Source organism: Actinacidiphila sp. bgisy160 (assembly GCF_057707815.1).
Genome location: NZ_JBYIQW010000001.1, coordinates 447,743 through 503,732, shown reverse-complemented (window position 1 = coordinate 503,732; position 55,990 = coordinate 447,743). Strand labels below are relative to the sequence as shown.

Below are 55,990 nucleotides of genomic sequence, written 5' to 3'. Positions count from 1 at the left end.
AGCGGGAAATCGCCCCGGCCCGGAGATAGTCGCCGTAACTGAATCCACCGGGCAGGACGACGGCGTCCACCTGGTGGAGATCCTTGTCACGGTGCCACAGCGGCACCGGCTCTGCGCCCGCGACGCGGACCGCGCGCTGGGTGTCCCGGTCGTCGAGCGTCCCGGGGAAGGTGACGACACCGATGCGTGCGGTCACGACTCCACCTTCACGGTGAAGTCCTCGATCACGGTGTTGGCGAGGAAGGTCTCGGCCATCTCTCGGATACGGGCGAGGGCGGCGTCGTCGACCGGACCCTCCAGTTCGAGCTCAAAACGCTTGCCCTGGCGGACGTCGGCGATTCCCTCGAACCCGAGGCGCGGCAGCGCGCGCTGCACCGCCTGGCCCTGCGGGTCGAGGATCTCCGGCTTGAGCATGACGTCGACTACGACGCGTGCCACGGTCACTCCCGGTGGTGTGCTGCGGTGAGATGTCCCCACCGTACCCCGCCGAAAAATCTACGCGGGTAGATATTCCAGAATGGTCACGGGATATTCCCCTGCCGGATTGCCGCCGCGACACCCGGAGGAATTCGCCCGGTGGCCGCGGCGAAAAAGAGCGGCCGGGTAAATGGGAAAGCATTGACCCCGGCCCTGGGGCTTCGATACAACAACGGGGCCAACGCAGGCCCCAGGGCCTTCTCCATCGAAAGGACCGGCATCCATGGCGCAGCGCGTAGTGGTCACGCTCTCCGACGACCTCGACGGCGGTGAAGCGGCGGAAACGGTCTCTTTCGGCCTCGACGGGAAGTCGTACGAGATCGACCTGTCCGCCGACAACGCCGAGCAGCTCCGCGAGGCCCTCGCCCCGTACGTCGAGGCAGGGCGCCGCCGCAGCCGGCTCGGCAAGGCCTACAAGCACACCTCGCTCGCCCCGGACCCGGCCGCCGTGCGCGCCTGGGCGCTCTCCCGGGGCTTCGACGTGCCGCCGCGCGGCCGCATCCCCAAGAAGCTCTACGAGGCGTACGCCGAGGCCGGCTGACCGGCGGCCGCGCCCCGGCCGGGCTTCCCGGGCCCCCGCCCGGGAATCACCCGGAAGAAGCGATTGGACAGCCACCCCCGTTGATCCGCTAGAGTCTGGAGCACGCCGAGGGCAGGGCCGAAAGGCCGGGCTCCCGGGCCACGCGGGTGTAGTTCAGTAGCAGAACATCCTCCTTCCAGGGGGAAGGCGCAGTGTGCGATTCCTGTCACCCGCTCTGATTGCTCGACCGGTCCTGAGGATCGGGTAGAGTAGTCGCCGTGCGGACGTGGCTCAGTTGGTAGAGCATCACCTTGCCAAGGTGAGGGTCGCGAGTTCGAATCTCGTCGTCCGCTCTTGAAGGAAGACCCCGGTCGGATCACTGATCGGGGTCTTCTTCGTGTTCCCGGAACCGCCCGGTGTGACGGTGCCCACACGGCGGACGCCCGAACTCCCCTGGCCCCGGGCGGCGGTCGCCACCTCCCGCCGCTGCTCCCGTGCGCCCGGAACCGCCCCGCACCAGGGGTCCGCGACGGCCCGCGGGGCTCTGGTGGGTGCCGTCGAGCCCGAGTTGGCCGACCTCCGGGGAACGCCACAGGGACCGTCCGCAGGCCCTCGACGGGGTGCGCACCGCCGCCGTGCTCCCGTCGCGCGCGCCGTGGGACGCGACGCGGGCGACCCGTCGTGCCGGGGTGTGTGCCCAAGGCCCCAAGGGTTGGCTATAGTGGATGACGCACCGCACGGGAACGCGCGGAGCAGGCGGACGTAGCTCAGTTGGTAGAGCGCAACCTTGCCAAGGTTGAGGTCGCGAGTTCGAGCCTCGTCGTCCGCTCAAAGGGAAGGCCCCGGTCGTGACGACCGGGGCCTTCGGTGTTCCTGGGACGGCTGGGCCGTCCGTCGTCTCCGTCACCGGGCCGCCGCCGCCCCGTGCCCGCCGGACGGGAGATCCGGCGGGCGCGGGCCGTGGCGGCTACCAGCTGAGGCCGGTGAGCCGCTCGTACGCCTCGATGTACTTGGCGCGGGTCTGCTCCACCACGCGCTCCGGCAGAGGCGGCGGGGGCTGCTCGCCGCGGCGGTCCCAGCCGGACTCGGCGGAGGTCAGCCAGTCGCGCACGAACTGCTTGTCATAGGAGGGCTGGGCGTGGCCCGGCTCCCACAGTTCGGCGGGCCAGAAGCGCGACGAGTCCGGGGTCAGCACCTCGTCGGCGATGGTCAGCACGTCACCGTCGAAGCCGAACTCGAACTTGGTGTCGGCCAGGAGGATGCCGCGCTCACGGGCGATGTCCCGGGCCCGGCCGTAGACCGCGAGGGTGCTCTGGCGCAGCTGCGCCGCGGTGTCGGCACCGACCTGGCGGGCGACCTCCTCGTAGCTGACGTTCTCGTCGTGCTCGCCGACCTCGGCCTTGGTCGCCGGGGTGAAGATCGGCGCGGGCAGCTCGGAGCCGTCCACCAGGCCCTCGGGGAGGGTCACCCCGCACACCGTGCGGTCGGTGTTGTACTCGAGCAGGCCGGAGCCGGCCAGGTAGCCGCGCGCGACGCACTCGACGGGGACCATGTCCAGCGGCTTGCAGACCGTCGTCCGGCCCTCCCAGTCGGCGGGGGCACCCTCCGGGAGCTCGGTGGACAGCACGTGGTGCGGGACCAGGTCGGCGATCTGGTCGAACCACCACAGCGACAACCGGGTCAGGACGCGTCCCTTGTCCGGGATCTCGGTGGGCAGCACCCAGTCGTACGCGGACATCCGGTCGCTGGCCACCATCACCAGCTCTCCTGCCTCGTTCTGGTACAGCTCGCGCACCTTGCCGGTGTGCAGGTGCACCAGGCCCGGCACTTGCGCGGGCTCGGGCTTGTGGACGAATCCGGACATGGGTCCTCCCCGATCGGCGGTTCGGTTCCCGATTCTCCCGTACCCGGGCCCGGCGGGCGCGACGCGGGGGTCAGCCGTGCTTGCAGATGTGGTCCAGGAGATTGGCGGTGGCGCGCTGGACACGGGGGTCGACATGGCCCGGGCGGTCCAGCGCCGGGGACCAGGCGAAGGTGCCGGAGGCGAAGACCAGCGCCCCGCCGGGCGCCCGGTACAGCGAGGTCTCCTGGTGCGCGCGGCGGCCCGCCGAGTCCTCGTACGGGGAGTGCGCCAGCAGGATCCGCTCCATGTAGTCCGGCAGCGGTGTGCGCGGGAAGTAACGGTCCGCCTCACCCGCGACCAGGCCGGGGATCTCGTCGCCCTCCTCAGCGCCGGTGGCCTCCCACAGCCAGTGCCCGGCGTTCCGCACCACCAGCGGGGACGGCTCGGGCACCCGGCCCGCGTACTGCACGCCGATCAGAAGTTGTTCGGGCTCGCCCATGTCGCGCCACAGGGCACTGCGGCCCGGCGGGAAGCCGCGGCGCTTGCGGCAGCTGAGCAGCCGGTCGGGGTCGCCGGAGGGCGAGGGGCCCAGCTCGGTCTGCCAGTACATGGTGTTGGCGGACAGGAAGACCAGCGAGGTGCCGCCGTCCCGGGCCGCCTCGACAGCGCGCCGCATGGGGACCGTCCAGTACTCGTCGTGACCGGGGAAGACCATGCCCCGGTAGCGCGAAGGATCGATCCTCCCGGCGTGCAGGTCGCGGGCGTCGGCATAGGCCAGGTCGTAGCCGTAGCGCTCGGCCCAGCGGATGAAGTCGTAGGCGTGGCCGACGTGCAGCGGGAGTCCGGCGCCCGCGTACGGCCGGTCGAAGGAGACGGTGACCGCGGCCTCCTCCTCGCCCAGCAGCCGGCCCTTCTCGTCCCACGCGTGGTAGAGGCTGGCGCCCGTGCGGCCGTCCTCGGGGTAGAGGTTGTACGCCTGCCACGTGACGTCGGGCAGCAGCAGGAGCAGGTCGGCCGGCCGGTCGTCGCGCACGGTGAACGGGATGTGGCTGCGGTAGCCGTCCTGCGTGGTGAGCACGGCCACATAGGCGCCGGGCTTCCAGTACGAGGGCACCTGCAGCCGCCAGGACTGCCACCAGTGGTGGCAGGAGACCGTGCGCCCGGCGGCGAGCGGCGCGGGCTGGACGATCCCCGACAGCCGCGGGCTGGAGGTGAACTGGGCGGCGCCGTCCCCGCCGTAGTGCCCGATCCGGTAGACGTCGATGCCGTAGTTCTGCGGCGGGTCGACGGTGATCCGGAAGTCGATGGCGTCTCCGGGGGCCACGGAGGCGCCCGGCGCGAAGCCCTTGATCTGGCACCGCACGTCGTCAGCCACGCGCGGGCCGGGCACGCGGGGCGTGCGCCCCACGGTGCCCGGGGAACCCCCGGGCTCTCCCCGGCTGGCGGCCAGGTCGACGTACCACGGCACGACCTGGCCGGTGTCGTCCAGATACTGCACCGCACCGCGCAGCCATGGCACCGGGCCCTGCCCGAAGGGGTCGGTGACCCCGTGCGCCAGTGCCCCGGACTGCCAGCGGCGGACCTGTTCCTTCACCACGATGGTCCCCTCCTCGTCGTCCCCCGAGGTGGTGTGTGCGCACGTCCAGCACATCACACAATGCGCTGTCTCGGTTACTGTTCGTGGCGCATTGTCGCCGGGATTTCACACCGGGGCTGACAAAACCCGCCGTTCTTCCGTCAGATGAGCCGTATCGGCTTCTCAGGGCGTACGCCCACGGCACTCAGCCAGGAGCGCAGCGGGGCGGCGTCACCGTTCTCCACCAGCCGGAGCACGGGCCAGGCCAGGTCTCCCCGGCGCACCCCGCCGACCAGCAGGGCGGGCCCGTCCAGCCAGTCCAGGCCGGGGGCGGCACCGGCGGTGTCCACCGCGGCACAGCAGACCATCGCGGTCACGTGGTCGGTGAGCAGTTCACGCCCGGTCCGTGGCGGGAGCAGCTGGTAGACGGGCGTGAAAGCGCCGTCGGACGGGACCTGGCCGGCGGACTCCTCCCGCGAGGCCTCCTCGCGCACGGCCTCCTCGCGGGCGACGTGCCGGGTGATGCGGTCCGCCAGCTCCTCGCCGCCGCCCGTGGAGAGCCGCTCCAGCACCCGGGCCAGGGTCGCGCGCCCCGGCTCGCCGCAGTCGTCCACCGTGCGCCTCGACCCGCCGGAGGCCACGGATATGCGCAGGCTCCCGGCGACCCCCGCGGGCTCGTGCACCTCGTCCAGGACGGTGACCAGGCGAGACGCGTCGCTGCGCCAGATGCGGTCGACGACCTCCTGCGGGTAGGTGTCCCAGCCGACCGGGGCCCACTCGGAGCCGGACCGCCGCGGGCCGCCGTGGAACAGCCGGGCGGCGAGCAGTGAGGCCGCCTCGTCCACCGTGCCGGGCTCCTCCAGCAGGTCGCACGCCGGGCGCTCGCCCAGCCGGGACTCGAAGCCCTCGGCCAGCCGGTCCCGCCGGGACAGCTCGGTCAGGGCCGCCACCACACCCGCGTCGAGGCGGGACGGCCAGCGCCCCATGCGCCAGGCCGGCAGCGCCACCCGGGTCAGCAGGCGGTCCCAGCCCGCGTAGGCCAGGCCCACCTGCTCCTGGGCGACGATGCGCAGCCCGTAGTCGACCGCCTGGGCCCGCTCGGAGGCGGAGGCGGCCACCGCGCGCTCCATCTCCGCCGCGTGCGCCCGGCAGCCGCGCAGCAGCAGCTTGGCGACCCAGCCCAGGAACCCGTATGCGGGACCGCGCACGAACCCGGCGGCCGAGGACTCCCGCGGGGCGGTTGCCACGCCTACGGCGGCGTCCAGGCCGCGCACGAAGCGCCGGGCGGCCGCGATGTCAGGATCGGCGGCCGGGCCCGTGCCCGCCACGACCGGGGCGAGCAGGGCGCGCAGCTCGGCGACCCGCATCCACCACATGAACGGCGAGCCGATCACCAGCGCGGGCGCCTCGCAGGGCGCGCCGCGCCGCCGCCGGCGCCGGTGGGTGCGGTCCTCCAGCCAGCTGTCGCAGTCCGGGGTGAGTTCTATCGCCGAGGGGGCGGGCACCTGCAGCCGGACGGCCAGGTCGCGCACCATGCGGTACAGGTCGGGGGCGGACGCCTCGGAGACCGCCACGGTCGGGCTCACGGCCGGCCTGGCGCGTACGATCACCGCCGCGACACCGGCCGCGAGCAGCAGCACGAGCAGCGCGCCCGCGACCACCGCCCAGCGCAGCACCTCGGACGCGTCACCGACGATGCGGCCCGTCGCGCCGCCGACCAGCAGTACGACCGCGACCGCGGCGGGCAGAAGCGCGACCGCGAGCGCGGCGCTGCGGATGCGCAGGACGGCGAGCGCGCGTGAACGCGCGTGCCCCTCACCTGCTTCCCCGGCCAACGGTGTGCTCACCCCCAAGCTGCTGACGCGACTGCATGCCCCCACTGTCGCACCGCCCACCGACACCGCAATGTCGGTAGGGCCGATAGTGCGGTGCGCGCTGGGGTCCACAGTGCGCTTGCCGGGCACCCTAGTTGGGCTCGGGGCTCACGTCAGCAGGATGGCGAAGGCATCACCCCTTGGAGTGGCCTTGCCCGCCGATTCAGGCCTGGGCGGCCTTTTTCGCGATATCCGAACGGTGGTGCGAGCCCTTCAGCCCGATCCGTCCCACCGCCCGGTAGGCGCGCTCCCTGGCCTCGGCCAGATCTCCCCCGGTGGCCGTGACGGACAGTACGCGGCCGCCGGCGCTCACCACGCGGCCCTCCGCGTCCGCCTTGGTGCCCGCGTGCAGCACATAGGCGTGCTCGTCCTTCTCCGCGACCTCGTCCAGGCCCCTGATCGGGTCGCCGGTGCGGGGGGTGCCGGGGTAGTTCTCTGAGGCGATGACCACGGTCACCGCGGCGCCGTCGCTCCAGCGCAGCGGCGGGAAGGCGGCCAGCCGGCCGGTCGCCGCGGCGCGCAGCAGGCCAGACAGCGGGGTCCTCAGCCGGGCCAGCACGACCTGGGTCTCCGGATCGCCGAAGCGCGCGTTGAACTCGATCACCCGCACACCGCGCGAGGTGATCGCCAGCCCCGCGTACAGCAGCCCGGCGAACGGGGTGCCCCGGCGGCGCAGCTCGTCGACGGTCGGCTGGAGCACCGTGCGCTCCACCTCCTCGACCAGCCGCGGATCGGCCCACGGCAGCGGGCTGTACGCGCCCATGCCCCCGGTGTTGGGGCCCTCGTCGGCGTCGTGGGCGCGCTTGAAGTCCTGCGCGGGCTGCAGCGGGACCACGGTCTCGCCGTCGGTGACGGCGAACAGGGAGACCTCGGGGCCGTCCAGGTACTCCTCGATGACCACGCGCTCGCACGAGTTGGCGTGCGCCCTGGCGGCCTCCAGGTCCTCGGTCACCACGACGCCCTTGCCGGCGGCCAGACCGTCGTCCTTCACGACGTACGGGGCGCCGAAGGCGTCCAGCGCGTCATCCACTTCCGCGGGGGTGGTGCACACGTAGGAGCGGGCGGTGGGCACGCCGGCCGCGGCCATCACGTCCTTGGCGAAGGCCTTCGAGCCCTCCAGGGCCGCGGCCTGCTCCGACGGGCCGAAGCAGTCGATGCCACGGGCGCGCACGGCGTCGGCCACACCCGCCACGAGGGGGGCCTCGGGGCCCACCACGACCAGGTCGGCGCCGAGCCGCTCCGCGAGGCCGGCCACGGCCGCACCGTCGAGGGCGTCGACCGCGTGCAGCTCCGCCACCTCGGCGATGCCGGCGTTCCCGGGCGCGCAGTGCAGTCCCTCCACGTCGGGGTCGAGGGACAGGGCACGGCACAGGGCGTGTTCGCGGGCACCGCCGCCGATGACAAGCACGTTCACGGTGCCCAGGGTATCGGCTGGCGGCACCCACCCCGTCGGCCGGTCACCACGGGCCCCGACTCACTCTTTCGAGTGGCCCGGGACCCGGCCCCATACCTGATCAAGCGACTCGTAAGGGCGGAAACGGCCCGACAACCCTCGCACGGTCAGCCGTTCGGCGGTAAGAAGGTGCCTCGTCATCGGAAGTCGCGAGGGAGCGTGCAGGTGAGCCAGCCGGACATGTATCCCGAGGAGGTCCCCCGGGAGAAGCCGAAGCGGCGCGCGCTGCACAGGCACGAGGACCTGCGGACCCGGCCGTTCCCGCTCGGCGACTGGGGGGAGCCGGCCGAACGGCTGGAGGAGCTCTACCGCTGGGTGGAGGCGGACGCCCTGCGCACCGTCGAGTGGTACCTCGCCGACCGCCTGCGCAAGCGGCGCTGGGCCCGGTCGCTGCGGGTCGGCGGGGCCCTCTTCGCGACGACCGGCGCCGTCCTCGCCGTCACGGGCGCGGGCGGCCGCATCCGCTGGGCGTACGCCGCCCTGGTGCTGGCCGTCGTGTGCGTGGGCCTGGACCGCTACCTCGGGCTGACCGCCGGCTGGATGCGGGACATGGCGACCGCCCAGGCCGTGCAGCGCCGGCTGGAGACGCTGCGCTTCGACTGGGCCTCGGAGTCGGTCCGCGAGGTCCTGGGCCCGACGGAGGGCACCGCGGCCGAGGCCGCCGAGCGGTGCCTGACGGTGCTGCGCCGCTTCAGCGAGGACGTCTCGGAACTGGTGCGCTGCGAGACCGCCGACTGGATGGTGGACTTCCGGGCCGGCGCCGCCCCGCTGCGGACCCAGTCCCTCACCTGGGCGGGGAGCGCCCGGGGCACGGAGGGCGCCGGGCCCGGCAGCGGCGGCCGGTTCCCGCTGCTGCCCGGCGGGCGGCCGAGCATGCCGCGCCAGCGCCCCCCGGAGGGCCCCCGCGCGAGCTGACCGCCGCCCGGCGGCGCCCGCCCCGCGGCTAACTGAAGACGATCATCGAGCCCTGCCCCAGCGAACGCGTCGCCGCCGCGTGCAGCCCCAGCCACACGTGGCGCTCCCGCGCGAAGGGGCTGCCGTCGTGGTGGGCGGGCGGGGCCGCCGGCTCCTCCAGCTCGGTGGGACCGGCCGGCGGCGCCGGGGCCGGCGGCGGGTTGTGCGGGTCGATGCCGATCACCGGGGCGACGAACTCGAGCTCGCGCAGCAGGCCGTGGGCGGAGCCCAGGGGGCCGCCGGCGTCGAGGAGTTCGTCGTCGACCAGCGGATGGGGGAAGTCGAGGGGGACGTAGGCGCCCGCGTGGTCGTAGTGCCAGACCAGGTGCGACCGCTGGGCCGTGGTCTCGAACATCTCCAGCAACTGCTCGTAGTCACCGCCGAGTTCGTCGACCGGGGTGACCGCGAGGCCCTGGATGTGCAGCAGGTACGCGCGGCGCAGGAAGTGCAGCGCGTCGTAGTCGAAGCCCGCGACCGGGGCCACGTCGCCGGACAGGCCCGGCATGTAGCTGTAGACGGGCACCGGTGGGAGGCCGGCGTCGCTCAACGCCTTGTCATAACGGGCGATCTCCTCGGCGAACGGGTTGTCGGGGCTGTGGCAGAGCACGTCCACCAGGGGAACCAGCCACAAGTCGCAGGCCACAGGCGCTCCAAGTCCTTCCGTGCGTGGTCGGACCAGCGTAGTGGGCGGCGGCCGTTCCTACCGGCCCGCGGCCAGTCGCCGCATGAGCGCGAGGGAATGGTCGTCGAACTCCTCCACCACGCGCCGGGCCGTCTGCGTGTCCCGTTTCTCGATCGCGGTGACCAGGGCGACGTGGTCGGACCAGCACAGTCCCTCCAGGTCCGCCCGGCCGCGCAGGAAGGGCACCGCGTACACCCAGGTCTGGGTGCGGATGCGGTCGAGGAACTCGCCGACGTGGGCGTTCCCGGCCAGCGCCGTCAGCTCGCGCCAGAAGCGGATGTCGTAACCGATGAGGACGTCCAGTTCGCCGGACCTGGCGGCGCGCGCCGCCGCCTCGGCCCGGCGCCGTACGGACGCCAGCTCCGTGGGGTCGACCTCGCGCATGCCGCGCGCGGCGATGCGGCGGAAGATCCCCTCGACGACGAGAGTGCGCGCCTCGACCATGGAACGGAACTCCGCGTCCGTGAAGCGCCGCACCTGGAAGCCGCGGTGGTGCTCGACGTCCAGCAGCCCCTGTGCCGCCAGGTCGACCAGGGCCTCGCGGACCGGGGTGGCGGACACGCCGTACAGCTCCGCGATCTCCTTGACGGTGAAGTGCCGCCCGGCCGCCATGCGCCCGGTGAGCACCTCGTCGCGGAGCGCGTCGGCTATCTGCTGCCGCAGACTGCTCCGTCGGACGGGTCCGCCCGCTGGGCCTTCCGGCATGCCCGGTGCCTCCCTGAAGATGTGGCGGTGCGCTTTCGGCTCCGCCACACCTTATGCGAGGCCGGGCCACGGGTGGTCCACACCTGTTGTGCGCCTCACCGGCGGCCCGGGCAGGCGCCGGGCCGCGCTCAGCCGTCGTTGCAGTGGCCGGTCTTCCCCGTGAACGGGAAGAGCGGGAACCCGTCCGTGCACGGCCGGTCCGGTGCATGGGAGGGTCACTCCATCCCGACCCGGTACAGCAGTGTCAGCGCGCCGACCGCCACGAAGAGCGCGAGCCAGGCGGCGGCGGCGGCTTTCCCGACCAGGGGACGCGGCGACCGGCCGCCCGGTTCCCGCGGCGCGCCCTACCCTCGCTGGACGGTGTGCTCGTCGGCGACGGACAGCGCCGCGTCCAGAAGCGCCAGGCCCTCCTTGGCCTCGGCCTCGGTGATGTTGCAGGCGGGCACCACATGGGTGCGGTTCATGTTGACGAACGGCCACAGGCCGCTCTTCTTGCAGGCCGCCGCGAAGGCCGCCATCGGGGCGTTCGCCTCGCCCGCCGCGTTGTAGGGGACCAACGGTTCGCGGGTCTCCCGGTCGCGCACCAGCTCGACCGCCCAGAAGGCGCCGAGGCCCCGCACCTCGCCGACCGAGGGGTGGCGCTCGGCGAGCTCCCGCAGGCCCGGGCCGAGCACGTTCTCGCCGAGCGCCGCCGCGTGCGCGACGACGCCCTCGTCCTCCATCACCTGGATCGTGGCGACGGCGGCGGCACAGGCCAGCGGGTGGCCGGAGTAGGTGAGGCCGCCCGGGTAGGGGCGGGTGGCGAAGGTCGCGGCGATCTCCTCGCTGATCGCGACACCGCCGAGCGGCACGTAGCCGGAGTTGACGCCCTTGGCGAAGGTGAGCAGGTCAGGAGTGGCGTCGAACCGCTCGGCGGCGAACCAGTTGCCGGTGCGGCCGAAGCCGGCCATGACCTCGTCGAGGACGAATACGATCCCGTACCGGTCGCAGATCTCACGGACGCCGGCGAGGTAGCCGGGCGGAGGCACCATGATGCCCGCGGTGCCGGGCACCGTCTCCAGGACGATCGCCGCGACGGTCTGCGGGCCCTCGAAGACGATGGTGTCCTCGAGGTGCTGCAGCGCGCGGTCGCGCTCCTGCTCCTCGGTCTCCGAGTGGAACGGCGAACGGTAGAGGAACGGCGCCCAGAAGTGGACGACGCCGGCCGAGCCGTTGTCGGAGGGCCAGCGGCGCGGGTCGCCGGTCAGGTTGATCGCGGCCGAGGTGGCGCCGTGGTAGGAGCGGTACGCGGAGAGCACCTTGGTACGGCCGGTGTGCAGCCGGGCTAGCCGTACCGCGTTCTCGACGGCCTCGGCGCCGCCGTTGGTGAAGAAGATCTTGTCCAGGTCGCCGGGGGTGCGCTCGGCGATCAGCCGGGCGGCCTCGGAACGCGCCTCCACGGCGAAGGCGGGCGCGAAGGTGACGAGCCTCGCGGCCTGCTCCTGGATGGCGGCGACGACCCTGGGGTGCTGGTAACCGATGTTGGTGAACACCAGGCCGCTGGTGAAGTCCAGGTAGCGGTTGCCGTCGAAGTCCCAGAAGTACGCGCCCTCGGCCCCGGCGACCGCCAGCGGGTCGATCAGGCCTTGCGCGGACCATGAGTGGAAGACATGGGCGCGGTCGGCGGCCTTGACGGCGGCGCCGGTCTCGGGGTCGGCGAAAGGAGGGGTCATACGCCCAGGCTAAGGAACGGCCCGGGCGCACGACATTGGCACCCTGTATGACGGTGGGCGCGCGCGCCGACAGGTTGTAGGGCGGGCGCGCCCACCGTCACTCAGAGGAAGGAGTTGACCTCGATGGTCTCGGTGCGGCCGGGGCCGACGCCGATGGCCGAGATCGGGGCGCCGGACATCTCCTCCAGCGCCTTGACGTACGCCTGGGCGTTCTTCGGCAGGTCGGAGAAGGTCTTCGCCTTGCTGATGTCCTCGCTCCACCCGGGCAGCGTCTCGTAGACCGGCTTGGCGTGGTGGAAGTCCGTCTGGCTGAACGGCAGTTCCTCGACGCGCTTGCCGTCGATCTCGTAGGCGACGCAGACCGGGATCTGCTCCCAGCCGGTGAGCACGTCGAGCTTGGTGAGGAAGAAGTCCGTGAGGCCGTTGACCCGGGTCGCGTAGCGGGCGATCACCGCGTCGAACCAGCCGCAGCGGCGGTCGCGGCCCGTGGTGACGCCCCGCTCGCCGCCGATGCGGCGCAGCGCCTCGCCGTCGGCGTCGAACAGCTCGGTCGGGAACGGGCCGGCGCCGACGCGGGTGGTGTAGGCCTTGAGGATGCCGATCACCCGGTTGATCTTGGTGGGGCCGATGCCCGAGCCGGTGCAGGCGCCGCCGGCCGTCGGGTTGGACGAGGTCACGAAGGGGTACGTGCCGTGGTCGACGTCCAGCAGGGTGCCCTGACCGCCCTCGAGGAGGACGACCTTGCCCTCGTCGAGCGCGGTGTTGAGGACCAGCGTCGTGTCGGCGACGTAGTCCTTGATCTGCTCCGCGTAGCCCAGGTACTCCTCGACCACCTGGTCGGTGCTGATGGCACGACGGTTGAAGATCTTGACCAGGACCTGGTTCTTGTCGTGGAGCGCCGCCTCGACCTTCTGACGGAGGATCGACTCGTCGAAGAGGTCCTGAACCCTGATGCCCACGCGGTTGATCTTGTCGGCGTAGGCGGGGCCGATGCCGCGGCCGGTGGTGCCGATCTTGCGCTTGCCGAGGAAGCGTTCCGTCACCTTGTCGATCGTCTGGTGATACGGCGTGATCAGGTGCGCGTTACCGCTGATGAGGAGCTTGGACGTGTCGACGCCGCGCTCGTTCAGCCCGCTCAGCTCGGAGAGCAGGACCGCCGGGTCGACGACGACTCCGTTGCCGATGACCGGGGTGCATCCCGGCGACAGGATCCCGGAAGGCAGGAGGTGCAGCGCGTACTTCTGGTCGCCGACGACGACCGTGTGGCCGGCGTTGTTGCCGCCCTGGTAGCGCACCACATAGTCCACGGAGCCACCGAGCAGGTCGGTGGCCTTTCCCTTGCCCTCGTCACCCCACTGAGCACCGAGCAGCACAAGTGCGGGCACAGGCGTACACCCCTTCCGGGCGGGGCATGTCCAACGTGGCTCCCCATGGCGGGCAGAGCCGTCGGACCGGTGCCCCGGAAATAGACGAAGCCCCTGGCGCAAGGCAGCGCAAGGGGCTCTTGCACCGAGATGTTACCTGAGGAAGGACCAAGGTGTCGGCTCAGCGACCGTCCGGGCAGCCCCTGCTCGTGGTCATCGACCCCGCCGCCCGCGCCGTGGACGGCGAATCCGTACGCATCGCGAAGGACGTGCTGTGCGGGGGAGCCCCCTCCGTGAAGATCGCTCTTCCGGAGTCCGAGGAGGAGGCCGTGCGGGTGCTGGAGCACCGGGGACGGCGGCGACCGGTGGTCGTGGGCGACGACGCGGCGCTGCTGCGCACGGTACGGGCGCTGCATTCGGCCCGGGGGCTGGGCGAGGCCGTCGTCGGCCTGGTGCCGGTCGGACGGCGGACCGGCCTGGCACGGGCGCTCGGCGTACCGGGCGGGGCGGTGAGCGCGGCGCGCGCGGTGCTGGACGGGGCGGAGCGCGAGCTGGACCTGCTGCTCGACGACAGCGGCGGCATCGTGCTGGGCGCGCTGCGCATCGCCTCCGCGACCCCCGCCTGGTGGACGCCGGTGGAACGCCGGGCCCGCTCGCTGGCGCGCACGCTGAGCCTGAACGGCCACACCCCGCACCTGGGGCTGGGCCTGCGCGGCGGGCAGCGGCTGCGAATCGAGGCGGACGGGGTGGTGCTGGCCGACCTGGACGACTGCGTCGAGGAGGTGTCGGTCTCCACGGCCGTGCCCGGCCTGGCCGAAGTGCTGGTGCGCAGGGAGGGCGCGGCGCCCGCGGGACCGGTGCACGCCCGGAGCGTCACCGTCTCCGGACGGGACTTCCGCTACACGGCCGACACCGCGCCGGCAGGCCCGGTCCGGCGCCGCACGTGGACGGTGATGCCCGCGGCCTGGCGGCTGACCGTCCCGCGCTCGGCCTATTAGGCGGACCGCAAGAGCGTCAGAGCACGCCCTGTTCGCGCAGTTCCGCCTTGCGCTCGCGCCAGCGGTCCATCATGTCCACGAGTTCGTCCTGCAGGAAGTCGAAGAAGGCCGCGGTCTCCGCGAGCCGCCGGCCGGCCGCGGATTCCGGCCCGAGGGTGTCGATGCCGGACCGCAGGGTGTTCTCCCAGCGGGCGAGGACCTGGTCGCGGCGGGTGAAGGTCTCGTACCACTGGTCGCTGTGCACCCGGTAGCGCTCGCGCCGTGAGCCCGGCTCGCGCTCGCGGGTGAGCATGCCGACCTGCGCCAGGTAGCGGACCGCGCCGGAGACGGCGGCCGGGCTGGCCTGGAGCCGTTCGGACAGCTCGGCGGCGCTCAGCACTCCGGTCTCCGAGGCGAGGAGCGCGGCGAACACCCGGGCCGCCATGCGCTGCATGCCCGCTTCGACCAGCTCCGCCGCGAAGCGTTCGACGAACGTCATCGGCTCCAAGGGCTCCTCCGCCACCGTCATCGCCTCCCGTACCGAAGTTTATACAGTTCTTTGACTTCACAAATTTGTGAATCTACTGTATGTTCGAAATCATGACGAAGGCAATCAGTGTGGCCGGACTGCACAAGTCCTTCGGCCACACGCACGCACTGGACGGCCTCGACCTGACCGTCGAAGAGGGCGAGGTGCACGGCTTCCTGGGGCCCAACGGCGCCGGCAAGTCCACCACCATCCGCATCCTGCTCGGGCTGCTGCGCGCGGACCGGGGGGCCGCCCGGTTGCTCGGCGGCGACCCGTGGCGCGACGCCGTCGAGCTGCACCGGCGCCTGGCGTACGTCCCGGGTGACGTCACGCTGTGGCGCAACCTCAGCGGGGGCGAGGTCATCGACCTGCTGGGACGGCTGCGCGGCGGGCTGGACGAGGCACGCAGACGGCAGTTGCTGGAGCGCTTCGAGCTGGACCCGACGAAGAAGGGCCGCGCGTACTCCAAGGGAAACCGCCAGAAGGTCGCACTCGTCGCCGCGTTCGCCTCGGACGTGGACCTGCTGATACTCGACGAGCCCACCTCCGGCCTCGACCCGCTGATGGAGGAGGTCTTCCGCGAGTGCGTCCGCGAGGAACGCGACCGCGGCCGCACGGTGCTGCTGTCCAGTCACATCCTCAGCGAGGTCGAGGCCCTGTGCGACCGGGTCAGCATCATCCGGGGCGGGCGCACGGTGGAGACCGGGAGCCTCGGCGAGCTGCGGCACCTCACGCGCACTTCGGTCACCGCGGAACTGGCGGGCCCGCCGGGCGGCCTCGGCCGGCTGCCGGGTGTGCACGACCTCGACGTGCGCGGCAGCCACGTCCGGCTGCAGGTCGACACCGACAAACTCGACGCCGTGCTGCGGCAGTTGAGCGAGACGGGCGTGCGCAGCCTCACCAGTACGCCACCCACCCTGGAGGAGCTGTTCCTGCGGCACTACGAGGACGCCCCGGCCGGCACGGAAGACACGGAAGACACGGAAGGCGCCGCCGGCGCCCTCGCGGCTGACGCGGAGGCCCGGCGATGAACGCCCTCACCGGGACGGGCACGCTCACCCGGCTCGCGCTGCGCAGGGACCGCGTCATGATCCCGGCGTGGGTCGTGCCGCTCGCGCTTCTGGTCGCGTCCACCGCCTCGGCCTTCGGCGGCCTCTACGACACCCCGGCGGAACGCGCCTCGGTCGCGGCCAGCACGGCGGGCAACGGCTCGCTGCGCGCCCTCTACGGACCGGTGTTCGACACGGGCATCGGCGGACTGACAGCGTGGCGCATGATGGCCTTCGGCGCCGCCCTGGCCGGCCTGATGGCGATACTGCTGGTTGTCCGGCACACCCGGGAGGAAGAGGAGGCCGGCCGGCTGGAGCTGATCGGCGCAGGCGCCGTCGGACGGCGGGCGCCGCTGGCCGCCGCCCTGGTCGTCGGCTTCGGCGCCTCGCTGCTCCTGGGGCTGCTCGTCACCCTGGCCCTGCTCGGGCAGGGCGCGCGGGGCGCGGTCGCCTTCGGGATGGCCTTCGCCGGTGCGGGCTGCGCCTTCACCGCGGTCGCGGCGGTCGCCGCGCAGCTGACGGAGAGCGCCCGTGCCGCGCGGGGGATCGCGGGCGCGGTCCTCGGCCTCGCCTTCCTCATACGCGCCGTCGGCGATGCCGGGAGCGGCACGCTGACCTGGCTCTCGCCGCTGGGATGGGCCGAGAACACGCGCCCTTACGCGGACGAACGCTGGTGGGTGGCCGTGCTGTTCGCGGCCTGGGCCGCCGTGCTCGTCGCCGTCGCGTACGCGCTGGTGGCCCGGCGCGACATCGACGCCTCCCTGCTGCCGCCCCGCCCCGGCCCGGCCACCGCAGGTGCCCGTCTGCGTTCCGCGCAGGCGCTGGCCTGGCGGCTGCAGCGCGGCTCGCTGTGGGGCTGGACGGCGGGCTTCGCCGTGGGCGGCGGCGCGCTCGGCGGCCTCGCCAACGGGGCGGCCGACCTCGTCCGGGACAACGAGCAGCTCGCCGACGTCATGCGCGACATGGGCGGTGCCTCCGGGCTGGTGGACTCCTACCTCGCCTCCATGACCGGGGTGATGGGGATGATCGCCGCCGTCTACGCCGTCCAGGCCGTGCTCCGGCTCCAGGGCGAGGAGAACTCCGGCCGCGCCGAGCCCGTCCTCGCCACCGCCGTGGGCCGGGTGCGCTGGGCAGCGGGCCATGCGCTGCTCGCCTTCGCCGGCTCCGTGCTCCTCATGGCCGTCTCCGGCTTCACCATGGGGCTCGGCTACGGAGCGACGGCCGGAGACATCGGCGGCCAGGTCTGGCGGCTGACGGGCGCGGGCCTGGTGCAGCTGCCCGCGGTCTGGTTCGTGGCCGCGGTGGCACTGCTGCTGTACGGCGCGGCGCCGAAGGCGGCACGGGCGAGCTGGGGGGTGGCCTCGCTGACGCTCGCCATCGGGCTCTACGGGCCCGCACTGGGGCTCCCGCCCTGGCTGATGGACCTGTCCGTCTTCACGCATCTGCCGAAGGTGCCGTCGGCGGACGTCACCGTGGCCCCGCCGGCGGTGCTCACGGCACTGGCCCTCGCGCTCGCCGCCCTCGGGCTCGCGGCGCTGCGCCGCCGCGACATCACGGCGTGAGCCCCCGGACCCGGCCACCGCGCCGGGTCCCGTGGGCCCCGCAGGGCCGGCCCGGCCGCCTCAGCAGGTGACGCGCAGTTCGCGCAGACCGCGGATGACGTAACCCTCGTTCCAGGCGGGCTCCGCCGAGAGCTCCAGCCGCGGGGCGCGGCGGAGCAGCGCCGCGAAGGACGCGGCGAGTTCGATGCGGGCCAGCGGCGCGCCGAGGCAGTAGTGGATGCCCGCGCCAAAGGTGATGTGCGGGTTGTCCGCGCGGGACAGATCCAGCCGGTCGGGGTCGGCGAAGCGCTCCGGGTCGCGGTTGGCGGAGCCGAAGAGCAGCGCCACCTCGCTGCCGCGCGGGATCACCGTGCCGCCCACCTCGATGTCGTCCAGCACCCAGCGCTCGAACATCTGCAGCGGGGTGTCGTAGCGCAGCAGCTCCTCGATCGCCGTCGGCAGCAGCTCCTGCGGGGCCGCGCGCAGCTCCGCCAGCTGCTCGGGGTGCCGGAAGAGCGTCCACCAGCTGTTGCCGGTGGTGTTGACGGTCGCCTCGTGGCCCGCGTTGAGCAGCAGCACGCAGGTGGAGACCATCTCCTGCTCGCTCAGCCGGTCGCCCTCGTCGTGCGCGGCGATCAGCGCGCTGATCAGGTCCTCGCCGGGGGCCTTGCGGCGCTCGGCGATCAGCTCGCGCAGGTAGGCGGAGAACTCCTCGCTCGCGCGGACCGCCTTGCGCGCGGCGTCCTCGGAGGGCTTGAGCTCGAACATCCCGACGATGTCGGCCGACCAGGGCCGCAGCAGATGCCGGTCCGCGGCCGGTATCCCCAGCATCTCGGCGATGACGGCCACCGGCAGCGGCTCCGCGACGGTGGCGATGAGGTCGCCGCCGCCCTCCGCCACCAGCCGCTCCACCAGCTCGCCGGCGAGCCGCTGCACGGTCGGCGTGAGCCGCTCGACCGTGCGCGGGGTGAACGCCTTGGAGACCAGCCGCCGGATGCGGGTGTGGTCCGGGGCCTCGAGGTCGAGCAGGCCGTTGCCGTTGAGCGTGGTGAACGGCTCGTGCTCCGGCGGCGGCGCGGTACGGCCGAACTCCTCGTGGGTGAAGCGGTGCAGATAGGTCCGCCCGAGCCGCCGGTCCCGCAGCAGCGAGCTGACGTCCTCGAAGTGCGGGACGAGCCACTGCCCGCTCGGCTCGAACCAGTGGGCGCGCCCCTGCGCGCGCAGCCGGGCGTAGGCCGGGTAGGGGTCGGCGACGAACTGCGGCGACCAGGGGTCGAAGGCGGTGGCGGTGCTGCTCATGTGCGGAGACTACCCTCCGCCCGTTCAGCCGCCCGGGGTGACCAGCCGCGCCTCGTACGCGAAGACCGCCGCCTGGGTCCGGTCGCGCAGCCCCAGCTTCACCAGGACCCGGCTCACGTGGGTCTTGACCGTCGACTCGGCGACCACCAGATGGTCGGCGATCTCCGCGTTGGACAGTCCCTGGGCGACCAGCACGAGCACCTCCGTCTCCCGCTCGGTGAGCTCCCCGACCCGGTCCTGGGCGGGCGGCCGGGGCGTGCCCAGGCGGTTGAACTCGGTGATCAGGCGCTTGGTGATCGCCGGGGCGAGCAGCGCCTCGCCGGCCGCCACGATCCGCACGCCGTCCGCGAGCTGGCGGGCCGAGGCGTCCTTGAGCAGGAAGCCGGACGCGCCCGCGCGCAGCGCCTGGTAGACGTACTCGTCCAGGTCGAAGGTGGTCAGCACGAGCACCTTGGCGTCCGCGTCCGCGGCGACGATCTCCCGGGTGGCCTCCAGCCCGTTGAGCTCGGGCATGCGGATGTCCATCAGCACGACGTCCGGCCGCAGCGCCGCCACCTGCTCGATCGCCTGCCGTCCGTCGACGGCCTCGCCGACGACCTCGATGTCCGGCTGGGCGCCCAGCAGCACCGAGAAGCCCTCGCGGACCATCATCTGGTCGTCCGCGATCAGCACCCGGATGGTGTTCCCCGTCATGCCCGCTCCCCGGGGACCGGGATGAACACGGTGACCTCGTAGCCGCCGTCCTCGGTGGGCCCGTCGGTCATCTCCCCGCTCAGCATCGTCACCCGCTCCCTCATGCCGGCTATCCCGTGCCCCGCTCCCGGCGAGGGCTTGACCAGGCCGCGCGCCGGGCCGTTGACGACGCGCAGTCCAAGCCCGCCGAGCACATAGCTGACCTCGACCCGGGCTGCGGCGCCCGGCGCGTGCCGCAGGGTGTTGCTCAGCGCCTCCTGGATGATCCGGTACGCCGACAGCTCGACGCCTTGCGGGAGTTCGCGCACCGCGCCGGTCACCGCCTTCTCCACCTCCAGGCCCGCCTCGCGCACATTGGCGACCAGCCGGTCGAGGTCGGCGAGGGTCGGCTGCGGGGCGTCGGGAGCCTGGTAGTCCTCGGCGCGCACCACCCCGAGGACGCGGCGCAGCTCGGTCAGGGCTATGACGGCGTTCTCTCGGATGATCGAGAAGCTCTTGGTCAGCTCCTCGGGCGGGTTCTCCACGCGGTACGGCGCGGCCTCCGCCTGGATCGCGATCACGGACATGTGGTGGGCGACGACGTCGTGCAGCTCGCGGGCGATGGTCGTGCGCTCCTCCAGCAGCGTGCGCCGGGTCCGCTCGACCTCGGTCACGGCGACCTGGGCGGCGACCTCCTGCCGGGACTGGCGCAGCCCGCGCACCGCCGACACGACGGACAGCACGACGGCGGAGAGGAAGATCATGATGAAGGGATCGGAGCCGTACTCGCCGGACAGCGGCTGGAAGGTCAGCGCCAGCGCGGCGGTCAGCAGCCACATCTCGGCGGCCACCCGCGCCCGGGTGCGCGCCGCGACCACGGCCAGCACCGTCAGGTGCGAGACGAAGCCGGTGTCCGTCCACGGGTAGGTGGACGACCAGGAGTAGCCGGTGAACACCCCCGTGAGCACCGTCGCCCCGACGGACAGCCACCACGCGCCGACCGGGCGGAACATCGTGGTGAGCGGGGGCACGGCGGCCAGCAGGGCCAGCACCAGGCCGCCCGGCCCGCCCAGGCTCTCCAGCGAGACGAACATCAGGAAGACCGTGAAGAAGGTCAGCGCCACGTGCGGCAGCCAGCGCCCGTACCCCCGGAGCCTGCGCGGCACCAGGGCGAGCAGCGGGTGCCCCTCCCGCAGCGGTGCCATCGGCCGGAAGGCGAAGGCATCGGTGATCAGGTCGTGCCGCAGCCCGCTGAGGGCGCCGCGGGCCATGCGGAGCTCGGTCCGCAGCGAGGTCTGGCTTGTCTCGGTCACGCTCTCACGGTAGGGACTCCGCACGTCGCCGTCGTCACCTGCGAAGACGATGTACCGGTGTCCTCCTCAAGTAGGACCCCGGACACCAGCGGCCCTCACCAGGCGAGTTGGGCGATCTCCTCGGCGACCACGGCCGCCGCGTCCGCCGCCGGGTCGATCAGCGGGAAGTGGCCCACGCCCTCGAGCAGGGTCAGCTGGACCTCCTCCCCCGCCTTCGCCGAGGCCGCCGCGAAGGCCTCCGCGACCTGCGGCGGGACGACCTCGTCGCAGTCACCGTGCACGACGGTCACGGGGATGCCGGTGGGCAGCAGCACGGCCGGGTCGGTCTCCGCCCGGCGCTCGGCGAGCAGTTCCGCCCCGCCGAGCAGCTGGGCGACCGCTCCGGAGCACACGTCGCGCTCGACGGCCGCCTCGAAGTCGGCGATGGGCGCGAGCGCCACCACGCCGCGCAGCGCGGGCGCCCCGGGGCGGTGCCAGCGCGACCCGGCGGGCAGCACGTGCCGGGCGGCCGCCCACAGCGCGAGATGGCCGCCGGCCGAGTGACCGGTGAGCACGATCCGCCGGACGTCCACCGTGTCCTCGCCGAGTGCCTCCACGGCCAGCGCCGCGACGGCGTCGGTGGCCGCCGCGACGTCGTCGAAGGTGTCCGGCCAGCGGCCGGCGACCGTACCGCCGTTGCCCCGGCGGTACTCCACCGAGGCCACCGCGAAGCCGTGCCGGGCCAGCAGGTCCGCGAGCGGCGAGACGTGCGTCCTGTCGTACGGCGCCCGCCAGGCACCGCCGTGCAGCAGCACGACCAGCGGTCCCGGCCGGGTGCCGTCCGCCCCGGGCCGGGGAAGGTAGAAGTCCACGACCTGGTCGGAGTGCCCGCCGTAGGCGGCGGTGGCGTCCGGCGGGACAGGGGCGTGCGAGAACGCGGACGCCTCCTCGGCCGCGGCCCGCTCCGCGGGGTCCCGCGGAGCCGGCCGCGGCCCCACCGCGTCGGCATGGCCGTCGGCGCCTGCCGGAATGGTGTCGCTCGACGAGGTGGGGTCGGACATGCGTTACCGCGTTCCTTCCAGGACCTGGGCCAGCACCCGCGCCGCCCGCTCCGCGTCCGCGAAGCGCGTGTACAGCGGGGTGAATCCGAAGCGGAGGATATCCGGCTCGCGGAAGTCGCCGACGACGCCCCTGGCGATCAACTCCCCCATCACCGCGCCCGCGTCGGAACAGCGCAGCGCGACCTGGCTGCCCCGTTCGGCGTGCGCGGCCGGGGTGACCGACCGTACGGCGCCGGCCGGCACGTACGCCGCGACGCACTCCAGGAAGAAGTCGGTGAGGGCGAGGCTCTTGGCCCGGACGGCGTCCAGGGACACGCCGTCCCAGACGTCGAGGGCCGTGTCCAGTGCCAGCAGCGACAGGATCTCCGGGGTGCCGACCCGGCCGCGGACGCTGCCGTCCGCGGGCCGGTAGGCGGCCTCCATCGCGAACGGGTCGCGGTGGGAGTTCCAGCCGGGCAGCGGGGAGTCGAAGCGCGGCTGCAGGTCACGGCGGACGTACAGGTACGCGGGCGCGCCCGGGCCGCCGTTGAGGTACTTGTACGTGCAGCCGACGGCCAGGTCCACGCCGTGCTCGTCCAGCCCGACCGGCAGGGCCCCGGCGGTGTGGCAGAGGTCCCAGACGACCAGGGCCCCGGCCGCGTGCACGGCCGCGGTGGTGCCCGGCAGGTCGTGCAGCCGGCCGGTGCGGTAGTCCACGTGGTTGACCAGCGCGACGGCGGTGCGCGGGCCCGCCGCGGCGGCGATGTCCGCCGCCTCGACCGCGCGGATCGCGCACCCGGTCATCCGGGCGGCGGACTCCGCGATGTACCCGTCGGTGGGGAAGGTGGCGGCGTCGACCAGCACCTCGTCGCGGGCGGGGTCGGTCTGCTGGGCCATCCGGACGGCGCCGACGACGGCCTTGAAGACGTTGACGCTGGTGGAGTCGCCGGCCACGACCTGGCCGGGGGCGGCGCCGATCAGCGCGCCGATGCGGTCGCCGATCCGCTCCGGCGCCGTCCACCAGCCGCTCTCGGTCCAGGACCGGATGCGCAGCCGCCCCCATTCGCGGGTGATGACGTCGGCCATGCGGTCCGGCACGCCCGCGGGCAGCGCGCCCAGCGAGTTGCCGTCCAGGTAGACGGTGTGCTCGGCGTCGTCCAGGACGAAGCGGTCCCTGACCTTGGCCAGCTCGTCGGTGGTGTCGAGACGTGCGGCCTTCGCCGCGGGCGACTCGGTGAGCTTCATCGCGTCAGACATGGCTGCGGGCCGTCCAGAGCTCGGGGAACACGTTCTTGCTCGCGCGCTTCTCCAGCCAGGAGACCCCCGCGGAGCCTCCGGTGCCGGTCTTGGCGCCCATCGCGCGGCGGGTCGCCACCAGGTGGTCGTTGCGCCAGCGCCACACCAGCTCGGCCACCTCGGTCAGCGCCTCGCCCAGCCGGACGAGTTCGCTCTCCTGGTCACCGGAGTAGACGGCCTGCCAGGCCCGCTCGACCGCCGGGTCGGCCTCGTAGCGCCGCGACAGGTCGTCGCGCTGCGGGATGTCGTGGCCTCGGCGGGCCAGCAGCCGCAGCACCTCGTCGTAGAGGCTGGGCTCGTGCAGCGCCTTCTGCAGTTCGTCGTGCACGCGCGGCGCGCCGCGGTGCGGGACCAGCATCGACGCGGACTTCTCGCCGAGCAGGAACTCCATGCGCCGGTACATCGCCGACTGGAAGCCCGAGCCCTCGCCGAGGGCGGCGCGGTACGCGTTGAACTGCGCCGGGGTGAGGTGGGCGATCGGCTCCCAGGAGGAGTTGAGCGACTGCAGTTCGTAGGTGCTGCGCTTGAGCGCGGCCAGCGCCGTGGGCAGGTCGTCGGCCGCGAGCGCACGGGAGGCGGTCTCCCATTCGTGCACGATGACGGTGAACCACAGCTCCATGACCTGGGTGGTCACCAGGAAGACCATCTCGCCGGGATCGTCGGAGCGGGGGTGCTGCAGATGGGTGAGGACGTCGGCCTGGACGTAGTCCTCGTACGGGGTGGTCCCTTCGAAGTCCAGGTTGGGAGCCTCGGGGGCGTCCTGGGAAACGTCGGGGCGGTGGGACATCGGTGTCTCCGTGGATACGAGCTACCGGGTAGCGGTCTGCCCCGCGCGATGTCGCGCCGGGGCCCCGGTCCCCTCGGGCCCGCGCTCTACCGGCGCCGGGCCCAACGGGCATCATGCGTGGTCAGGGCACCGTACGGCAAGACCTGCCCGGTGCGCGCGCCGGGCAGGTCGGGGGTGGATGCCGTGGCCGGCTGCGGGACGGCGGCTCAGCCGAGGGTCTCGGCGGCGGTCTGGGAGGAGTCCCGCAGGAAGGTGCTGCAGCGCTCGTACTCCTCCTGCTCGCCGATCGCCTGGGCGGCCCGCGCCAGGGCGTGCAGCGCCCGCAGGAAGCCGCGATTGGGTTCGTGTTCCCAGGGCACCGGGCCGTGGCCCTTCCAGCCGCCCCGGCGCAGCGCGTCCAGGCCGCGGTGGTAGCCGGTGCGGGCGTAGGCGTACGACTCGACGACCCGGCCGGCCTCGAAGGCGTCGTCCGCGAGCTGCGCCCAGGCCAGGGAGGACGCCGGGTACTTGGCGGCGACCTCGGAGGGGGCCGCTCCCGAGGCGAGCAGCTCGCGCGGCTCGGGGTCGTCGGGCAGGTTCGTCGGGGGCGGTCCCCCGAGCAGGTTCTCGTGAATGGCCATGGGTTCCAGTATGGCCGGGGCCCGGCCCCTCCACGTGGAAGGGCCGGGCCCGGTGCGTTACCGCCGCGCGGGGCGGTTACTTGAGCTTGGTGCCGGCGGAGCGCAGGTCCTGGCAGGCCTCGAGGACGCGGGCGGCCATGCCGGCCTCGGCCAGCTTGCCCCAGCTGCGCGGGTCGTAGGTCTTCTTGTCGCCGACCTCGCCGTCGACCTTCAGCACTCCGTCGTAGTTGCGGAACACGTGGTCCACGACCGGGCGGGTGAAGGCGTACTGCGTGTCGGTGTCGATGTTCATCTTGACCACGCCGTTCTGCAGCGCGGTGGCGATCTCCTCCTTGGTGGAGCCGGAGCCGCCGTGGAAGACGAAGTTGAACGGGTCCTGCTTGCCGAACTTGGCGGCGACGCCCTCCGCGAGCTCCTTCAGCAGCTCGGGACGGAGCACCACGTTGCCCGGCTTGTAGACGCCGTGGACGTTGCCGAAGGAGGCGGCGAGCAGGTAGCGGCCCTTCTCGCCCAGACCGAGCGCCTCGGCGGTGCGGATGGCGTCCTCGACCGTGGTGTACAGCTTGTCGTTGATCTCGTGGGTGACGCCGTCCTCCTCGCCGCCGGTGGGGGTGATCTCGACCTCGAGGATGATCTTCGCCTTGGCGGCCTCGGCCAGCAGCTCCTGGGCGATGGCCAGGTTGTGGTCGAGGGTCTCGGCGGAGCCGTCCCACATGTGCGACTGGAAGAGCGGGTTGCGGCCGGCCGCAACGCGCTCCTGGGAGATCGCCAGCAGCGGGCGCACGTAGCCGTCCAGCTTGTCCTTCGGGCAGTGGTCGGTGTGCAGCGCGATGTTGACGGGGTACTTCTCGGCGACGACGTGCGCGAACTCGGCCAGCGCCACCGAACCGGTGACCATGTCCTTCTTGTACTGGCCACCGAGGAACTCGGCGCCGCCCGTCGAGATCTGGACGATGCCGTCGCTCTCCGCCTCCGCGAAGCCGCGCAGCGCGGCGTGCAGGGTCTGGGTCGAGGTCACGTTGATGGCCGGGTAGGCGAACTTGCCGGCCTTCGCCCGGTCGAGCATCTCGTTGTAGATCTCGGGGGTTGCGATGGGCATCTGTCCGCTCCTTGTGATGTGCGGGTTGTTCGGTGAGTGACCCTGACCTGGGATCGACGTCATCGTCGCCCCCATCTTGGCAGACTCGCGCGCAAGCTCCACACACTGCGCACCACGGACATACCCCAGGGGTGAAGGGTTTCACGTGAAACCCTTCACCCCTGGGGGAAAGCGCAGGTCAGAGGAACAATCAGCCCAGCCCGAGATCGTCCAGACCGAACGCGCGGACGTATGGAAGCCCCGCCTCCGCGATGGCCGGAGCGGCGCCCCGCTCGACGATCACGGCGACGGCCACGACCTCGGCGCCGGCCTCGCGCGCGGCCTCCACCGCGGTCAGCGGCGAGCCGCCCGTGGTCGAGGTGTCCTCGACGACCAGCACCCGCCGGCCCTTGATGTCCGGCCCCTCGATGCGGCGCTGCATACCGTGCGCCTTCTGCGCCTTGCGCACCACGAAGGCGTCCAGCCTGCGGCCGCGGGCCGCGGCGGCGTGCAGCATCGAGGTGGCGACCGGGTCGGCGCCCAGGGTGAGCCCACCGACGGCGTCGTAGTCCAGGTCGGCGGTGACGTCGAGCATCACCTGGCCCACCAGCGGGGCGGCTTCGGCGTCCAGCGTGATCCGGCGCAGGTCGATGTAGTAGTCGGCCTCGAGACCCGAGGAGAGGGTCACCTTGCCGTGCACCACGGCCTTGTCCTTGATCTGCTGCAGAAGGGCATCACGCGCGTCGCTCATGGCCATGAGCCTAGCCCAGGGGCTCCCAGGCCCAGGTCGCGCGCATCTCCAGCGGGTCGATGGGGGTGACCAGACGCGGTGCGGTGTTCAGCCCGTTGGGGGGACCCGACTGCGGCTCCACGCAGATGGCGGGGGGCTGTTCGTCGTAGACGACCACCCACTGCGCGGGGCTGGTGATCCGCAGCCGCAGCTCGCCCGGCCAGGTCAGGGTCACGTCCACGCCGTCCGGCATGCCGAAGCAGTCGTCCCAGGGGCGGGACCCCGGCTCCACCCGGCGGCCGGTGGGCAGGTGGTCGTCGCCGCGCTCCTCCATCCAGCCGGGGGTGAAGTCGATCAGCGCGTCCTGCCCGCCCCGGCCGAGGTTGCGCAGGAACCAGGGGTGCCAGCCGGCCTGCGCCGGGAAGGAGTCGTCCGTGGTCTCCACGCTCATCGTGAGGTCGAGGCGGTCCTCGGACAGCTCGAAGCGCTGGCTGACCCGGCCCTTGTACGGCCAGGGCTCGGCCAGGTCGTAGTAGAAGCAGGCACTGCCGACGGTGGCGCCCGGGGCCGCCTGCCAGGCGACGTGCCGGCCGGTGCCGTGGATGGCGTGCGGGCCCGCGTCCCGCGGCATCTGGTGCAGCACCCCGCCGTTGCGGAACTGCCCGTCCCGGGTGCGTCCGCACCACGGGACCATCGGGAAGGACCCGAAGTTGGGGCCCTGTCGCAGCAGTTCGACGCCGCCGACGGTCAGCGAGCCGACACGGCAGCCAAGATCCGGAAGGATCGTCAGCCGCGCCGGTCCGGCTTCGAGTCGGACAGCGTGCTCGTCGTCTCGCCCGTCGGGGGTCTCATCCGTGGCCACGGATGAGACCCTACGGGAACGAGCGCCTGCGCCGCCGCAGCACCCGCCCGGCGACCACCGCCGACAGCAGCAGCGCGGCCGCGGCCGGCGCGTACCGGCGCAGCGACGCGGTCGCGGCGCCGCTCTGCGGCGCGGGCACCGGGGCGTAGCGGCCGCGCGGCGGGGCGTGGTCGACCTCCTCGGCGCTGCGGCCGATCAGGGTGCGGCGGGCGTGCGCGGCCTCGGCGGGCAGGTCGATCCCGGCCGGGTCCCCGGGGACGGCGGCCGCCGCCTCCCCGGAGGGCACCGCACCGCCGGCCGCCGCGTCGTCCGCGTCCTCCGCGTCCTCCGGCCCGGGGAGTTCCCGCGGCTCCTGGGCGTCGTGCCCGGCGAACTCGTCGAGCTGGGCGGGCAGGTCGTCGGCGAGGTCCTCGACGTCGGCGTCCTGCGCGGACGGCTCGGGCGCTCCGGCGGGCGCGTTCTCCTCCAGGTCGGAGGTGAGCGTGGCGACGAAACGGTCCAGCAGGCGGTGGCCCGTGGAGGTGACCGTCGCCTCCTCGTACTCGCCGAGCCGTCCGTCGGCCTGCACGGTGCCGGTGAAGGTCAGCAGCGCTCCGCCCGAGACGGCGTCCACGCCGAGTTCCAGCGCCAGTTTGACGGTGCCCGCGCCGCGTGCCTCCACCGCCTCGCCCTCGACGGTCAGCCCGCCGCCGCGCGGGACCAGCCGCAGCGTGCCCCGGTAGGTGATGGTCGAGCCGCCGATCCGGAGCCTCAGCCGGCCGGCGAGCCCCTCCTCGGCGCCGGCGTCCCGCTGGAGGCCGGGCACGCAGCGCGCCACGCGCTCAAGGTCGGCGAGGGACCGGCGAATGGTTTCGGCCGGAAACGGAACGAACACCTCATGCGGCTCCATGCCGCGAGCCTAATCCGCCGGACGGCCCTTCGGTGCCGATTCGCCGCCGGTGCGCCCTCACCCGGAACGCGGATGCATCAGCGTCGACGGCGGCAGGCCCCGCAGCGGGGCCCGCGCCGCGCGCCGGGCCGCCGAAGCGAGCACGCCGGGGGACAGCGACCGCAGCCGAGGCACGTCCACCGCCAGGCGCAGGCCCGGGACCCGCCGCCGGGCGGCGAGGACGAACCCCCAGTCCTCGCCGCCGCGGCCGGTGCCGATCCAGTAGTCGGCGGTGCGCAGCCCGGCCGCCCGTACCGTCGCGTCGACCGTCCAGAAGCCGCGCCGGGCGGCGCCGGGCGCCCCCGCGTGCACCGCGAGCCGCCCGCCCGGGGCGAGCGCGCGCCCGGCCAGCACGTAGAACTCCTGCGAATACAGCTTCGCGCTGCGCGAGACCCCCGGGTCGGGGAGGTCGGCGAGCACGACGTCGTACCCGCCGGGCGCCCCTTGCGACCGCTCCTGCCGCAGCCAGTCGAAGACGTCCGAGGCGGTCACCCGGACCCGGGGGTCGCGATAGGCGTGCCGGTTGAGCCGGGCCAGCGCGGGGTCGTCCCGTGCCAGGGCGACCAGCCGGGCGTCGGGGTCGACGAGCGTCACCGAGCCGACCTCCGGGTAGCGCAGCACCTCGCGCAGTGCGAGCCCGTCGCCGCCGCCGAGGATCAGCACCCGGCGATGCCGGCCCGCCATGGCGGGGTGCACCAGCGCCTCGTGGTAGCGGTACTCGTCCCGGCCGCGCACCCGCAGCCGGCCGTCGAGGAAGAGCTGCAGCGGCGCCGCGGTGAGCACGACCTCCTGGACGGCGGTCTGCTCGGCGAGCCGTACGTCGCCGCCGTACACGGCCTGCCGGGCGGCCCGTTCGAAGGGCCCGGCGGCCCAGGCCGCGCCCGCGAGCACCGCGAGAACCACCACGTTGGCGGCGAGCAGCCGGACACGGGCCCGTGGAGTGACGTCACTGCGGAAGAGCCAGAGCACGATGGCGCCGCCCGCCACGGCATTGACCGCGCCCGTGACGAGCGCCCCGGTCAGCTGGCCGTAACGGGGCAGCAGGAGGAAGGGGAAGGCCAGCCCACCGACCAGCGCGCCCACGTAGTCCGCGGCGAAGAGGTCGGCGACGGCTCCGCCCGCGTCCTGTCGGCGGATCCGCTGGATCAGCGTCATCAGCAGCGGGATCTCGGCGCCGATCAGCACACCGATGGCGAAGGCGAAGACCGCCATCGCGGGCCGGGACTGGCCGAACCAGGCGAAGCTGGCGTACAGCGCCATCACCGAGAGCCCGCCGACCAGCGCCAGCGCGATCTCGACGGCGGCGAAACCGATGGCCGGCGCGCAGCTGAGCCGCTTGGCCAGCAGCGAGCCGACGCCCATGGCGAAGACCATCACGGACACCACGACCGACGCCTGGGTCACGGAGTCGCCGACCAGGTACGAGGCGAGGGCGACCAGTTCGAGCTCGTACACCAGGCCGCAGGCGGCGCAGACGAAGACCGCGGCCAGGACCAGCGCCCTGGCCGCGGCCACCGGGACGGGGAGCCGCAGCCGGCAGACGCGCGGGGCTGCCCGGGCCGTACGGGAGGTGGACTGGTCGATCATGCCTGCACGCTATGTCAGGTATATGGCGGTCCACGTCACCCGCAGGGGTGCAATTCGTGGCACTTGGCGGCGCGTTGACGCCGTGCCGGCCACGGGTGTACCACCGCGCTCACGACTGTGCGCTGAGCGTCGAACGGGTCGCCACCAGGCGTCCTTCCTGGGGGTACGCGTGCCAGGTGCGCCACAGGACGCTGCCGCCGCGGTACTGCACGAGCATCGCGGTGAAGGCGTGCGGATCGCCCGGGAACGTCCCCGCCAGGCCATTGGGGTGATCGGCCACCAGGGCGAGCAGCTCCTGCGCCCGTCCGGCGAAGCTCCCCCGGGAGAGCGTCTCGATCCGCGCCGCGAACTCGTAGTCCCAGCCGGCGATGCGCCGCGCCACACCGAACGGCAGCGGCGCGCTGCTGCCCGGCATGCATGCCACGGTCTCCGAGCAGCGGCCCCGCGGCGAGTCCAGGATCACCTGGTGGGAGGCGCCGAGCAGCCGCAACCGGACCCGCACGCGGGGCGCCGCGGGCACGCCGGCGCCGGCTCCCGGGAGCTCGCGGTCGAGTACGGCGAGCGCCGGCAGTTCGTCCTTCCCCAGACACCAGGCCAGGTCGCCGGCTCGGGTGTCGGTGTAGGCGGTCTGAAGCGTGGTGAGCATGAAGTCGGCTCCGCAGGCACATCGCGAGCAAGCGAGGGAAGGTCACGGGCATGGGGGGAGAGGACGCGCCGGCCCGCGCCGGTGGGGGATGACGTCCGTCGGCTCGTGCCCATGAGGCGTCGGTGAATACGCAATCATGAATGGCGCGTCGCCTTCAGCGTTTTTACCCATCTCCACCCCCTTTGCATCCCCAGGGGCCCGGACGGGTTCAGGTGTTCACTACAAATGCGCCCGACGGGTGACTGACCCACCGGGCGCATATGCGATTCGGCATGGGCAATAAGCAATTTCGTATCGTCAGCTTCCGCCGCCGCAGCCCCCACCGCCACCGCCGCAGGAGCTCCCCCCGCCGCAGGAGCTCCCGCCGCCGCAGGAACTGCCCCCGCCGCAGGAGCTCCCGCCGCCGCAGGAGTGGTGGCTCCCCCCGTCGCTTCCCCCGTGGTGGCTGCCTCCCCCGTGGTGGCCGCCTCCCCCGCCGCTGGAGCCCGCGTCCCCGGCCCACCAGCTCGCCCCGGCGCCCCCGGCGGAGCTGTACGAGTGCCGCCGGCGGTTCCGTCGGCCACCCTTCCTCGCCGTCAGGACGACGAGCCCCACTATCGCGCCGAAGACGAGCAATACGACCAACCCGCTCATCGTTCCCACCCCCGCTTTCCGTGCTTTCCGTTGTGCGACGGTGATGCCCCGCCCACCGCGGCCGAAAGCAAAGTTGAGGAAGTCCAGAGGGTTCTCACGGGGTAACGTCCCCTGCCCGGGACAGAAGGGCGGTTCAAGGGCCGCCCGGGACCGGGGTCCTCCCACCGATTGCTCAGGCTCCGAGGTGTCCCCCGTCGCCGACGCCGAGGAGGGGGAGCATGAGCCGACGTCCGACGGCGGTGGGCAGGCACCACCGCTCGGCACGCCGCTTTCGGTCCTCCGAGCCCTGGCGGGCGGCGCGGCGGATAGTGGACACGGCCAGGGCCAGGGCTGCCATGGCCCCGGCGAGCCCGGTCCCGAGGAGGACGCCGGCGAGTACGGCGCCGTCGGCCAGGGCGAACGGAAGCGCGACCCCGAGACAGAGACCGCGGGCACTGCCCGCAGCCCTCCGAGAAGGATGCGCCTCGATGCGCACCGATCCCGGGTGGGTGACCGCGCCGGTGAGCGGGAAACGGCCCCTGACCTGAACAGAAGCGCAGTTCAGGGGCCACCCGTGCACGTGGCCACGAGGCCGCCTCGACTCCCCGCGATACCGCAACCGCGCGAGGCGGCGACCGGCCATGCGTCAGGATGATCCCCGCAGAACCCATGGGGACCCCCAGTGAGGACGGTGGAGACGTGAACGCCAGGCCACTGCTGAACCGAAGGCTGGACGGACTCGGGACGACGATCTTCGCGGAGATGTCCGCGCTGGCGACCTCGACGGGCGCGATCAACCTGGGCCAGGGCTTTCCCGACACCGACGGTCCCGAGGAGATCCGCGAGGCCGCTGTCCGCGCCCTGCGCGACGGGCGCGGCAACCAGTACCCACCAGGCCCCGGTATCCCCGAACTGCGCTCCGCGATCTGCGACCACCAACGCCGCTTCTACGACCTGAGCTTCGACCCGGACACCGAGGTCCTGGTCACCGCGGGCGCGACCGAGGCCATCGCCGCCGCCATGCTGGCGCTTCTGGAGCCGGGCGACGAGGTCATCGCGTTCGAGCCCTTCTACGACTCCTACGCCGCCTGCATCGCGATGGCCGGCGCGAAGCGCGTACCGCTCACCCTGCGTGCCCCGTCCTTCCGCCCGGATCTGGACGAACTGCGGGCCAAGATCACCCCGCGGACCCGCATCCTTCTCCTCAACACTCCGCACAACCCGACCGGGATGGTCCTCACCACCGAAGAGCAGAGCGCCGTCGCCGCGATCGCCGTCGAACACGACCTGCTCGTCGTCACCGACGAGGTGTACGAGCACCTCGTCTACGAAGGCGTCCACCGCCCTATCGCCGCTCTGCCCGGCATGCGCGAGCGCACCGTTTCCATCTCCTCGGCCGGCAAGACCTTCTCCTTCACCGGATGGAAGGTCGGCTGGGTGACCGCCTCCCCGGAGCTGACCAGCGCCGTCCGCTCGGCCAAGCAGTACCTGACGTACGTCTCCGCGGGCCCCTTCCAGTACGCGGTCGCGGAGGCACTGCGCCTGCCCGACAGCTACTACGACGGCTTCCGCGCCGACATGCGGACCAAGCGCGAACTGCTCGCGGGCGGCCTGGAGGAGGCGGGTTTCAAGGTCTTCCGCCCGGCCGGCACCTACTTCATCACCACCGACATCCGCCCGCTCGGCGAGACCGACGGCTTCGCCTTCTGCCGCGCCCTGCCCGAGCGGTGCGGGGTGGTGGCCATCCCCAACGCGGTCTTCTACGACCACCGCGAGGCGGGCGCGCCCTTTGTCCGCTTCGCGTTCTGCAAGCGCACAGGCGTACTGGAGGAGGCGGCCTCCCGACTCAAGACGCTGGCCGCCTGACAGCCACATACGTACCAGCGAACGTACCGGCCACACGGCCTGGTTGCTCCGAGCCGCCGCGCGTCCGCACCGCGCTCCCGGAGCGCGCCGAGGCCGCCGTCTCCGCAGCCCCTGGCTGCTGCCCCGACCAGGAACGCGGGGAGCGGAGCACGGCAGCCCGCCCGCGCACGCCCGCTCATCGGCGGTCGCGTGGCGGACGGGCTGTACGGGATGCCTTCGTAGGGTCCGTGCAGGCCGTGCGGCCGGGCTCAGTCCTCGCCGTCGTCGTCCGTGGACTCCGCGTCCTTCTCCAGCCCGAGGGCCTCGAGGACCCACTTCTCGAACTCGATGGAGGCCCGGACCCAGCTGACGGTACTGGAGACGAAGTGCTCCAGGCCGACGCCGAGACCGATCAGCATCTGGGCCTCACCGATCAGACGGACCGTGCCGTCGTCGTGAGTGTGGGTGTAGACCTTCGGCCACAGGGTGCGACGGTTCCAGTCGTCGATCGCCTCGTGCAGCTGAGGCTTGTCCTCAATGCTGTACGGCCGGTCGTAGAAAGTGCGGACCGCGAAGATCTGCTGGTCCTCCTCACCCCGGAACATGAAGTAGGTGCGGAACTCCTCCCACGGCGCGGCGAGGTCGCCCTCCTCGTCGACGACGTACTTGAGCTCCATCTGCTCCAGCAGTTGCTTGACCAGATCCTGGTCAGGAATGACCACGTTCCCGGCAGGGCCGGGCTGGGGGTCCGGCTGGCCCCCGAAATTCGGAATCGAGGACGGGTCGATGCTCACCTTGGAGTTCCCTTCGTACGGATAACCCCATCCTCCCTCACCGCGGGCCGCGCCGTGCAAGCGCGGCCCGCGGTGCCCCGTTCGCGTCGCGTTCCCGACGGGACTCAGAGGGTCTTGCCGGTGGTGGCGCCGACCAGCAGCTGGTCACCGACCCTGTCGACCCGCACCGTGTCGCCGTCCCTGACCTCGCCGGCCAGGATCTCCCGGGCCAGCTGGTCGCCGATGGCGGTCTGCACCAGGCGGCGCAGCGGACGGGCACCGTAGGCGGGGTCGTTGCCCTCCTCGGCGAGCCAGTCCAGGGCCTCGTCGGTGACGTCGAGGGCGATCCGCCGGTCGCGCAGCCGGACCGCCAGCCGGTCGGTCTGCAGCCGGGCGATCCGGCGCAGCTCGTCCTTGTTCAGGGCGCTGAAGACCACGATGTCGTCGAGCCGGTTGAGGAACTCGGGCTTGAAGGACGCCCGCACCGTCTCCAGCACGCTCTCCTTCTTCTCCGCCTCGCTGAGCACCGGGTCGACCAGGTACTGACTGCCGAGGTTGGAGGTGAGGATGAGGATGGCGTTGCGGAAGTCGACCGTACGGCCCTGGCCGTCGGTGAGCCGGCCGTCGTCGAGCACCTGGAGCAGGACGTCGAAGACCTCGGGGTGGGCCTTCTCCACCTCGTCCAGCAGCACCACGGAGTACGGGCGGCGGCGCACCGCCTCGGTCAGCTGACCGCCCTCCTCGTAGCCGACGTAGCCGGGAGGGGCACCGACCAGGCGGGCCACGGAGTGCTTCTCGCCGTACTCGCTCATGTCGATGCGGACCATGGCCCGCTCGTCGTCGAAGAGGAAGTCCGCGAGCGCCTTGGCCAGCTCGGTCTTGCCGACACCGGTCGGGCCGAGGAAGAGGAAGGAACCGGTGGGACGGTCGGGGTCGGCGATGCCGGAGCGCGAGCGGCGCACCGCGTCGGACACCGAGCGCACGGCCTCGCCCTGGCCGATCAGGCGCTTGCCGATCTCCTCCTCCATGCGCAGCAGCTTCTGGGTCTCGCCCTCCATCAGGCGGCCGGCGGGGATGCCGGTCCAGGCGGCGACCACGTCGGCGACGTCGTCCGGGCCGACCTCCTCCTTGACCATGGTGCCCCGCTTGGCGACCTCCTCGGCCTCGGTGGCCTCGGCGAGCTCCGCCTCCAGCTTCGGCTTCTCGCCGTACAGCAACTTGGACGCGGCCTCGAAGTCGCCGTCGCGCTGGGCGCGCTCGATCCGGGTGGTCAGGTCGTCCAGGCGCTCCTTGAGCTCGCCGACCCGGTTCAGGCCCTCCTTCTCCTTCTGCCAGCGGGCGGTGAGGCCGCGCAGCTCCTCGTCCCTGTCGGCGAGGTCCTTGCGCAGCTTCTCCAGGCGCTGCTTGGAGGCCTCGTCGGTCTCCTTCTCGAGCGCCATCTCCTCCATGCGCAGACGGTCGACGGAGCGCTGCAGCTCGTCGATCTCGACGGGCGAGGAGTCGATCTCCATGCGCAGCCGGGAGGCCGACTCGTCGACCAGGTCGATGGCCTTGTCGGGCAGGAAGCGGGCGGTGATGTAGCGGTCGGACAGGGTCGCGGCCGCGACCAGCGCGGCGTCGGCGATCTGCACCTTGTGGTGCGCCTCGTAGCGTCCCTTCAGGCCGCGCAGGATCGCGATGGTGTCCTCGACGCTCGGCTCGGCCACCAGCACCTGCTGGAATCGGCGCTCCAGGGCCGGGTCCTTCTCGATCCGCTCGCGGTACTCGTCGAGAGTGGTCGCGCCGACCATGCGCAGCTCGCCGCGGGCCAGCATCGGCTTGAGCATGTTGCCCGCGTCCATGGCGGAGTCGCCGCCGGCGCCCGCACCGACCACGGTGTGCAGCTCGTCGATGAAGGTGATGATCCGGCCGTCGCTGGCCTTGATCTCCGCCAGCACGGCCTTCAGCCGCTCCTCGAACTCGCCCCGGTACTTGGCTCCGGCGACCATCGCGCCCAGGTCCAGGGCGACCAGGCGCTTGTTGCGCAGGCTCTCGGGTACGTCGCCCTTGACGATGCGCTGGGCCAGGCCCTCGACGACGGCGGTCTTGCCGACGCCGGGCTCGCCGATGAGCACCGGGTTGTTCTTGGTCCGCCGGGACAGGACCTGCACCACGCGCCGGATCTCGTTGTCCCGGCCGATCACCGGGTCGAGCTTGCCCTCCCGGGCCGCCGCGGTGAAGTCCGTGCCGTACTTCTCCAGCGCCTTGTACGTGCCCTCGGGGTCGGGTGTCGTCACGCGCTGACCTCCCCTGATCTGCTCGAAGGCGTCCTGCAGCCTGCTGCCGGTCGCACCGTACTCCTTCAGTAGCTCACCGGCCGGTCCGCCCTTGAGGGCGATGCCGATGAGCAGGTGCTCGGTGGACACGTACGCGTCCCCGAGTTCCTTCGCCCGCCCCGCCGCGTCGGCGATCACGGCGAGCAGTTCCCGGTTCGCCTGCGGCGGCGCCACCGTGCTGCCCTGCACGCTGGGCAGTCCGCCCAGCAGGCGCTCGGCCCCGGACCGCACGGCGGCAGCGTCCGCGCCGGTGGCCGCGAGGACGTCCAGCACGCTGTCGTTCTCCGGCTGCTCCAGCAGCGCCAGCAGCAGGTGCGCGGGGGTCAGATCCGCATGCCCGGTCGAGACCGCCTTGGTGTTGGCGGCGTTCAGGGCCTCCCGGCTCTTGTTGGTCAGCTCGGCGTCCACGTTCGCGTACTCCTCCTTCTCGACCCACCATCGAAGCTGCTTTTTCCAGCGTAAGACAAGTTGAGTCTATTCCACTCAAGGTTGGTTTCCAAGGCGGAGGCCCGGCGTGCGGCGCCCTGCCCACGGGTACGGCCCCGCCGCACCCGCCACTCACCCGGGTACGGTCGGTTCCATGGCCATCGACCCCCGCAGCCCCGGACCCGGCTACCTCGCCTTCTGGCGGGAGTACCTCATGAGCACCCTCACCACCCACCGCCCCGACGGCACGCCGCACGTCGTGCCGGTCGGCGTGACGTACGACCCGGAGGCCGGGCTGGCCCGGGTGATCACCAACAAGGCGAGCCGCAAGGTCGCCCACGTGCTGGCGGCCGGGCCGGAGGGCGCCCGGGTCGCGGTGTGCCAGGTCGACAAGGGGCGGTGGGCGACGCTGGAGGGGGTGGCCCGGATCAACACCGACCCGGACGCCGTCGCCGACGCGGTGCGGCGCTACGCCGAACGCTACGGCCGCACCCCCGCCCCCAACCCGGACCGGGTGGTCGTCGAGATCACGCTCACCCGCGCCATGGGCCGCGCCTGACCGGCCGCTCCGGCCGGCACCCGGTCCGGGCCCGGGCCCCGCGGCCCTGCCCATCCCACCCCCGAAACACCCCTGCGTGCTGCATGATTGACGCTCCGGCAGATTCGGACGAGTACGGCTACGGGGAGGTGCCCGGCTGTGGCACGGGTTGTGGGAATCGATCTGGGCACGACGTACTCCGCGGTCGCGGTGGCGGACCGGACCGGCACCGCGTCCATCGTCCGCAACCGCGAGGGGGAGAACATCACCCCGTCCGTGGTGATGTTCCAGGGCGACGTCGTCGTCGTCGGCTCGCAGGCCAAGCGCTCCGCGGCCACCGCCCCGGACCACGTGGTGCAGTTCGTCAAGCGCTACATGGGCGAGCCCACCCCCGTCTACACCTCGGAGTCCGGCACCCTCTTCCGCCCCGAGGAGATCTCCGCGCTGATCCTCAAGCGGCTCAAGGAGGACGCCGAGATGATGCTCGGCGAGCCCGTCGAGCGCGCCGTGATCACCGTCCCCGCCTACTTCGACGACGCGCGCCGCAAGGCCACCCAGGACGCCGGCCAAATCGCCGGCCTGGAGGTGCTGCGGATCGTCAACGAGCCGACCGCGGCGGCCCTCGCGTACGGCCTCGACCAGGACGAGGACCAGCGGGTGGGCACCGTCCTCGTCTACGACCTCGGCGGCGGCACCTTCGACGTCAGCGTGATGAAGGTCGAGGACGGAGAGTACGACGTCATCGCCACCGACGGCGACCGCAACCTCGGCGGCTTCGACTGGGACGGGGCGCTGATGGAACACCTCAACGGCGCCTTCATGGCGGCCGGCGGCCCCGACCTCACCGACGACACCGCCACCCTCGCCGAACTGCGCGACAAGGCGGAGATCGCCAAGCGCACCCTGTCCAACGCGCCGCAGGCGGTCGTCATGCTCTCGGCGGGCGGGCGGCACGAGCAGATCCGCATCACCCGCGAGAAGTTCGACGAGCTCACCGCCGAACTGCTGGACCGCACCCGCATCCTCACCGAGGGCGTCCTGGAGGAGTCCGGGCTCACCTGGGACGACATCGACAAGGTGCTGCTCGTCGGCGGTTCCACGCGGATGCCGCAGGTCCCCGCCCTGGTGGAGCGGCTGTCCGGGAAGACCGCGGAACGCGGTGTCAGCCAGGACGAGGTGGTGGCCCTGGGGGCCGCGCTGATCGCTCTGGACGCCGAGGTGCGCGCCGAACAGGCCGCGGAGCGCAAGAAGTACATCGGCAGCGGCGCCCACGTGGAGTCCGCCCCGGGCGACGGCTTGGCCCGGCTCACCAAGGGCAGGGTGAAGTCCATCAAGGACGTCACCTCGCAGTCCCTGGGCATGGTCGCCGTCCGCGACGACTCACCCCGCTCGCCGGAGTACAACGCGGTGATCATCCCGCACAACACCACGGTCCCCGCGAAGGAGAGCGACACCTTCTACACGATCCGGGAGCGCCAGACCGCGTTGCGGGTGCAGGTCACCGAGGGCGAGGGCGAGGACCTGGACTACGTCAAGCTCGTCGGCGAGAGCACCCTGAAGATCCCGCCCTACCCCAAGGGCGCGCCCTTCGAGGTGTACTACGCCTACGACGTGGACGGCATCATCCACGTCGAGGTCAAGGACCTGACCTCGGGCGAGTGGCTCGGCGAGTTCGAGGTCGAACGCCCGGACAACCTGGGCACCGGGGAACTGGAGGAACTGAGCGACCGCGTGTCACGCACCGCGGCCCTCTGACCGGAGCGGGAGCCGACGCCCCATGACCACCACCGATGTGCCCGACTACTACGCCGAGTTCGGGATCGGCACCGGCGACAGCGCCGAGGAGATCGGCAGGAAGCTCGACCGCGAGCACCGCAGCTGGGCGGGGAAGGCGAGCAAGGCCCCCACCGCCGACAAGCGGCGCGAGGCGGAGGACAAGGTGCGGCGGGTGCTGGAGGCCCGCAAGGCGCTCACCGACCCCTCCGCCCGCGCCCTGTACGACCAGCGGCTGGCCCGGTCCCGGAAGAAGAAACCGGAGGACCGGGAGCCGAGGACCGGCCGGCCCGCCCCCGGCGGCACCGTGCGCGACTGGGTGGGCATCGCCGAGCGGAACATCGAGGAGGGCGACCTCCGGGCCGCCGAGTACGAGCTCCGCCAGGCCGTGCACCATGACGACCGCAACGCCTACGCCTGGCGGCTGCTGGGCGCCGTCCACCAGGACCTCGGCGCCTACCAGGACGCCCTCCAGGAGCACCGCAGGGCCCTGCAGCTGAACCCGGACGACGCCGCGAACCACATCCAGATCGGCAATGTCCACACCGCGCTCGGCGACCACCACACGGCGCTGACCTGGTACATCAAGGCCGACGAACTGTCCCCGGGCGACCTGGCGACCGAACTAGCCGTCGGCGACGGCCTGTACGCCTCCTCCCGCTTCGACGAGGCGCTGAGCTGGTACGAGAAGGCCCTGGCGCACAGCCCGGGCCACACCGGGCTGCGCGACCAGATCAGCCGCATCTGGTCGCTGCGCGCCGAGAGCGCGATGATCACGCACCCGGTCAGCCGGCGGCTGGTCGTCGCCTCCGAGGAGGCCGCCCGGCGCGTCCTGCACTGCGTCGACCAGGGCCTGGCCGTGCGCCCGGCGGATCCGGACCTGGTGGGGCGGCTTGAGTTCTACCAGGGGCTCGCCGCCGAGTCCCTGGGCAAGACCTGGCGGTGGCACGCACGCATGCTCTGGGTCGTGGTCCCGGCCGTGGTGCTGCTGCTCACTCCGGTCAAGTCCTACGTCGTGTTCGTGGTGATCGCCGCCCTCGCGCTCATCGCGTGGATCGGCTTCAGACCGCGCTGGTGGCACACCCGCGTATCCCTCCCCCGGCACCTCCTCAACCAGCCGCAGCACTCCTGGAGCCGCGCATGAGCAGCCCGCCGCCTCAGCCGCCGCAGCCACCGCGGGTACCGCCCGTGCCGCCGCAGCCCCCCGCGCCGCCGGTGCCCCCGGAAGGCGCCGTCCCCGCTCCGCAGTGCGCGCCGGAGCCGGCGCCCGACCCGTTCGCCGTGGTGGCCGACGCCGTCGACGGACTGCGCGACGAAATGGCCGCCCTCGGCGACCAGTTCCGCCGCCGACTGCTCAACGACCGCGAGGGGCGGCGCGGTCTGGACGAACTGCGTGCCGAGCTCGACCACACCCGCAAGGCCGCCGAGGGCCGGCTGATGCAGCCGCTCCTGTACGACCTCGTCCTCCTCCTGGACCGCGTCGACCGCCACCCCGGCGCCGACGACGGCTTCGCCCACTCCGTCGGCGCCGAGCTGCTGACCGTCCTGGAGAAGTACGGCATGACCCGCATCCCGGTCGCCGCGGGGCGCTTCGACCCCGCCCTGCAGGAGGCCGTGGGCACCGTCCCCGCGCCGAGTCCGGAACTCGCCGGCGAGGTCGCCGAGGTCGTACGCCACGGCTATCGCATGGCGGACCGCGTCGTCCGCCCCCAGCAGGTCCGCGTGCACGCCGCCACCTGAACCGAGGAGCCCCGGATTGCCCAGGACCACACAGCTGCGCACGTACACCATCAAGCCGGAGATGCTCGACGCCTGGCTCGGCCTGTGGCACACGGAGATCGTGCCGCTGCGCCGTGCCCACGGCTTCGAGATCGGCCTGGCCTGGGTGGACCGCGAGCGCAGCCAGTTCGTCTGGCTGATCGCCTACGACGGCGAGGACGGCTTCGCCGCGGCCAACGCCCGCTACTGGAACAGCCCCGAACGCGAGCGGATGCCGCTGCAGCCCGAGGACTACCTCGTCGGGAGCGAGGTCCGCGACGTCGAACCGGCCTGAGCCGCCGCCCACATCACGGCCGCCACCCACACCGGCAGCCACACGGCCGCCACCAGGGCGCCCGCCCCGGCCGCCGCACCCGCCACGCCCATCTCCCGGCGCCGGGCCCACACCGACCCGGCGCCGCCCACCACGAGCAGCGCCGCCACCACCGGGACCGGCACCAGCCCCGCGTACCGCGGCACGCCCACGTCCCCGTACGCCGCCACGCCCACGCTCACCAGGACCAGCGCCATCAGCCCGGCGATCCACCACGGCCCCTCGCGCCGCGCGGCCAGCCGCAGCCCGGCCCACATCGCCACGGTCGCCAGTCCTACGTCCAGCCCCTCGGCGCCCCAGTCGGTCCCGAGCGGCACCGAGCCGGCCACCATCCCCAGGGCCAGCCCCACCACGATCCCGGCTCCGACGCCTCTGTGCGGCATACGAACCGTCTTCCCCACCGCGCGCTTCGCACCCCGCCCCGCCCCGCGGACCACCCCTTCGGCGGGGCCGCCGCCCGGGAACGGCACAGCATGATCACGGGCCCCCGCAAGGACTTGGCACAACCGTTCGACACCTGCCAGGCTCCTCCCCAGGGAGGGATCTTTGACCACGTCCACACGCGCCCGCGCCATCGCGCTCGCGTTCGCCACGACCGCCGCGGGCCTCGCCCTGCCCGCCGGCGCCGCACACGCGGCCACCACCTGCTCCACCGGGGTGTGGGTCGCGTCGTACTACGGCAACACCACCTTCAAGGGCACTCCGAAGAAGACCACCTGCGACACCTCGATCAACGAGAACTACGGCACCGGCGACCCCGCCGGCGTCACCCTGCCGAAGGACAACTTCGGCGTCCGCTGGAACCTCACACGGGACTTCGGCTCCGGCGGCCCCTTCACGTTCACCGCCGCCGCCCGCGACGGCATCCGCGTCTACCTCGACGGCAGCCGGAAGATCGACCTGTGGAAGGACGTCTCCACCACCCGGACCAAGACGCTCAACCTCACGGTCCCCAAGGGCAGGCACGCCCTCCGCGTCGACTTCGCCGCCTTCAAGGGCAGCGCCAACGTCAAGTTCACGTACGCGCCGCGCACGTCGGCGTCGGTGGACAAGACCAAGCCGCTGACGCCGACCGGGCTGAAGGCCCCGGCCAGCGGGCACGCGTTCGTCCTCTCGTGGACCAAGGGCGCGGAGATGGACCTCGCCGGGTACCGCGTCTACCGGCGCACGGGCACCGGCGCCTGGGCCCGGATCGGCGGCAGCGCGCTCGTGACCACGTCGTCCTACCGTGACGTGCCGGCCGCCACGGGGGCGAAGTACTCGTACGCGGTCACCTCCGTCGACAAGGCCGGCAACGCCTCCGCGATGTCGTCCGCGGTGACGGTCACCTCGATCGACGAACAGGCCCCGGCCGCGCCGACCGGCCTGAAGGCCGCGGTCACCGCCGACGGCAAGGGCTACGCCCTGACCTGGAACGCGGTATCGGACGCCAAGCAGTACCGGGTCTACCGGTCGACGTCGGCGGCGGACCCGTGGACGCAGATCGGCACCCCGTCGGCCGCGTCGTACACCGACACGACGGCCGCCGCCAAGACGACGTACTCGTACGCCGTCGCCGCGGTGGACGCCGCCGGCAACACCTCCGCGAAGTCCGCGTCCGCGGGCGCGGCCCCGCTGGTGATCCGGCCGGACGCACCCGGTGACGTGGCGGCGACCCCCCTCGAGAACCTCCTCGGTGTCAAGCTGACGTGGAGCCTCCCCAGCGCGCAGGCCGTCGGGACGTACACGGTGTACCGCTCGACCACCTCGCCGGTGGACCCGGCCACCGCGACCCCCGTCGGCTGCAGGGTCGATGACGAGGGCGACCTCGGCGCGGACCCGGTCCGGTACAGCTGCACCGACAACGGGTGGGTCCTGCAGCGCGGCGTGACCTACCACTACGCCGTCACGCAGACCGCCGACGGCGTCGCTTCGCTCCCCTCCAACGAGGTGACCTTCACGGTGCCCGGCGACGAGGAACCCCCGGCCGCGGTCACCGGACTGACCGCCGAGGCGACCGAGTACGGGGTGCGGCTGGACTGGGACCGCAACACCGAGCCGGACCTGGCCCGGTACACCGTCTACCGCGGCGAACTGGTCGAAACCGAGGAGGAACCGGTCTGCTACGGGCTCGAGTCTGCCTGGCTGGGACCGGACACCACCGAGTACCTCGGCGCCCGGCTGCCCGACGGCGAAACGGCCTGCTACTTCGTCGACGTCGTGGACACCTGGGGCAACTCCCGCTTCGAGTCGACCCATGAGGCCGATGTGGTGACCTTCACCGAACTCGACCTCACTCCGTCCGTCGCCACCCCCGATGACTCACCCGTCGCCGTGCAGGCCAAGGGCACGGACACCGGGGTCGATCTGTCGTGGGAGCCCGTGACGGCGGCCGTCGGTTACCGCGTCGAGCGCTGGAACCGGGAGGCGGGCGAGTACCAGGCGCTCACCGCGGAGGCCGTGACCGGCACCTCCTGGACCGACGCCACCGCCACCCGCGGTACCACCCACTTCTACCGGGTGACCGCGCTCTACGCGGACGGCACGGAGTCGCAGCCGGGCGGCGCCCACGCCATCCTGCTGCCGTAGCATCTCGGCGACACCGGGCGGGCCTTGCGATTATCGCAAGGTCCGCCTACCCTTTTCCCATGGACCCACATGTCATCGAACGTGTACGCACCGTGATGGACGCGGCCGCGATGACCAAGGCCGCGTTCGCCCGGACGGTCGGGCTCACGCCCGACAAGCTGTCGAAGTCCCTGAGCGGCGTGCGCCGCTTCACCTCGCTCGACCTGGCGCTGATCGCGGAGGCGGGCGGCACGACCGTGGACTGGCTGCTGACAGGCAACGAGCCGCTGCGCCCCGCGCTCGCCGCCCGTACGCGGGGTGCCACCGCCGCTGACCCCGCGGGGGCGCAGGAGGTCGCGGCGCGGTTCGCCGGCGCCTACGAGGTGCTGGAGCTGCTGGGCCGCGCGAGGGAGTTGCCCGCCGTGCCGGAGGTGGACGCGGCGGCGGAGCGGTACGCGGCACAGGGAGAACGGCTGGCGGCCGAGGTGCTGGAGCGGTTGCCGGCCGCGGAGCTGGCCACGGACGAGCTGATCGCGGCGATGGAGGACCTCTTCGGGGTGGACGTCGCCATCACCGGGCTCCCCCAGGGTGTGGACGGACTCGCGTGGCAGGCCGACTCCTTCCGCCTCCTCCTGCTCGCGCCCACCGATCTGTGGACGCGGCAGCGCTTCACCCTGGCCCACGAGCTCTGCCACATCCTCGCCAGGGACGCCCGCGGTGTCGTGGTCGAGTCCCATGTCGCCCCCGGCCGGCAGAAGGACCTGGCCGAGGTGCGGGCCAATGTCTTCGCCTCACATCTGCTCATGCCCGCACGGGAGTTGACCGAAGCCGCCGCCGCGGAGGCCGAACCGGCGGACACCGCCTTCGAGCGGCTGGTCGTCCGCTTCCGCGTGTCACCGAGCGCTCTCGCCGCGCGACTCCACCAACTGGGCCTGGTCGACGCCGCACGCCGCAAACAGCTGCGCGCCCTCACCACGGAGGCCTGCCACCTGCTCGCGGGCGCCGGCGACGACTACCAGAAGCAGGCCTCGCGGGCCTCGGCGGAGCGCTTCCCGCCCCGTGTCGCCTCGGAGTTGTACAGGGCCTACCTCGCGGGGGAGACGACCCTGCGCCCGCTGGCCGCACTGCTGGACACGGACGTGGAGCGGCTGCACCGCCTCCTCGCGCCCGCCCCGACCCCGGGCAACGGCGCCGAACACGCCGAACACATCGAGCACGTCGAACAACTGGACGCGGAAGAAGGGGATCCGGTCTTCCAGCCATGACCACATGGTGGTTCCCCGACAACACGGTCCTGTGCAACTTCGCGGCCGTCGACCGGCTGCTCCTGCTGGAGAAGGTGCTGGACGGCCGCGGCCGCTGGACCCAGGCCGTGGCCTGGGAGGCCGCCCGCTCCGCGCGCTTCCTGCCGCGGATGGCCGGGCTGGCGGAGGCCGGGTGGCTCGGCGAGCCCGTGGAGATCACCGACGGCGCCGAACTACGGGAGGTCGACCGGCTGCGCCGGGCGGTCTTCGGCGGCTCGTCCCATCTGCCGACCAAGCACCTCGGCGAGGCCGAGACCTGTGTGCTGATCACCCGGCGCCGCGAGTTCGGGGGTTCGGTCTGGATCACCGACGACCGCTCGGCCCGCGACTTCGCGCGCCGGCGCGGCATCACCACCAAGGAGACCTTCGACCTCGTGCGGGGGGCCTGCGCCGAAGGGCTCGTCCCCGCGCCGGAGGGTCACCGACTGCTGGAGGCGATGGTCGCCTCGGGGCGCTTCCTGCACCGCGTCTCGCGGGGTCCCGAGGACCTGATGAGGGCCTAGTCCGGGCCTAGTCCCGGCTCACTCCGGCCGCTTCGGCCGCCACACCACCAGCGCGGAGGTCTGCTGGACGTCCTGGTAGGGCACCAGGTCACGCCGGTACGAGGCGTGGACGGCGGCCTCCCGCTGCTGCATGGCCGCCGCCGCGCCCTCCAGCGCCGCGGAGAGCTCGGCGACCCGCGACTGCAGGGCCGCCACCTGGTTCTCCAGTTCGATGATGCGCTTGATGCCGGCCAGGTTGATGCCCTCGTCCTGGGAGAGGCGCTGAACCTCGCGCAGGAGTTCGATGTCACGAGCCGAGTAACGGCGGCCGCGCCCGGCCGTGCGGTCGGGCGAGACCAGGCCGAGACGGTCGTACTGGCGCAGGGTCTGCGGGTGCAGCCCGGAGAGCTGGGCCGCCACCGAGATGACGTAGACGGGGGACTCCTCGGTCAGCTCGTACGGGTTGCGGCCCCGTCCGCCACGCATGCCGCCGCTCGTGTTCATCGGCTCAGACTCCCTTCGCGGCCTTGAACAGCTCTGCCCGCGGGTCGGTGTCCGCGGTCGCCTCCCGGTACGCCTCCAGGGCGTCCAGCGCCTTGCCCTCGGTGGCCGCCGGGACGGCGACCTCGATCGTGACCAGCAGATCCCCGCGGGTGCCGTCCTTGCGGACCGCGCCCTTGCCGCGGGCCCGCAGCGTGCGCCCGTTGGGCGTGCCGGGGGGCAGCTTCAGGGTCACGGCGGGGCCACCGAGCGTCGGGACCTTGATCTCCCCACCCAGCGCCGCCTCCACGAAGGTGACGGGCACGGTGATCGTGAGGTTGTCGGCCTTGCGGCCGAACACCGGGTGCGGGTCGACGTGCACGGTGACGTACAGGTCGCCGCCCGGGCCGCCGCGTTCGCCCGGCGCGCCCTTGCCGCGCAGCCGGATGCGCTGCCCGTCGGTGACGCCCGCCGGGATGCGCACCTGCATGGTGCGCGCCGAACGGGCCCGGCCGCTGCCGTTGCAGACCTCGCAGGGGTCCTGCGCGATCAGGCCGCGGCCCTTGCAGTCCGTGCACGGGTCGGTGAGCGAGAAACTGCCGCTGCCGCCGCGCGAGATCTGGCCGGTGCCGACGCAGGTCGGGCACACCCGGGGCGTGCCGTTCTTGTCACCGGTGCCGGAACAGGCCTTGCAGGGGGCCTGGCTGGTCATCTTCAGCGGCACGGTGGCGCCGTCCACCGCCTCGGTGAACTTCAGCGTCACCTCGGTCTCGATGTCCTGGCCGCGCCGCGGCTGGGTACGGGTCGTACCGGCGCCGCGGTTGAACAGCCCGCCGAACACGTCCCCGAGGCCGCCGCCGAAGCCGCCGCCCTGGGCGGTGCCGCCGGGGCCACCGCCGAAGAGGTCACCGAGGTCGAAGCCGAACCCGCCCGCGCCGGCCGGGCCGGTGCGGAAGCCGCCGTTGCCGAAGAGGGCGCGGCCCTCGTCGTACTCCTTGCGGCGCTTGGGGTCCGACAGGACGTCGTTGGCCTCGGAGATCTCCTTGAAGCGCTCCTCGGCCTTGGCGTCGCCCTTGTTGGCGTCCGGGTGGAACTCGCGGGCGAGCTTCCGGTACGCCTTCTTGATCTCCGCCTCGGTGGCGTCCTTCGGAACGCCGAGGACCTTGTAGAGATCCTTCTCGAACAAATCCCTGCTGATGCTCATCCCCGGCGTCCCTCCTTCCGTGCGCTACCCACGTCAGCCCTGGTCGGGGCCACCGTTCTCCTCGTCCGCCGTGTCGTCGTTCTTCTGCGTGCCCTGCGAGCCCGGCTGGGGCTCGGCCACGGCCACCCGCGCGGGGCGGATGGTGCGTTCACCGATGCGATACCCGGGCTGCAGGATCTGCACGCAGGTCGTCTGTGTGACGTCCGGCGAGTAACTGTGCATCAGGGCCTCGTGCACCAGCGGGTCGAAGGGCTCGCCCTCCTTGCCGAACTGCTGCAGCCCCATCTTGGCGACGACCGTCTCCAGGGACTCGCCGACCGACTTGAACCCGCCGACCAGCTCCTTGTGGTCCCGGGCGCGGCCGATGTCGTCGAGCACCGGGAGCAGCTCGGTGAGCAGGTTCGCGATCGCGATCTCGCGGACCGCGATCCGGTCCCGCTCCACCCGGCGGCGGTAGTTCTGGTACTCCGCCTGGAGCCGCTGGAGGTCCGCGGTGCGCTCACCGAGCGCCGTGCGCACCTGGTCCAGCGGCGCCTGCAGAGCGACATTGGCGGTGGTGTCCCCGGCGGGGGCCGCCGGGCCTGCCTGGTCGGCGGACCCGGCGCCGGGCCCCGCCTCGCCGGGGGAGTCCCCCGGCGAGGTGGAACCGGCCTCGGCAGAGGGGACGACAGGCTCCTCCTCGAAGCCCGGGGTCTCCTCCGTCACGCGGCACCGTCCTTCTTGTCCTCGTCGACGATCTCGGCGTCGACGACGTCGTCGTCGGCCTGGGCCCCGCCCGCGGCACCGGCGGCACCGGTCGCGCCGCCCTCGGCCTGGGCATTGGCGTACAGCGCCTGGCCCAGCTTCTGCGAGGTGGCGGCGACCTTCTCGGTGGCCTCGCGGATGGCGGCGGAGTCCTCGCCCTTCAGCTTCTCCTTCAGGTCCGCGACGGCCGCCTCGACCTCGGTCTTGACGTCACCGGGGACCTTGTCCTCGTTGTCCTTGAGGAACTTCTCGGTCTGGTAGACCAGCTGCTCGGCCTGGTTGCGGGTCTCGGCGGACTCGCGGCGCTTGTGGTCCTCCTCCGCGTACTGCTCGGCCTCGCGCATCATGCGGTCGATGTCGTCCTTCGGCAGCGCCGAGCCACCGGTGACCGTCATGCGCTGCTCCTTGCCGGTACCGAGGTCCTTGGCGGAGACGTGCATGATGCCGTTGGCGTCGATGTCGAAGGCGACCTCGATCTGCGGGATGCCGCGCGGGGCCGGCGGAAGGCCGGTCAGCTCGAACATGCCGAGCTTCTTGTTGTACGCCGCGATCTCGCGTTCGCCCTGGTAGACCTGGATCTGCACCGACGGCTGGTTGTCCTCGGCCGTGGTGAAGATCTCCGAGCGCTTGGTCGGGATCGTGGTGTTGCGCTCGATCAGCTTGGTCATGATGCCGCCCTTGGTCTCGATGCCGAGGGACAGCGGGGTCACGTCGAGGAGCAGGACGTCCTTGACCTCGCCCTTGAGGACACCGGCCTGGAGCGCGGCGCCGATGGCGACGACCTCGTCGGGGTTGACACCCTTGTTGGCGTCCTGACCGCCGGTCAGCTCCTTGACGAGCTCGGCGACGGCGGGCATACGGGTCGAGCCGCCGACGAGGACGACGTGGTCGATCTCGGAGAGCTGGATGCCAGCGTCCTTGATCACGTTGTGGAACGGGATCTTGCAGCGCTCCAGCAGGTCCTGGGACAGCTGCTGGAACTGGGCGCGGGTGAGCTTCTCGTCCAGGTGCAGCGGGCCCTCGGCGGAGGCCGTGATGTAGGGCAGGTTGATCGAGGTCTCGGTGGACGAGGACAGCTCGATCTTCGCCTTCTCGGCGGCCTCGCGCAGACGCTGCAGCGCCATCTTGTCCTTGGACAGGTCCACGCCGTGACCCGAGGCGAACTGCTTCACCAGGTAGTCGACGATGCGCTGGTCCCAGTCGTCACCACCGAGGTGGTTGTCGCCGTTGGTGGCCTTCACCTCGACGACGCCGTCGCCGATCTCCAGCAGCGAGACGTCGAAGGTGCCGCCACCGAGGTCGAAGACGAGGATGGTCTGGTCGTCCTTGTCCAGGCCGTACGCCAGGGCGGCGGCCGTCGGCTCGTTGACGATGCGCAGGACGTTGAGACCCGCGATCTCGCCGGCCTCCTTGGTGGCCTGGCGCTCGGAGTCGTTGAAGTACGCCGGGACGGTGATCACCGCGTCGGTGACCTTCTCACCCAGGTACGCCTCGGCGTCACGCTTCAGCTTCTGCAGGATGAAGGCGCTCATCTGCTGCGGGTTGAAGTCCTTGCCGTCCAGGTTGATCTTCCAGTCGGTGCCCATGTGGCGCTTGACCGACCGGACGGTCCTGTCGACGTTGGTGACGGCCTGGCGCTTGGCGACCTCGCCGACGAGCACCTCACCGTTCTTGGCGAAGGCGACGACGGACGGCGTGGTCCTGGCACCCTCGGCGTTGGTGATGACGGTGGGCTCGCCGCCTTCGAGAACGCTGACGACGGAGTTAGTCGTGCCCAGGTCGATGCCGACCGCACGTGCCATGGTGGAATCCTCCAGCTGCCTACTTGAGTGGAACTGGCTCAAGGGTGCCGCAGACCTCGCGCCCTGTCAACAGACCTGAGTCGCCGCGACTCAACTTATGCGTCACCCCTGCACGCACGGGCGGCCACGGCGTGCGACCGCGGGACCGCCGGACCACCCCAGGGGCCCGGCACGGCCCCGGGGGAGCCCGGAACGACCCGCGCGTGCCCGAGGAAGGCACCCCTCAGCGACACAGATCACCGGCGGCGCGGCTGCGCACGTACGCCGATACTGGGTAGTCTCAGGAGAACCAATTAAGTTACTGCTTAGTATTCAGCCGGGCATCAGCCCCGAGCCTCCGCTCTCGCAGGTCCGAGGAGCCCCGAAATGCAACTCGCCGCGATCATCGTGTCGCTGGTACTCGCCGTGGTCGGCGTCGCGCTGTTCAGCCGCGCCATCGCCCAGATCTACCGGTTCGTGCGACTCGGCCAGGACGTCCCCGCGGGCACCCGCACGGACGACTGGCGAGCCCGCACCGCCACGGTGGTCCGGGAGTTCCTCGGCCACACCCGGATGAACCGCTGGGGCGTGATCGGCGTCGCCCACTGGTTCGTCGCCATCGGCTTCTTCTCCCTCGTGCTCACCCTGGTGAACGCCTTCGGCCAGCTCTTCGAGGCCGACTGGGCGCTGCCCGTCATCGGCCACTGGCTGCCGTACGAGGTCTTCGTCGAGTTCATCGGCCTGATGACCACCCTCGGCATCCTCACGCTGATCGCGATCCGCCAGCTGTCCCGCCCGGGCCGGGCGGGCCGCAAGTCCCGCTTCGCGGGCTCCAACACCGGCCAGGCCTACTTCGTCGAGTCCGTGATCCTCATCATCGGCCTCGCGATCATGACGCTGCGCGGCCTGGAGGGCGCCCTGGCGGAGGTGCACGGCTACGAGGCCGCCTACTTCGCCTCGTACCCGCTGGTCGCCGCCTTCAAGGGGCTGAACGTCGGCACGCTGCAGAACCTGGTCTACCTGACCGCGATGATCAAGATCGGGACCTCGTTCGTCTGGATGATCACGGTCGGGCTCAGGACCGACATGGGCATCGCCTGGCACCGCTTCCTGGCCTTCCCGAACATCTGGTTCAAGCGGAACGCCGACGGCGCCGTCGCGCTCGGCGCCCTGCAGCCGATGTCCTCCGGCGGCAAGCCGATCGACTTCGAGGACCCGGGCGAGGACGACGTCTTCGGCGTCAGCCAGGTGGAGCAGTTCTCCTGGAAGGGCATCCTCGACTTCTCCACCTGCACCGAGTGCGGCCGCTGCCAGTCGCAGTGCCCCGCATGGAACACCGGCAAGCCGCTCTCCCCGAAGCTGCTGATCATGTCGCTGCGCGACCACGCGCACGCCAAGGCGCCCTACCTGCTCGCCGGCGGCGGCAAGACCATGGAGGGCGAGGAGAAGGCCTCCCAGGAGCAGCTCGCCGGGGTCCCGGCCACGGCCCTCGCCGAGGCCGAGCGCCCGCTGATCGGCACCGCCGAGGAGAACGGCGTCATCGACCCGGACGTCCTGTGGTCCTGCACCACCTGCGGCGCCTGCGTCGAGCAGTGCCCGGTGGACATCGAGCACATCGACCACATCGTCGACATGCGCCGCTACCAGGTCATGATCGAGTCCTCGTTCCCGTCCGAGGCGGGCACGATGCTCAAGAACCTGGAGAAGAAGGGCAACCCCTGGGGCCTGCCCAAGAAGCAGCGGCTGGCCTGGGTCAAGGAGGTCGAGTTCGAGGTCCCCGTCGTGGGCGAGGACATCGAGGACCTCACCGAGGTGGAGTACCTGTTCTGGGTCGGCTGCGCCGGCTCCCTGGAGGACCGCGCCAAGAAGACCACCAAGGCCTTCGCCGAGCTGCTCCACATCGCGGGCGTCAAGTTCGCGATCATGGGCGGCGAGGAGAACTGCACCGGTGACTCCGCCCGGCGCCTGGGCAACGAGTTCCTCTTCCAGCAGCTGGGCGCCGAGAACGTCGCCATGCTGAACATGGCCTTCGGCGAGGACGACGAGGACGAGTCGACGAAGAAGCCGAAGGCGCAGAAGAAGATCGTCGCCACCTGCCCGCACTGCTTCAACACCCTGGCCAACGAGTACCCGCAGCTCGGCGGCGAGTACGAGGTCATCCACCACACCCAGCTGCTGCAGCACCTGGTCGACGAGGGCAAGCTCGTCCCCGTCACCCCGGTCGAGGGCATCATCACCTACCACGACCCGTGCTACCTGGGCCGCCACAACAAGGTCTACACGCCGCCGCGCGAGATCATCGCCAAGGTGCCGGGCCTGCGGAACGAGGAGATGCACCGCCACAAGGAGCGCGGCTTCTGCTGCGGCGCCGGCGGCGCCCGCATGTGGATGGAGGAGCGGATCGGCAAGCGCATCAACAACGAGCGCGTCGACGAGGCGCTGTCCCTCAACCCGGACATCGTCTCCACCGCCTGCCCGTTCTGCCTGGTGATGCTCTCCGACTCCGTCAACGGCAAGAAGAACGAGGGCAAGGCCAAGGAGACGCTGCAGGTGGTCGACGTGTCCCAGCTGCTGCTGGACTCGGTCAAGACCCCGCTCGACCCCGACGGCGAGCCGGAGACGGCCGGCGAGCCGCAGCCGGAGCCCGCGAAGTAGCCCGGTCCGCGGACGGACGCGAGAACGCCGGTGGGCGCGTACGGATCCCGTACGCGCCCACCGGCGTTCGCGGTGGCTCCCCGGCGCCCTCAGCCGCCGATGCCGGACTGGCGCAGCAGTGCGGCGAAGGAGGTCGGGTCGAAGAGCTTCTGCAGGTCGGCCTGGGACACCGCCGTGCCGTCGATCTTCACGTACGGGGTGCCCGTGGCGCCGCTCTTGACGAAGGCGTCCTCGGACGCGGTCACGAAGTCCGCGTAGGACTGCTTCCGCACCGCGTCGTCGAATGCCGCCCCGCGCAGCCCCTTCACCTTGCCCGCGAGTTCCAGCAGGTACGCGTCGGTGAACCCGTCCACCTGCTCCCGCGGCTGGTTCGCGTAGAGCAGCTCGTGGTAGGTCGCGAAGGCCCCGGTGCCCGCCTCGACGGACGCGCGCAGGGCGCCCGCGGCCTTCTTCGAACCGCTGCCCTCGAGGTTGTCGTCCAGGAACGAGGCCAGGGTGTACTGCAGCCTGATGTCGCCGGCCCTCGCCAGCGCCGCCAGCTGCGGCCCGGCGGCCGTCTCGAACGCCTTGCAGACCGGGCAGCGCGGGTCCTCGTAGATGTGGACGGTCTTCGGCGCCGCCGGGTCGCCCACCGTGATCGTCGTCCCGTCCGCCTCCAGACGGGCGGGCAGCGCGGCCAGCACCGCGGGGTCCGGCTTCACCGGCACGTCGCCCACGGCGGAGGACGCGGCGGGGGAGCTCCCCGCGGCCGGCGCATCGGGGGAACCGGAGTCGGTCGTCAGCAGCCCGCACCCCGTCACCGCCAGGGTCAGCAACCCCGCGACCGCCGCGCTGACCGCGGCCCGCGCTGAGGTGCGCGCGGTCCCGCGCGCGGCATTCCGTACGGCCATGACAACCATCGGCACTTCCCGTCCCTTCGGATCCGTTCCGCCCCGAACGGTAGGGCTTCACGGGCCCGCGTGCCCAACGGCGCGACCGTCCGGCCGGCGTGCCCGGGGCCAGGGCCCGGCCGCCACGCGGCCACCGGTGGACCTCGACCAGAGCACGGCGGGCGTACCCGGCAGCGACGTGGCCGGCGACCGCTTCGGTCTGTCCCTGGCCGCGGCCGACCTCACCGGCGACGGCCGCGCGGACCTCGCGGCCGGCGTGCCCACCGCGTCCGTCATCCGGCTGAACGCCGGGTGAGCGGACGCGGCGCCCCCTGTGCGGACCGCGGCCCCAGTTCGGCGCGGCTTCGGCAACTGACCCGGCCCGCGCGGCTGTGGAATCTGTCACAGCTTGGCAGCAATGCCCCTCCGGGGGCGGAGGCCACCGTCCTCCGCCCCCGGGACCGGGTACGTTCGAGACGTGGCTGGATTCAGGAACGGACGCGGACGGGACGGGGACGTGCAGCACCCGCATCAGCAGTACGGCGGCTACCCGCAGCAGAACACCTCGCCGGGCGGGCAGCAGCCCCACCACGGCTTCGCGCCGGCCGCCGAGGGTGAGCCCGAGTACTTCGGCTCGGCGGCGTCGGCACCCTCGTACGACAACAACCCCGGGCACACCCGCGCCTTCTCCATCGGCGACGCGCCCGACGCCTACGACCCATACGCGCAGCAGTCCCCGCAGCCGGACCAGGTGTCCACCTACCGCGCGGGCCACACCACGGCGCCCCCGGCCGGCCCACGGCTCGGCTGGAAGCAGCTGCTGAGCGGGGTCGTCATGCGCCCGTCCGCCACCTTCTGGCAGATGCGCGACTACCAGGTGTGGGGCCCCGCCCTCATCGTCACCTTCCTCTACGGGCTGCTCGCCGTCTTCGGCTTCGACAGCGCCCGCGAGGACGTGCTCGACGCCACCCTCTCCAACAGCGTCCCCTGGGTGGCGTGCACGGCCATCGCCGTCATCCTCAGCGGCCTGATGCTCGGCGCCGTCACCAACGCCCTCGCCCGCCAGCTCGGCGGCGCCGGCGCCTTTGCGCCCACCGTCGGCCTGGCGATGCTCATCACCTCGCTGACCGACGCCCCGCGACTGGCTTTCGCCGTCTTCCTGGGCAGCGCCAACAGCTTCGTCCAGTTCCTCGGCTGGGCCACCTGGATCGGCTGCGCCGCGCTGCTGACCTCGATGGTCTCCAAGTCCCACGACCTGCCGTGGCCCAAGGCCCTGGGTGCCGCGTCGATCCAGCTGATCGCACTGCTGGTGCTCTTCAAGCTGCCGGTGATCTGAGACCGCCACCCTCGGGCACACCAATCCATGTATGGGGCGCCACTCCGGGAGTGGCGCCCCATCGCGTCGCCGGTCCCACCACCAGCGGACACCGGCGACAACACCGCCGGCCGCCAGCAATGACACGCCGAACCAGAAGACCGACCTGAAGGTCGGACACCCGCGTTTCCCTCCCCAGGCGGACATCGGGACAGCCCCACCCGCCGGGGACCATACGGTCGCCACGACCGTCTCCTTACGGCGGTAGGCCGCCGGGGCTCAGAACCGGCAATGCCGGACGCACGGGACCGCTCGTTCACCACCGAGAGCCGAGATCCCACTGTCACGCGTCCCTGACCTGACCCTCGCGGCGAACGAGGGGACCTTCCACGCTCCACGGGAAGTTGATCCAGTCATCGGTGCGCTTCCAGACGTAGTCGCACTTCACGAGCGAGTGCGACTTCTCGTAGATCACCGCGCTGCGCACCTCCGCGACGTGGTCGGCGCAGAAGTCCCGGACGAGCTTGAGCGTCTTGCCCGTGTCGGCGACGTCGTCCGCGACCAGTACCTTCTTGTCGGAGAAGTCGATCACGTTCGGCACCGGGGCCAGCATCACCGGCATCTCCAGCGTCGTCCCGACCCCGGTGTAGAACTCCACGTTCACCAGGTGGATGTTCTTGCAGTCCAGCGCGTACGCGAGGCCGCCCGCCACGAAGACCCCGCCGCGGGCGATCGACAGCACGATGTCCGGCTGGAAGCCGTCGTCGGCGATGGTCTGCGCCAGATCCCGCACCGCCTGCCCGAAGGCCTCGTACGTCAGGTTCTCCCGCGCCGGCCCGCCCATGGGCTCAGACCTGCGTCCGGTGGAAGTTGAGGTAGGAACGCGACGGCGTCGGCCCCCGCTGCCCCTGGTACCGCGAGCCGTACTTGTCCGAGCCGTACGGGAACTCCGCCGCCGAGGTCAGGCGGAACAGGCACAGCTGCCCGATCTTCATGCCCGGCCAGAGCTTGATCGGCAGCGTGGCGACGTTCGACAGCTCCAGCGTCACGTGCCCCGAGAAACCGGGGTCGATGAAACCCGCCGTCGAGTGCGTCAGCAGCCCCAGCCGGCCGAGGCTCGACTTGCCCTCCAGGCGCGAGGCGATGTCGTCCGGTAGGGAGATCACCTCGTACGTCGAGGCCAGCACGAACTCCCCGGGGTGGAGGATGAACGCGTCGTCCCCCTCCGGCTCCACCAGCCGCGTCAGGTCCGGCTGCTCCACGGCCGGGTCGATGTGCGGATACCGGTGGTTCTCGAACACCCGGAAGAAGCGGTCCAGCCGGACGTCGATGCTCGACGGCTGCACCATCGACGGCTCGTACGGGTCGATGCCGACCCGTCCGTTGTCGATCTCGGTCCGGATGTCCTTGTCAGAGAGAAGCACGCAAGCAGGTTACGCGGGGGCGGGGCTCCGGGCCGAATCGAGCCGACCCGGCCCGGGGTCCCCGCGTCACGTCCGACCTGCGCGTCCGGACCCGCGCGGCTATTTCCCGCTGTCAGCCGCCACGGGGACGGCGCTGCGCAACCGCGCACACCGCGGACACCTGATCAACCGCCCGGGGCCGAGCCTTCCGGCCCCCAGGTTCTGCATCGGGAACGTAGCGGTGCTGAATACGTGCCCCTCGGCACAACGAACGACGGTGCGATCCATCGCTCCCCTTCTCCCCGGTACCTCAACGACGAAAGCCACATTAGGGGATGAACTCACCCCCGCCTCACGCGGCACTCCGCCCACTTGGGCACCCCGAGCCCCCTCACCGTACGCCCCTCACGCCTCCCCGCGCACGCTGTCCGGGAGCAACACGAAAGGCCCCGGAGGTATGCCTCCGGGGCCGGGCATGGGGTACAGTGTGCGAGGTCAGATGCCTCAACAGGTGTCTTACGCGGGTGTAGTTTAATGGTAGAACATGAGCTTCCCAAGCTCAGAGCGCGGGTTCGATTCCCGTCACCCGCTCCAGCAGAAAGCCCCAGGCGAACAGCCCGGGGCTTCTTTGTTGTCTAGACCTCTTTATCCGCCCCGTGCCCGTTGCGTGCCCGATGAGCCGTCGTCGTGCCCGTCGATTGATTTGCGGTCGGCCCGCACCCGAGCATCGAGCGCGGCG

Annotated in this window: 51 protein-coding genes, 4 tRNA genes and 1 pseudogene (2 of these 56 cut by a window edge); 21 read left to right on the top strand and 35 right to left on the bottom strand. The window is 72.2% G+C overall.

The annotated features are described in order from the left end of the window. Together purQ and purS are read right to left on the bottom strand one after the other, a co-directional pair. Positions 1-196, bottom strand: the 5' end (the start) of a protein-coding gene (gene purQ / locus AC3EUJ_RS02440; protein ID WP_431959171.1) for a phosphoribosylformylglycinamidine synthase subunit PurQ. Its footprint begins 488 nt before the window's first position; the window shows 196 of its 684 coding nt (coding positions 1-196); the start codon lies at positions 194-196; the stop codon falls past the left edge of the window. Further along, on the bottom strand, positions 193-438 hold the full coding sequence (gene purS, locus AC3EUJ_RS02435) for a phosphoribosylformylglycinamidine synthase subunit PurS (RefSeq protein ID WP_089222639.1): 246 nt from the start codon (positions 436-438) through the stop codon (positions 193-195). Before purS ends, purQ begins: the two co-directional genes overlap by 4 nt. A 262-nt stretch (positions 439-700) precedes the next feature. On the opposite strand from purS, the gene AC3EUJ_RS02430 reads away from it, so the two are divergent. The 4 genes from AC3EUJ_RS02430 to AC3EUJ_RS02415 all read left to right on the top strand — a co-directional run bounded on the left by AC3EUJ_RS02430 (position 701) and on the right by AC3EUJ_RS02415 (position 1,826). Beyond that, positions 701-1,018, top strand: a complete 318-nt coding sequence (locus tag AC3EUJ_RS02430; RefSeq protein WP_431959170.1) for a histone-like nucleoid-structuring protein Lsr2 — start codon at positions 701-703, stop codon at positions 1,016-1,018. Between the two features lie 142 nt (positions 1,019-1,160). Continuing rightward, a tRNA-Gly gene (locus AC3EUJ_RS02425) sits at positions 1,161-1,232 on the top strand. A 45-nt stretch (positions 1,233-1,277) separates the two neighbouring features. Next, a tRNA-Gly gene (locus AC3EUJ_RS02420) sits at positions 1,278-1,350 on the top strand. 403 nt (positions 1,351-1,753) lie between these two features. Then, a tRNA-Gly gene (locus AC3EUJ_RS02415) sits at positions 1,754-1,826 on the top strand. Positions 1,827-1,964: 138 nt separating this feature from the next. On the opposite strand, the gene AC3EUJ_RS02410 is transcribed toward AC3EUJ_RS02415, so the two are convergent. The 4 genes from AC3EUJ_RS02410 to purD form a co-directional block, all read right to left on the bottom strand. Further along, the gene (locus AC3EUJ_RS02410; protein ID WP_431959168.1) at positions 1,965-2,861 is read right to left on the bottom strand and encodes a phosphoribosylaminoimidazolesuccinocarboxamide synthase; all 897 of its coding nucleotides are present in this window, start codon (positions 2,859-2,861) and stop codon (positions 1,965-1,967) included. Between the two features lie 70 nt (positions 2,862-2,931). Further along, the gene (locus AC3EUJ_RS02405) at positions 2,932-4,437 is read right to left on the bottom strand and encodes a N,N-dimethylformamidase beta subunit family domain-containing protein (RefSeq protein ID WP_431959167.1); all 1,506 of its coding nucleotides are present in this window, start codon (positions 4,435-4,437) and stop codon (positions 2,932-2,934) included. 140 nt (positions 4,438-4,577) lie between these two features. Further along, entirely contained in the window at positions 4,578-6,263 is a 1,686-nt protein-coding gene (locus tag AC3EUJ_RS02400; RefSeq protein WP_431959166.1) for a hypothetical protein, read from the bottom strand. A gap of 190 nt (positions 6,264-6,453) precedes the next feature. Further along, a complete protein-coding gene (gene purD, locus AC3EUJ_RS02395; protein ID WP_431959165.1) occupies positions 6,454-7,704 on the bottom strand; it encodes a phosphoribosylamine--glycine ligase in 1,251 nt (416 codons plus the stop codon). 204 nt (positions 7,705-7,908) lie between these two features. Between purD and AC3EUJ_RS02390 the strand changes: the two genes are divergently transcribed. Next, the gene (locus AC3EUJ_RS02390; protein WP_431959164.1) at positions 7,909-8,658 is read left to right on the top strand and encodes an SLATT domain-containing protein; all 750 of its coding nucleotides are present in this window, start codon (positions 7,909-7,911) and stop codon (positions 8,656-8,658) included. A 28-nt stretch (positions 8,659-8,686) separates the two neighbouring features. On the opposite strand, the gene AC3EUJ_RS02385 is transcribed toward AC3EUJ_RS02390, so the two are convergent. The 4 genes from AC3EUJ_RS02385 to AC3EUJ_RS02370 form a co-directional block, all read right to left on the bottom strand. Beyond that, the gene (locus AC3EUJ_RS02385; RefSeq protein WP_431959163.1) at positions 8,687-9,340 is read right to left on the bottom strand and encodes a hypothetical protein; all 654 of its coding nucleotides are present in this window, start codon (positions 9,338-9,340) and stop codon (positions 8,687-8,689) included. A gap of 57 nt (positions 9,341-9,397) precedes the next feature. Continuing rightward, positions 9,398-10,084 carry a GntR family transcriptional regulator gene (locus AC3EUJ_RS02380; RefSeq protein ID WP_431959162.1) on the bottom strand — a complete coding sequence of 229 codons (687 nt, stop codon included), beginning with the start codon at positions 10,082-10,084 and terminating at the stop codon, positions 9,398-9,400. Between the two features lie 344 nt (positions 10,085-10,428). Beyond that, on the bottom strand, positions 10,429-11,796 hold the full coding sequence (locus AC3EUJ_RS02375) for an aspartate aminotransferase family protein (protein ID WP_431959161.1): 1,368 nt from the start codon (positions 11,794-11,796) through the stop codon (positions 10,429-10,431). A gap of 101 nt (positions 11,797-11,897) precedes the next feature. Continuing rightward, positions 11,898-13,181: an adenylosuccinate synthase gene (locus AC3EUJ_RS02370; protein WP_431959160.1), complete on the bottom strand. Its 1,284-nt coding sequence runs from the start codon at positions 13,179-13,181 to the stop codon at positions 11,898-11,900. 152 nt (positions 13,182-13,333) lie between these two features. Between AC3EUJ_RS02370 and AC3EUJ_RS02365 the strand changes: the two genes are divergently transcribed. Then, positions 13,334-14,158, top strand: a complete 825-nt coding sequence (locus AC3EUJ_RS02365) for a diacylglycerol kinase family protein (protein ID WP_431959159.1) — start codon at positions 13,334-13,336, stop codon at positions 14,156-14,158. 16 nt (positions 14,159-14,174) lie between these two features. Here AC3EUJ_RS02365 and AC3EUJ_RS02360 read toward each other — a convergent pair whose 3' ends face one another. Next, on the bottom strand, positions 14,175-14,636 hold the full coding sequence (locus AC3EUJ_RS02360; protein ID WP_431959158.1) for a GbsR/MarR family transcriptional regulator: 462 nt from the start codon (positions 14,634-14,636) through the stop codon (positions 14,175-14,177). A 101-nt stretch (positions 14,637-14,737) separates the two neighbouring features. Here AC3EUJ_RS02360 and AC3EUJ_RS02355 point away from each other — a divergent pair, with 101 nt between their 5' ends. Continuing rightward, positions 14,738-15,697 (top strand): ABC transporter ATP-binding protein, encoded by a 960-nt coding sequence (locus tag AC3EUJ_RS02355; protein ID WP_431959157.1) that lies wholly within the window; start codon positions 14,738-14,740, stop codon positions 15,695-15,697. Next, positions 15,694-17,277 (top strand): ABC transporter permease, encoded by a 1,584-nt coding sequence (locus tag AC3EUJ_RS02350; RefSeq protein WP_431959156.1) that lies wholly within the window; start codon positions 15,694-15,696, stop codon positions 17,275-17,277. Before AC3EUJ_RS02355 ends, AC3EUJ_RS02350 begins: the two co-directional genes overlap by 4 nt. 60 nt (positions 17,278-17,337) lie before the next feature. Here the strand turns inward: AC3EUJ_RS02350 and AC3EUJ_RS02345 are convergent, their stop codons facing one another. The 13 genes from AC3EUJ_RS02345 to AC3EUJ_RS02285 form a co-directional block, all read right to left on the bottom strand. Then, positions 17,338-18,555 (bottom strand): cytochrome P450, encoded by a 1,218-nt coding sequence (locus AC3EUJ_RS02345; protein WP_431959155.1) that lies wholly within the window; start codon positions 18,553-18,555, stop codon positions 17,338-17,340. A gap of 24 nt (positions 18,556-18,579) precedes the next feature. After that, the gene (locus tag AC3EUJ_RS02340) at positions 18,580-19,248 is read right to left on the bottom strand and encodes a response regulator (RefSeq protein WP_431959153.1); all 669 of its coding nucleotides are present in this window, start codon (positions 19,246-19,248) and stop codon (positions 18,580-18,582) included. Beyond that, entirely contained in the window at positions 19,245-20,540 is a 1,296-nt protein-coding gene (locus AC3EUJ_RS02335; protein ID WP_431959152.1) for a sensor histidine kinase, read from the bottom strand. Before AC3EUJ_RS02335 ends, AC3EUJ_RS02340 begins: the two co-directional genes overlap by 4 nt. 95 nt (positions 20,541-20,635) lie before the next feature. Beyond that, positions 20,636-21,580 (bottom strand): alpha/beta hydrolase family protein, encoded by a 945-nt coding sequence (locus tag AC3EUJ_RS02330; protein ID WP_431959151.1) that lies wholly within the window; start codon positions 21,578-21,580, stop codon positions 20,636-20,638. Positions 21,581-21,583: 3 nt separating this feature from the next. Next, positions 21,584-22,816, bottom strand: coding sequence for a kynureninase (gene kynU, locus AC3EUJ_RS02325; RefSeq protein WP_431959150.1), 1,233 nt, complete (start codon positions 22,814-22,816; stop codon positions 21,584-21,586). Then, positions 22,809-23,642 (bottom strand): tryptophan 2,3-dioxygenase family protein, encoded by an 834-nt coding sequence (locus tag AC3EUJ_RS02320; RefSeq protein WP_431959149.1) that lies wholly within the window; start codon positions 23,640-23,642, stop codon positions 22,809-22,811. The genes kynU and AC3EUJ_RS02320 overlap by 8 nt, the downstream gene beginning before the upstream one ends. Before the next feature lie 206 nt (positions 23,643-23,848). Next, positions 23,849-24,262, bottom strand: coding sequence for a DUF3151 domain-containing protein (locus AC3EUJ_RS02315; protein ID WP_431959148.1), 414 nt, complete (start codon positions 24,260-24,262; stop codon positions 23,849-23,851). Between the two features lie 76 nt (positions 24,263-24,338). Beyond that, entirely contained in the window at positions 24,339-25,361 is a 1,023-nt protein-coding gene (gene fbaA, locus AC3EUJ_RS02310) for a class II fructose-bisphosphate aldolase (protein WP_431959147.1), read from the bottom strand. Positions 25,362-25,551: 190 nt separating this feature from the next. Beyond that, positions 25,552-26,097: an orotate phosphoribosyltransferase gene (gene pyrE / locus AC3EUJ_RS02305; protein WP_431959146.1), complete on the bottom strand. Its 546-nt coding sequence runs from the start codon at positions 26,095-26,097 to the stop codon at positions 25,552-25,554. A gap of 4 nt (positions 26,098-26,101) precedes the next feature. Next, the gene (locus AC3EUJ_RS02300; protein WP_431959145.1) at positions 26,102-26,932 is read right to left on the bottom strand and encodes an aldose epimerase family protein; all 831 of its coding nucleotides are present in this window, start codon (positions 26,930-26,932) and stop codon (positions 26,102-26,104) included. A 10-nt stretch (positions 26,933-26,942) separates the two neighbouring features. Next, positions 26,943-27,821, bottom strand: coding sequence for an SRPBCC domain-containing protein (locus AC3EUJ_RS02295; RefSeq protein ID WP_431959144.1), 879 nt, complete (start codon positions 27,819-27,821; stop codon positions 26,943-26,945). Between the two features lie 57 nt (positions 27,822-27,878). Then, the gene (locus AC3EUJ_RS02290; protein ID WP_431959143.1) at positions 27,879-29,447 is read right to left on the bottom strand and encodes a polyamine aminopropyltransferase; all 1,569 of its coding nucleotides are present in this window, start codon (positions 29,445-29,447) and stop codon (positions 27,879-27,881) included. 109 nt (positions 29,448-29,556) lie between these two features. Continuing rightward, positions 29,557-30,093: a DUF2617 family protein gene (locus tag AC3EUJ_RS02285; RefSeq protein WP_431959142.1), complete on the bottom strand. Its 537-nt coding sequence runs from the start codon at positions 30,091-30,093 to the stop codon at positions 29,557-29,559. Between the two features lie 1,311 nt (positions 30,094-31,404). Here AC3EUJ_RS02285 and AC3EUJ_RS02280 point away from each other — a divergent pair. Continuing rightward, positions 31,405-32,571, top strand: a complete 1,167-nt coding sequence (locus AC3EUJ_RS02280; RefSeq protein WP_431959141.1) for a pyridoxal phosphate-dependent aminotransferase — start codon at positions 31,405-31,407, stop codon at positions 32,569-32,571. Between the two features lie 248 nt (positions 32,572-32,819). Here the strand turns inward: AC3EUJ_RS02280 and AC3EUJ_RS02275 are convergent, their stop codons facing one another. Together AC3EUJ_RS02275 and clpB are read right to left on the bottom strand one after the other, a co-directional pair. Beyond that, complete coding sequence (locus AC3EUJ_RS02275; RefSeq protein WP_431959140.1) at positions 32,820-33,344, bottom strand: YbjN domain-containing protein; 525 nt, start codon at positions 33,342-33,344, stop codon at positions 32,820-32,822. A gap of 104 nt (positions 33,345-33,448) precedes the next feature. Further along, positions 33,449-36,046: an ATP-dependent chaperone ClpB gene (clpB, locus tag AC3EUJ_RS02270; RefSeq protein ID WP_431959139.1), complete on the bottom strand. Its 2,598-nt coding sequence runs from the start codon at positions 36,044-36,046 to the stop codon at positions 33,449-33,451. A 172-nt stretch (positions 36,047-36,218) separates the two neighbouring features. Between clpB and AC3EUJ_RS02265 the strand changes: the two genes are divergently transcribed. The 5 genes from AC3EUJ_RS02265 to AC3EUJ_RS02245 all read left to right on the top strand — a co-directional run bounded on the left by AC3EUJ_RS02265 (position 36,219) and on the right by AC3EUJ_RS02245 (position 40,428). Continuing rightward, entirely contained in the window at positions 36,219-36,623 is a 405-nt protein-coding gene (locus AC3EUJ_RS02265; RefSeq protein WP_431959138.1) for a pyridoxamine 5'-phosphate oxidase family protein, read from the top strand. A gap of 138 nt (positions 36,624-36,761) precedes the next feature. Then, positions 36,762-38,357, top strand: coding sequence for an Hsp70 family protein (locus AC3EUJ_RS02260; protein ID WP_431959137.1), 1,596 nt, complete (start codon positions 36,762-36,764; stop codon positions 38,355-38,357). Between the two features lie 22 nt (positions 38,358-38,379). Beyond that, positions 38,380-39,519, top strand: a complete 1,140-nt coding sequence (locus tag AC3EUJ_RS02255; RefSeq protein WP_431959136.1) for a tetratricopeptide repeat protein — start codon at positions 38,380-38,382, stop codon at positions 39,517-39,519. After that, positions 39,516-40,115, top strand: coding sequence for a nucleotide exchange factor GrpE (gene grpE / locus AC3EUJ_RS02250; RefSeq protein ID WP_431959134.1), 600 nt, complete (start codon positions 39,516-39,518; stop codon positions 40,113-40,115). The genes AC3EUJ_RS02255 and grpE (AC3EUJ_RS02250) overlap by 4 nt, the downstream gene beginning before the upstream one ends. A 16-nt stretch (positions 40,116-40,131) precedes the next feature. Beyond that, the gene (locus AC3EUJ_RS02245; protein ID WP_431959132.1) at positions 40,132-40,428 is read left to right on the top strand and encodes an NIPSNAP family protein; all 297 of its coding nucleotides are present in this window, start codon (positions 40,132-40,134) and stop codon (positions 40,426-40,428) included. Here AC3EUJ_RS02245 and AC3EUJ_RS02240 read toward each other — a convergent pair. Continuing rightward, entirely contained in the window at positions 40,386-40,850 is a 465-nt protein-coding gene (locus AC3EUJ_RS02240) for a hypothetical protein (RefSeq protein ID WP_431959131.1), read from the bottom strand. The two genes, AC3EUJ_RS02245 and AC3EUJ_RS02240, sit on opposite strands and share 43 nt — an antisense overlap. A 163-nt stretch (positions 40,851-41,013) precedes the next feature. Between AC3EUJ_RS02240 and AC3EUJ_RS02235 the strand changes: the two genes are divergently transcribed. From AC3EUJ_RS02235 to AC3EUJ_RS02225, 3 genes are read left to right on the top strand one after another with little or no spacing between them, the layout of a single operon-like run. Next, positions 41,014-43,035, top strand: a complete 2,022-nt coding sequence (locus AC3EUJ_RS02235) for a PA14 domain-containing protein (RefSeq protein ID WP_431959130.1) — start codon at positions 41,014-41,016, stop codon at positions 43,033-43,035. 59 nt (positions 43,036-43,094) lie between these two features. Then, on the top strand, positions 43,095-44,279 hold the full coding sequence (locus AC3EUJ_RS02230) for an ImmA/IrrE family metallo-endopeptidase (protein ID WP_431959129.1): 1,185 nt from the start codon (positions 43,095-43,097) through the stop codon (positions 44,277-44,279). Next, positions 44,276-44,821, top strand: a complete 546-nt coding sequence (locus AC3EUJ_RS02225; RefSeq protein ID WP_431959128.1) for a PIN domain-containing protein — start codon at positions 44,276-44,278, stop codon at positions 44,819-44,821. Before AC3EUJ_RS02230 ends, AC3EUJ_RS02225 begins: the two co-directional genes overlap by 4 nt. Before the next feature lie 18 nt (positions 44,822-44,839). Here AC3EUJ_RS02225 and AC3EUJ_RS02220 read toward each other — a convergent pair whose 3' ends face one another. The 4 genes from AC3EUJ_RS02220 to dnaK are packed head-to-tail and all read right to left on the bottom strand — an operon-like array spanning position 44,840 to position 49,030. After that, a complete protein-coding gene (locus tag AC3EUJ_RS02220) occupies positions 44,840-45,304 on the bottom strand; it encodes a heat shock protein transcriptional repressor HspR (RefSeq protein ID WP_431959127.1) in 465 nt (154 codons plus the stop codon). A 4-nt stretch (positions 45,305-45,308) separates the two neighbouring features. Then, complete coding sequence (dnaJ, locus tag AC3EUJ_RS02215; RefSeq protein ID WP_431959126.1) at positions 45,309-46,484, bottom strand: molecular chaperone DnaJ; 1,176 nt, start codon at positions 46,482-46,484, stop codon at positions 45,309-45,311. A gap of 33 nt (positions 46,485-46,517) precedes the next feature. Beyond that, a complete protein-coding gene (gene grpE / locus AC3EUJ_RS02210; RefSeq protein WP_431959125.1) occupies positions 46,518-47,189 on the bottom strand; it encodes a nucleotide exchange factor GrpE in 672 nt (223 codons plus the stop codon). Beyond that, a complete protein-coding gene (dnaK, locus tag AC3EUJ_RS02205; RefSeq protein ID WP_431959124.1) occupies positions 47,186-49,030 on the bottom strand; it encodes a molecular chaperone DnaK in 1,845 nt (614 codons plus the stop codon). Before dnaK ends, grpE (AC3EUJ_RS02210) begins: the two co-directional genes overlap by 4 nt. Positions 49,031-49,396: 366 nt before the next feature. Here dnaK and AC3EUJ_RS02200 point away from each other — a divergent pair, with 366 nt between their 5' ends. Further along, positions 49,397-51,664, top strand: a complete 2,268-nt coding sequence (locus AC3EUJ_RS02200) for a (Fe-S)-binding protein (protein ID WP_431959123.1) — start codon at positions 49,397-49,399, stop codon at positions 51,662-51,664. Positions 51,665-51,753: 89 nt separating this feature from the next. Here the strand turns inward: AC3EUJ_RS02200 and AC3EUJ_RS02195 are convergent, their stop codons facing one another. Next, positions 51,754-52,554 (bottom strand): thioredoxin domain-containing protein, encoded by an 801-nt coding sequence (locus AC3EUJ_RS02195; protein WP_431959122.1) that lies wholly within the window; start codon positions 52,552-52,554, stop codon positions 51,754-51,756. A gap of 136 nt (positions 52,555-52,690) precedes the next feature. Here AC3EUJ_RS02195 and AC3EUJ_RS02190 point away from each other — a divergent pair, with 136 nt between their 5' ends. Next, a complete protein-coding gene (locus AC3EUJ_RS02190; protein ID WP_431959121.1) occupies positions 52,691-52,849 on the top strand; it encodes an FG-GAP repeat protein in 159 nt (52 codons plus the stop codon). 162 nt (positions 52,850-53,011) lie between these two features. Next, positions 53,012-53,869, top strand: coding sequence for a Yip1 family protein (locus AC3EUJ_RS02185; protein ID WP_431959120.1), 858 nt, complete (start codon positions 53,012-53,014; stop codon positions 53,867-53,869). Positions 53,870-54,191: 322 nt separating this feature from the next. On the opposite strand, the gene AC3EUJ_RS02180 is transcribed toward AC3EUJ_RS02185, so the two are convergent. Together AC3EUJ_RS02180 and dcd are read right to left on the bottom strand one after the other, a co-directional pair. Beyond that, positions 54,192-54,692: a phosphoribosyltransferase gene (locus AC3EUJ_RS02180; RefSeq protein WP_431959119.1), complete on the bottom strand. Its 501-nt coding sequence runs from the start codon at positions 54,690-54,692 to the stop codon at positions 54,192-54,194. 4 nt (positions 54,693-54,696) lie between these two features. Then, entirely contained in the window at positions 54,697-55,272 is a 576-nt protein-coding gene (gene dcd, locus AC3EUJ_RS02175; protein ID WP_431959118.1) for a dCTP deaminase, read from the bottom strand. A 499-nt stretch (positions 55,273-55,771) separates the two neighbouring features. On the opposite strand from dcd, the gene AC3EUJ_RS02170 reads away from it, so the two are divergent. Further along, a tRNA-Gly gene (locus AC3EUJ_RS02170) sits at positions 55,772-55,845 on the top strand. A 51-nt stretch (positions 55,846-55,896) separates the two neighbouring features. Here the strand turns inward: AC3EUJ_RS02170 and AC3EUJ_RS02165 are convergent. Further along, positions 55,897-55,990, bottom strand: a pseudogene (locus tag AC3EUJ_RS02165) (tyrosine-type recombinase/integrase) (its annotated part continues 548 nt past the right edge of the window); the annotation flags it as partial.

What these genes read in the sequence shown, in the direction of transcription:
- AC3EUJ_RS02430 (WP_431959170.1), top strand. Translation starts at nt 701, where the DNA reads ATGGCGCAGCGCGTAGTGGTCACGCTCTCCGACGACCTCGACGGCGGT.
- AC3EUJ_RS02410 (WP_431959168.1), bottom strand. Translation starts at nt 2,861, where the DNA reads ATGTCCGGATTCGTCCACAAGCCCGAGCCCGCGCAAGTGCCGGGCCTG.
- AC3EUJ_RS02380 (WP_431959162.1), bottom strand. Translation starts at nt 10,084, where the DNA reads ATGCCGGAAGGCCCAGCGGGCGGACCCGTCCGACGGAGCAGTCTGCGG.
- AC3EUJ_RS02375 (WP_431959161.1), bottom strand. Translation starts at nt 11,796, where the DNA reads ATGACCCCTCCTTTCGCCGACCCCGAGACCGGCGCCGCCGTCAAGGCC.
- AC3EUJ_RS02360 (WP_431959158.1), bottom strand. Translation starts at nt 14,636, where the DNA reads ATGACGTTCGTCGAACGCTTCGCGGCGGAGCTGGTCGAAGCGGGCATG.
- AC3EUJ_RS02355 (WP_431959157.1), top strand. Translation starts at nt 14,738, where the DNA reads ATGACGAAGGCAATCAGTGTGGCCGGACTGCACAAGTCCTTCGGCCAC.
- AC3EUJ_RS02350 (WP_431959156.1), top strand. Translation starts at nt 15,694, where the DNA reads ATGAACGCCCTCACCGGGACGGGCACGCTCACCCGGCTCGCGCTGCGC.
- AC3EUJ_RS02345 (WP_431959155.1), bottom strand. Translation starts at nt 18,555, where the DNA reads ATGAGCAGCACCGCCACCGCCTTCGACCCCTGGTCGCCGCAGTTCGTC.
- AC3EUJ_RS02340 (WP_431959153.1), bottom strand. Translation starts at nt 19,248, where the DNA reads ATGACGGGGAACACCATCCGGGTGCTGATCGCGGACGACCAGATGATG.
- AC3EUJ_RS02330 (WP_431959151.1), bottom strand. Translation starts at nt 21,580, where the DNA reads ATGTCCGACCCCACCTCGTCGAGCGACACCATTCCGGCAGGCGCCGAC.
- kynU (WP_431959150.1), bottom strand. Translation starts at nt 22,816, where the DNA reads ATGTCTGACGCGATGAAGCTCACCGAGTCGCCCGCGGCGAAGGCCGCA.
- AC3EUJ_RS02320 (WP_431959149.1), bottom strand. Translation starts at nt 23,642, where the DNA reads ATGTCCCACCGCCCCGACGTTTCCCAGGACGCCCCCGAGGCTCCCAAC.
- AC3EUJ_RS02315 (WP_431959148.1), bottom strand. Translation starts at nt 24,262, where the DNA reads ATGGCCATTCACGAGAACCTGCTCGGGGGACCGCCCCCGACGAACCTG.
- fbaA (WP_431959147.1), bottom strand. Translation starts at nt 25,361, where the DNA reads ATGCCCATCGCAACCCCCGAGATCTACAACGAGATGCTCGACCGGGCG.
- pyrE (WP_431959146.1), bottom strand. Translation starts at nt 26,097, where the DNA reads ATGGCCATGAGCGACGCGCGTGATGCCCTTCTGCAGCAGATCAAGGAC.
- AC3EUJ_RS02295 (WP_431959144.1), bottom strand. Translation starts at nt 27,821, where the DNA reads ATGGAGCCGCATGAGGTGTTCGTTCCGTTTCCGGCCGAAACCATTCGC.
- AC3EUJ_RS02290 (WP_431959143.1), bottom strand. Translation starts at nt 29,447, where the DNA reads ATGATCGACCAGTCCACCTCCCGTACGGCCCGGGCAGCCCCGCGCGTC.
- AC3EUJ_RS02285 (WP_431959142.1), bottom strand. Translation starts at nt 30,093, where the DNA reads ATGCTCACCACGCTTCAGACCGCCTACACCGACACCCGAGCCGGCGAC.
- AC3EUJ_RS02265 (WP_431959138.1), top strand. Translation starts at nt 36,219, where the DNA reads ATGGCCATCGACCCCCGCAGCCCCGGACCCGGCTACCTCGCCTTCTGG.
- AC3EUJ_RS02255 (WP_431959136.1), top strand. Translation starts at nt 38,380, where the DNA reads ATGACCACCACCGATGTGCCCGACTACTACGCCGAGTTCGGGATCGGC.
- grpE (WP_431959134.1), top strand. Translation starts at nt 39,516, where the DNA reads ATGAGCAGCCCGCCGCCTCAGCCGCCGCAGCCACCGCGGGTACCGCCC.
- AC3EUJ_RS02240 (WP_431959131.1), bottom strand. Translation starts at nt 40,850, where the DNA reads ATGCCGCACAGAGGCGTCGGAGCCGGGATCGTGGTGGGGCTGGCCCTG.
- AC3EUJ_RS02230 (WP_431959129.1), top strand. Translation starts at nt 43,095, where the DNA reads ATGGACCCACATGTCATCGAACGTGTACGCACCGTGATGGACGCGGCC.
- AC3EUJ_RS02225 (WP_431959128.1), top strand. Translation starts at nt 44,276, where the DNA reads ATGACCACATGGTGGTTCCCCGACAACACGGTCCTGTGCAACTTCGCG.
- AC3EUJ_RS02220 (WP_431959127.1), bottom strand. Translation starts at nt 45,304, where the DNA reads ATGAACACGAGCGGCGGCATGCGTGGCGGACGGGGCCGCAACCCGTAC.
- dnaJ (WP_431959126.1), bottom strand. Translation starts at nt 46,484, where the DNA reads ATGAGCATCAGCAGGGATTTGTTCGAGAAGGATCTCTACAAGGTCCTC.
- dnaK (WP_431959124.1), bottom strand. Translation starts at nt 49,030, where the DNA reads ATGGCACGTGCGGTCGGCATCGACCTGGGCACGACTAACTCCGTCGTC.
- AC3EUJ_RS02200 (WP_431959123.1), top strand. Translation starts at nt 49,397, where the DNA reads ATGCAACTCGCCGCGATCATCGTGTCGCTGGTACTCGCCGTGGTCGGC.
- AC3EUJ_RS02195 (WP_431959122.1), bottom strand. Translation starts at nt 52,554, where the DNA reads ATGGCCGTACGGAATGCCGCGCGCGGGACCGCGCGCACCTCAGCGCGG.
- AC3EUJ_RS02180 (WP_431959119.1), bottom strand. Translation starts at nt 54,692, where the DNA reads ATGGGCGGGCCGGCGCGGGAGAACCTGACGTACGAGGCCTTCGGGCAG.